The 57,671-nt window shown below is 62.5% G+C and carries 38 protein-coding genes and 1 tRNA gene (2 of these 39 cut by a window edge); 17 read left to right on the forward strand and 22 right to left on the reverse strand.

Translation table 11 applies throughout. The features are described from left to right. Positions 1-477 carry the 3' end of a hybrid sensor histidine kinase/response regulator gene (locus SR858_RS20790; RefSeq protein WP_019921631.1) on the forward strand. 1,572 nt of this gene lie to the left of the window's left edge, so 477 of the gene's 2,049 nt are visible here — the last part of the coding sequence; its start codon lies off the left edge, out of view; its stop codon occupies positions 475-477. A gap of 65 nt (positions 478-542) precedes the next feature. Here SR858_RS20790 and acs read toward each other — a convergent pair whose 3' ends face one another. Then, complete coding sequence (gene acs / locus SR858_RS20795; RefSeq protein ID WP_019921630.1) at positions 543-2,531, reverse strand: acetate--CoA ligase; 1,989 nt, start codon at positions 2,529-2,531, stop codon at positions 543-545. A gap of 205 nt (positions 2,532-2,736) precedes the next feature. On the opposite strand from acs, the gene SR858_RS20800 reads away from it, so the two are divergent. From SR858_RS20800 to SR858_RS20815, 4 genes are all read left to right on the forward strand, one after another. Further along, positions 2,737-3,336, forward strand: coding sequence for a YqhA family protein (locus SR858_RS20800; protein ID WP_019921629.1), 600 nt, complete (start codon positions 2,737-2,739; stop codon positions 3,334-3,336). A gap of 41 nt (positions 3,337-3,377) precedes the next feature. Then, positions 3,378-4,907 carry a fumarate hydratase gene (locus tag SR858_RS20805; protein WP_019921628.1) on the forward strand — a complete coding sequence of 510 codons (1,530 nt, stop codon included), beginning with the start codon at positions 3,378-3,380 and terminating at the stop codon, positions 4,905-4,907. After that, the gene (murI, locus tag SR858_RS20810; protein ID WP_019921627.1) at positions 4,907-5,746 is read left to right on the forward strand and encodes a glutamate racemase; all 840 of its coding nucleotides are present in this window, start codon (positions 4,907-4,909) and stop codon (positions 5,744-5,746) included. The genes SR858_RS20805 and murI overlap by 1 nt, the downstream gene beginning before the upstream one ends. A gap of 129 nt (positions 5,747-5,875) precedes the next feature. Then, positions 5,876-5,951 (forward strand) — tRNA-His (locus SR858_RS20815). A gap of 162 nt (positions 5,952-6,113) precedes the next feature. On the opposite strand, the gene SR858_RS20820 is transcribed toward SR858_RS20815, so the two are convergent. Next, positions 6,114-7,832 carry a methyl-accepting chemotaxis protein gene (locus SR858_RS20820; RefSeq protein WP_019921626.1) on the reverse strand — a complete coding sequence of 573 codons (1,719 nt, stop codon included), beginning with the start codon at positions 7,830-7,832 and terminating at the stop codon, positions 6,114-6,116. Positions 7,833-8,062: 230 nt separating this feature from the next. Between SR858_RS20820 and SR858_RS20825 the strand changes: the two genes are divergently transcribed. Together SR858_RS20825 and SR858_RS20830 are read left to right on the forward strand one after the other, a co-directional pair. After that, on the forward strand, positions 8,063-8,512 hold the full coding sequence (locus tag SR858_RS20825) for a hypothetical protein (RefSeq protein WP_019921625.1): 450 nt from the start codon (positions 8,063-8,065) through the stop codon (positions 8,510-8,512). 148 nt (positions 8,513-8,660) lie between these two features. Beyond that, the gene (locus tag SR858_RS20830; RefSeq protein WP_019921624.1) at positions 8,661-8,786 is read left to right on the forward strand and encodes a hypothetical protein; all 126 of its coding nucleotides are present in this window, start codon (positions 8,661-8,663) and stop codon (positions 8,784-8,786) included. A gap of 80 nt (positions 8,787-8,866) precedes the next feature. Here the strand turns inward: SR858_RS20830 and SR858_RS20835 are convergent, their stop codons facing one another. The 5 genes from SR858_RS20835 to dusA form a co-directional block, all read right to left on the reverse strand. Next, on the reverse strand, positions 8,867-9,283 hold the full coding sequence (locus SR858_RS20835; RefSeq protein WP_019921623.1) for a hypothetical protein: 417 nt from the start codon (positions 9,281-9,283) through the stop codon (positions 8,867-8,869). Positions 9,284-9,426: 143 nt separating this feature from the next. Then, on the reverse strand, positions 9,427-9,756 hold the full coding sequence (locus tag SR858_RS20840; protein WP_082488529.1) for an energy transducer TonB: 330 nt from the start codon (positions 9,754-9,756) through the stop codon (positions 9,427-9,429). 54 nt (positions 9,757-9,810) lie between these two features. Further along, positions 9,811-10,149, reverse strand: coding sequence for an energy transducer TonB (locus SR858_RS20845; RefSeq protein WP_019921621.1), 339 nt, complete (start codon positions 10,147-10,149; stop codon positions 9,811-9,813). 112 nt (positions 10,150-10,261) lie between these two features. Next, on the reverse strand, positions 10,262-12,028 hold the full coding sequence (locus SR858_RS20850) for a methyl-accepting chemotaxis protein (protein ID WP_322533874.1): 1,767 nt from the start codon (positions 12,026-12,028) through the stop codon (positions 10,262-10,264). A 449-nt stretch (positions 12,029-12,477) separates the two neighbouring features. Further along, the gene (dusA, locus tag SR858_RS20855; protein WP_407654712.1) at positions 12,478-13,428 is read right to left on the reverse strand and encodes a tRNA dihydrouridine(20/20a) synthase DusA; all 951 of its coding nucleotides are present in this window, start codon (positions 13,426-13,428) and stop codon (positions 12,478-12,480) included. Positions 13,429-13,697: 269 nt separating this feature from the next. Between dusA and SR858_RS20860 the strand changes: the two genes are divergently transcribed. From SR858_RS20860 to SR858_RS20870, 3 genes are read left to right on the forward strand one after another with little or no spacing between them, the layout of a single operon-like run. Further along, entirely contained in the window at positions 13,698-14,456 is a 759-nt protein-coding gene (locus SR858_RS20860; protein WP_019921618.1) for a helix-turn-helix domain-containing protein, read from the forward strand. 28 nt (positions 14,457-14,484) lie between these two features. Further along, positions 14,485-15,216 (forward strand): hypothetical protein, encoded by a 732-nt coding sequence (locus SR858_RS20865; RefSeq protein WP_040377742.1) that lies wholly within the window; start codon positions 14,485-14,487, stop codon positions 15,214-15,216. A 57-nt stretch (positions 15,217-15,273) separates the two neighbouring features. Next, positions 15,274-15,726: a GNAT family N-acetyltransferase gene (locus tag SR858_RS20870; protein ID WP_019921616.1), complete on the forward strand. Its 453-nt coding sequence runs from the start codon at positions 15,274-15,276 to the stop codon at positions 15,724-15,726. 47 nt (positions 15,727-15,773) lie between these two features. Here SR858_RS20870 and SR858_RS20875 read toward each other — a convergent pair whose 3' ends face one another. The 11 genes from SR858_RS20875 to SR858_RS20925 all read right to left on the reverse strand — a co-directional run bounded on the left by SR858_RS20875 (position 15,774) and on the right by SR858_RS20925 (position 32,432). Next, positions 15,774-18,023, reverse strand: coding sequence for a DUF3141 domain-containing protein (locus SR858_RS20875; RefSeq protein ID WP_026637248.1), 2,250 nt, complete (start codon positions 18,021-18,023; stop codon positions 15,774-15,776). Positions 18,024-18,193: 170 nt separating this feature from the next. Further along, positions 18,194-20,026, reverse strand: coding sequence for a translational GTPase TypA (typA, locus tag SR858_RS20880; RefSeq protein ID WP_019921614.1), 1,833 nt, complete (start codon positions 20,024-20,026; stop codon positions 18,194-18,196). Positions 20,027-20,144: 118 nt separating this feature from the next. Beyond that, positions 20,145-21,068, reverse strand: a complete 924-nt coding sequence (gene truB / locus SR858_RS20885; protein ID WP_019921613.1) for a tRNA pseudouridine(55) synthase TruB — start codon at positions 21,066-21,068, stop codon at positions 20,145-20,147. Beyond that, a complete protein-coding gene (gene rbfA, locus SR858_RS20890) occupies positions 21,065-21,481 on the reverse strand; it encodes a 30S ribosome-binding factor RbfA (RefSeq protein ID WP_019921612.1) in 417 nt (138 codons plus the stop codon). Before rbfA ends, truB begins: the two co-directional genes overlap by 4 nt. A gap of 81 nt (positions 21,482-21,562) precedes the next feature. Then, positions 21,563-24,478, reverse strand: a complete 2,916-nt coding sequence (gene infB / locus SR858_RS20895; protein ID WP_019921611.1) for a translation initiation factor IF-2 — start codon at positions 24,476-24,478, stop codon at positions 21,563-21,565. 46 nt (positions 24,479-24,524) lie between these two features. After that, positions 24,525-26,090: a transcription termination factor NusA gene (gene nusA, locus SR858_RS20900; protein WP_019921610.1), complete on the reverse strand. Its 1,566-nt coding sequence runs from the start codon at positions 26,088-26,090 to the stop codon at positions 24,525-24,527. Beyond that, entirely contained in the window at positions 26,087-26,575 is a 489-nt protein-coding gene (gene rimP / locus SR858_RS20905; RefSeq protein WP_019921609.1) for a ribosome maturation factor RimP, read from the reverse strand. Before rimP ends, nusA begins: the two co-directional genes overlap by 4 nt. A 267-nt stretch (positions 26,576-26,842) precedes the next feature. Beyond that, the gene (locus tag SR858_RS20910) at positions 26,843-29,227 is read right to left on the reverse strand and encodes a pseudouridine synthase (RefSeq protein ID WP_019921608.1); all 2,385 of its coding nucleotides are present in this window, start codon (positions 29,225-29,227) and stop codon (positions 26,843-26,845) included. After that, positions 29,214-29,993 (reverse strand): SMC-Scp complex subunit ScpB, encoded by a 780-nt coding sequence (scpB, locus tag SR858_RS20915; RefSeq protein ID WP_019921607.1) that lies wholly within the window; start codon positions 29,991-29,993, stop codon positions 29,214-29,216. Before scpB ends, SR858_RS20910 begins: the two co-directional genes overlap by 14 nt. A gap of 323 nt (positions 29,994-30,316) precedes the next feature. After that, positions 30,317-31,345 (reverse strand): glucokinase, encoded by a 1,029-nt coding sequence (locus tag SR858_RS20920; RefSeq protein ID WP_019921606.1) that lies wholly within the window; start codon positions 31,343-31,345, stop codon positions 30,317-30,319. A gap of 130 nt (positions 31,346-31,475) precedes the next feature. Further along, a complete protein-coding gene (locus SR858_RS20925; protein ID WP_019921605.1) occupies positions 31,476-32,432 on the reverse strand; it encodes a VTT domain-containing protein in 957 nt (318 codons plus the stop codon). 504 nt (positions 32,433-32,936) lie between these two features. Between SR858_RS20925 and SR858_RS20930 the strand changes: the two genes are divergently transcribed. The 4 genes from SR858_RS20930 (at position 32,937) to SR858_RS20945 (ending at position 41,096) form a co-directional block, all read left to right on the forward strand. Next, positions 32,937-35,726: a TonB-dependent receptor gene (locus SR858_RS20930; RefSeq protein ID WP_026637247.1), complete on the forward strand. Its 2,790-nt coding sequence runs from the start codon at positions 32,937-32,939 to the stop codon at positions 35,724-35,726. A 274-nt stretch (positions 35,727-36,000) separates the two neighbouring features. After that, entirely contained in the window at positions 36,001-37,491 is a 1,491-nt protein-coding gene (locus tag SR858_RS20935; RefSeq protein ID WP_322533884.1) for an outer membrane protein assembly factor BamB family protein, read from the forward strand. A gap of 210 nt (positions 37,492-37,701) precedes the next feature. After that, complete coding sequence (locus SR858_RS20940; protein WP_019921602.1) at positions 37,702-38,031, forward strand: hypothetical protein; 330 nt, start codon at positions 37,702-37,704, stop codon at positions 38,029-38,031. Positions 38,032-38,447: 416 nt separating this feature from the next. After that, on the forward strand, positions 38,448-41,096 hold the full coding sequence (locus SR858_RS20945; protein ID WP_322533886.1) for a TonB-dependent receptor: 2,649 nt from the start codon (positions 38,448-38,450) through the stop codon (positions 41,094-41,096). A gap of 60 nt (positions 41,097-41,156) precedes the next feature. Here the strand turns inward: SR858_RS20945 and aroG are convergent, their stop codons facing one another. Then, positions 41,157-42,236: a 3-deoxy-7-phosphoheptulonate synthase AroG gene (gene aroG, locus SR858_RS20950; RefSeq protein WP_026637245.1), complete on the reverse strand. Its 1,080-nt coding sequence runs from the start codon at positions 42,234-42,236 to the stop codon at positions 41,157-41,159. A gap of 519 nt (positions 42,237-42,755) precedes the next feature. Between aroG and SR858_RS20955 the strand changes: the two genes are divergently transcribed. Further along, positions 42,756-45,380, forward strand: coding sequence for a TonB-dependent receptor (locus SR858_RS20955; protein ID WP_019921599.1), 2,625 nt, complete (start codon positions 42,756-42,758; stop codon positions 45,378-45,380). Between the two features lie 37 nt (positions 45,381-45,417). Here the strand turns inward: SR858_RS20955 and tldD are convergent, their stop codons facing one another. From tldD to SR858_RS20970, 3 genes are read right to left on the reverse strand one after another with little or no spacing between them, the layout of a single operon-like run. Next, positions 45,418-46,878, reverse strand: a complete 1,461-nt coding sequence (gene tldD, locus SR858_RS20960) for a metalloprotease TldD (RefSeq protein WP_019921598.1) — start codon at positions 46,876-46,878, stop codon at positions 45,418-45,420. Between the two features lie 19 nt (positions 46,879-46,897). After that, positions 46,898-47,698 carry a carbon-nitrogen hydrolase family protein gene (locus tag SR858_RS20965; RefSeq protein WP_019921597.1) on the reverse strand — a complete coding sequence of 267 codons (801 nt, stop codon included), beginning with the start codon at positions 47,696-47,698 and terminating at the stop codon, positions 46,898-46,900. 20 nt (positions 47,699-47,718) lie between these two features. Beyond that, positions 47,719-51,936 (reverse strand): YhdP family protein, encoded by a 4,218-nt coding sequence (locus SR858_RS20970; protein WP_026637243.1) that lies wholly within the window; start codon positions 51,934-51,936, stop codon positions 47,719-47,721. A gap of 176 nt (positions 51,937-52,112) precedes the next feature. Between SR858_RS20970 and glnE the strand changes: the two genes are divergently transcribed. Together glnE and SR858_RS20980 are read left to right on the forward strand one after the other, a co-directional pair. Then, the gene (gene glnE, locus SR858_RS20975) at positions 52,113-54,857 is read left to right on the forward strand and encodes a bifunctional [glutamate--ammonia ligase]-adenylyl-L-tyrosine phosphorylase/[glutamate--ammonia-ligase] adenylyltransferase (RefSeq protein WP_019921595.1); all 2,745 of its coding nucleotides are present in this window, start codon (positions 52,113-52,115) and stop codon (positions 54,855-54,857) included. Between the two features lie 149 nt (positions 54,858-55,006). Then, a protein-coding gene (locus tag SR858_RS20980; protein WP_019921594.1) for a TonB-dependent receptor domain-containing protein crosses the window boundary here: on the forward strand, positions 55,007-57,671 show its 5' portion. It continues 278 nt past the right edge of the window; the window shows 2,665 of its 2,943 coding nt (coding positions 1-2,665); the start codon lies at positions 55,007-55,009; the stop codon falls past the right edge of the window.

Consider the following 57,671-nt stretch of genomic DNA (forward strand, 5'->3'; position numbering starts at 1 on the left):
GAGCCGGGCGTGGGCACCACCGTCTGCATCTACCTGCCGCGCCACGACGGTGTGGCCGATGCTGGCGACACCGTCCAGAAAACCTCCACCGTGGTGCGCGATGTCCGCAGCGCCACCGTGCTGGTCGTCGATGACGAGCCAAGCGTGCGCCTGCTGATCGCCGATATATTGGCCGACCTCGGTTGCACGGTCTTGCAGGCGGGGGACAGCGCCGCCGGGCTGGCGGTGCTCGAATCGGGCGCGCCGATCGATTTGCTGGTCAGCGATATCGGCCTGCCGGGGGGCATGAACGGGCGCCAAATGGCGGAGCGGGGAATGCGGATCAAGCCGCGCTTGCGCGTGCTGTTCCTGACCGGGTATGCGGAAGCTGCCGTGCTGGGCAACGGCAAGCTGGCCGAAGGCATGGCCGTGATGACCAAGCCGTTCGATATCGATGTGCTGTCGGAGCGGGTTGCCGAAATGCTGGCCGGCGCCTGAACCATCTTCGTCGGCCGGCAGGGCGAAGATGGCGGCGGCGCTGCCGCCACCACCACCCACTGCTGTTACGACGCTTCTTTCAACTGCTCCAGGATGGCCGGGTTTTCCAGCGTGGAGACGTCCTGGGTAATGGTCTCGCCCTTGGCCAGCACGCGCAGCAGGCGGCGCATGATCTTGCCGGAGCGGGTTTTCGGCAGGTTGTCGCCAAAGCGGATTTCCTTCGGCTTGGCGATCGGGCCAATCTCCTTGCCCACCCAGTTACGCAGCTCCAGCGCCAGCTTTTTCGCATCGTCGCCGGTCGGGCGCGCCTGCTTGAGCACCACGAACGCGCAAATCGATTCGCCGGTGGTGTCGTCGGGACGGCCCACCACGGCGGCCTCGGCCACCAGCGGATTGGCCACCAGCGCCGATTCGATTTCCATCGTGCCCATGCGATGACCGGATACGTTCAACACGTCGTCGATGCGGCCGGTGATGGTGAAGTAGCCGGTATCCTTGTTGCGGATGGCGCCGTCGCCAGCAAGATACATCTTGCCGCCCAGTTCATCCGGGAAGTAGCTGGTTTTAAAGCGGTCCGGGTTGTTCCAGATGGTGCGGATCATCGACGGCCATGGACGCTTGACGACCAGGATGCCGCCCTGCCCGTTCGGCACATCGACGCCGGCTTCATCGACGATGGCCGCCATGATGCCCGGCAGCGGCAAGGTGCACGAACCTGGCACCATCGGCGTGACGCCCGGCAGCGGGGTGATCATGTGGCCGCCGGTTTCGGTCTGCCAGAACGTGTCCACGATCGGGCAGCGCTCGCCGCCCACTTGCGTGTAGTACCACATCCAGGCTTCCGGATTGATCGGCTCGCCCACGGTGCCCAACAGGCGCAGCGACGACAGGTCGTAGTTTTTAGGGTGCACTTTCGGATCCACGTCCGACGCCTTGATCAGCGAGCGGATCGCAGTCGGTGCGGTGTAGAAAATGCTGACCTTGTGCTTGGCGACGGTGTCCCAGAAGCGGCCGGCGTTCGGGTAAGTCGGCACGCCTTCGAAGATCACCTGCGTGGCGCCGACGGCGGTGGGGCCGTAGGCGATATAGCTGTGGCCCGTTACCCAGCCGATGTCGGCGGTGCACCAGTACACGTCGCCCGGCTTGATGTCGAACGACCATTTCATGGTGAGCGCGGCCCACAGCAGGTAGCCGCCGCTCGAATGCTGCACGCCTTTCGGGGTGCCGGTGGAGCCGGACGTGTAGAGGATGAACAGCGGATGCTCGGCATCCACCCACTCCGGTTCGCAGTCCGCCGACTGGTCGGCCACCAGGTCGTGCAGCCAGATGTCGCGGCCTTCGGTGAAGCCGACGTTGCCACCGGTGCGCTGGTAAACGATGACGTCCTTGATGGTGTCGCAGCCGCCCAGCGCCAGCGCTTCGTCAACGATGGCCTTCAGGGGCAGCTGCTTGCCGCCGCGCAGCTGCTCGTCGGCGGTGATCACGGCCACGGCGCCGGCGTCGATGATGCGCTCCTGCAGCGACTTGGCGGAGAAGCCGCCGAACACCACCGAGTGGGTGGCGCCGATGCGGGCGCATGCCTGCATGGCGGCCACGCCTTCCACCGACATCGACATGTAGATGATGACGCGGTCGCCCTTCTTGATGCCGCGCGACTTGAGGCCGTTGGCGAACTTGCAGACTTTTTCGTGCAGCTCTGTATAGCTGACGTTGACCGACTTGCCGTCGTCCGCCTCGAAGATGATGGCGGTCTTGTCGGCGTTGCCGTTGGTCAGATTGCGGTCGAGGCAGTTGTACGACACATTGAGCTTGCCGCCTTCGAACCATTTATAGAACGGCGCGTCGTCTTCGTTCAGGGTGCGGGTAAATGGCGTTTGCCAGGACAGGTGTTCGTTGGCCAGGCGCGCCCAGAAGCCTTCGTAGTCGGCTTCGGCTTCTGCGCACAGCGCGTTGTAGCCGTCCATGCCCGACACGGTGGCCTGGGCCACGAAGGCCTCTGGTGGGTTGAAGACGCGGGTTTCCTGTGGGCCTTGCTGGGTGGTAGTGCTGCTCATACTAGTCTCCGTTGTTGTATTCGTTTGCCACAAACATAAACGCCATCGCTTACTGCGCCCTTACATGCCGTAACTGCATAGTACGGATGATTCTATCAATATTTCTGCCATGCCATGACAGCCTCACGCCGCGGTGCCACAGGCGGGCTGCGCGTGTAGAATGTCGCCATCTTATAGTCTGCACCATTTTCCGGAGTATTGCGCAATGACCGAGCCGAATAAAAAACTGGCCCCGATTCCCGCCTTCATTTTCATGTCACGCTGGCTGCAATTGCCGCTGTACGTGGGCCTGATCCTGGCCCAGTGCGTGTATGTTTTCCACTTCTGGGTGGAACTCAAAGACCTGATCGGCGCCGCCATGGGCAATGATGCCGCGCTCCAGCACATCATCCAGGCCGTGGCCGTACCCAACACTGTCGCCCCCACCCGCCTCAACGAAACCACCATCATGCTGGTGGTGCTGGGCCTGATCGACGTGGTCATGATTTCCAACCTGCTGGTGATGGTCATCATCGGCGGCTACGAAACCTTTGTTTCGCGCATGAACCTCGACGGCCATCCCGACCAGCCCGAGTGGCTGTCGCACGTCAATGCGTCGGTCCTGAAAACCAAGCTGGCCATGGCGATTATCGGCATCTCGTCGATCCACCTGCTGAAAACCTTTATCAACGCCAATGCCTACGAGCCCAAGGTGCTGATCGCCCAGACCGCGATCCATATTGCCTTTCTGCTGTCGGCCATGGCGATTGCCTATACCGACCGCCTGACCACGCTGACCTACAGCGAAAGCAAGAATTCGAAGTAACCGTCGGCCAAGCCGACTCCCATCCACCACGCGAGAACATCATGACCATCATAAAGCAAGAAGACCTGATCGAATCGGTTGCCGCCGCCCTCCAGTACATCAGCTATTACCATCCAGCCGATTACATCGAGCACCTGGCGCGCGCGTATGAATCCGAACAGAGCCCGGCCGCCAAGGACGCCATCGCGCAAATCCTGACCAACTCGCGCATGTGCGCGGAAGGCAAGCGCCCGATCTGCCAGGACACCGGCATCGTCAACGTCTTCCTGAAGATCGGCATGGGTGTGCGCTTCGAAGGCTTTACCGGCACGGTCACCGATGCCGTCAACGAAGGCGTGCGCCGCGCATACAACTTCGACGACAACAAGCTGCGCGCCTCGATCGTGGCCGACCCGCACTTCGACCGCAAGAACACCAAGGACAACACGCCAGCCGTGGTCCACATGGAACTGGTCGAAGGCAATACCGTGGACGTCAAGGTCGCCGCCAAGGGCGGCGGCTCGGAAAACAAATCCAAGATGATCATGATGAACCCGTCCGATTCGCTGGTGGACTGGGTACTGAAAACCGTGCCGACCATGGGCGCCGGCTGGTGCCCGCCGGGCATGCTCGGCATCGGCATCGGCGGCACTGCCGAAAAAGCCATGCTGATGGCCAAGGAAGTGCTGATGGAAGACATCGACATGTTCGAACTGAAACAGCGCGGCCCGCAGAACAAGCTCGAAGAACTGCGTATCGAACTGTGCGACAAGATCAACGCGCTGGGCATCGGCGCCCAGGGCCTGGGTGGCCTGACCACCGTGCTGGACGTGAAAATCATGATGCACCCGACCCACGCGGCCTCGAAACCGGTCGCCATGATCCCGAACTGCGCGGCCACCCGCCACGGCCACTTCGTGCTCGACGGCTCCGGCCCTGCGTACATGACCCCGCCACCGCTGTCCACCTGGCCTGATGTGTCGTGGGCGCCGGACACCGAGAAATCGAAGCGCGTCGATCTCAACACGCTGACGAAAGAAGAAGTCGCCTCGTGGAAACCGGGCCAGACCCTGCTGCTCAACGGCAAAATGCTGACCGGCCGCGATGCTGCCCACAAGCGCATCCAGGACATGCTGGCCAAGGGTGAAGAACTGCCGGTGGACTTCAAGAACCGCGTGATCTACTACGTGGGCCCGGTCGATCCGGTGCGTGACGAAGTCGTCGGTCCGGCTGGCCCGACCACCGCCACCCGCATGGACAAGTTCACCGACATGATGCTCGAGAAAACCGGCCTGATCGCCATGATCGGCAAGGCCGAGCGCGGCCCGATCGCCATCGAATCGATCAAGAAACACCAGTCGGCGTACCTGATGGCCGTGGGCGGTTCCGCCTACCTGGTCTCCAAGGCGATCAAGGGCGCCAAGGTGCTGGGCTTTGCCGACATGGGCATGGAAGCGATCTACGAGTTCGACGTGGAAGACATGCCGGTGACGGTGGCCGTCGATGCGGCCGGCACCTCGGTGCACAACACCGGTCCGGCGGAATGGAAGGCCAAGATCGAGCAGCTGAACGTGCCCATCGTTACTGCCTGATGAACGACCTCCGCCTCCATCCAGCCGAGTGCCCGATCGGCGTGTTCGACTCGGGTGTGGGCGGCCTGTCGGTGCTGCGCCATATCCGCGCGCAGCTACCACACGAACACCTGTTGTACTTTGCCGATTCCGGCCACGCGCCCTACGGCGAAAAAACCGAAGAATTTGTTGTCGAGCGGGCGCTCGCCGTCACGGCCTTCCTGCTCGTCCACGGCGCCAAGGCGCTGGTCGTGGCCTGCAACACCGCCACCGTGGCCGCCATCAAGGCGGTGCGTGCGCGCTACCCGGAGCTGCCGGTCGTCGGCGTGGAACCGGGCCTGAAACCCGCCGCCGCCGCCAGCCGCAACGGCAAAGTGGGCGTCCTGGCCACGGCCCGCACGCTCAAGGGCGACAAATTCCTGCAACTGCGCGAACACATCAGCGCCACCACCCACGCGCAATTCCTGCTGCAACCGGCCGTGGGCCTGGTGGACCAGATCGAACTGGGCGACCTGCAAGCACCCAAGATTGCCGCCATGCTGGAGCAATACGTCGCTCCGCTGCTGGACCAGGGCGCCGACACCCTGGTGCTCGGCTGCACCCACTACCCGTTCGTGCGCAGCGGCATCGAACAGGTGCTGGCCGCGCATGACCGCGCCGACGTGGTACTGATCGACACCGGCGACGCCGTGGCGCGCCAGCTGGGGCGGCTGCTGGAAACCGGTGCGCTGCTACGCGCGGCCGCGCCCGACGCACCGGCCACGTTGCGCGGTTTCACGACCGCCAGGCCGGCAGCATTGTCGGCAGCCTTCCGCGCCCTGCTCGACCTCGATCCGCCGGTGGCAGCGGCCGACGTCTAGAAAAAACGGTGGTTGCGCAAAAAACCTCGCATTTAGATTTGCAGGTTTCCAAAGTGGCTTGTATAATGCGGCACCTGCCCAGCAAACCGCGAAGCAGGCGAAGTTAGTAAGTTAGTTGGTAAGACAGTGGTGGCTGTAGCTCAGTTGGTAGAGTCCAGGATTGTGATTCCTGTTGTCGTGGGTTCGAGCCCCATCAGCCACCCCAAAAGATTATGTAAGAAGCCCGGTTCAGCCTAGTGCGAACCGGGCTTTTTGCTTTCTGTGGCTGGGCGTCGATGCGATGAGATTGCCCGCCAACGTGAAAAGCCCGGCCCAGCAGGCATGCTGGCCGGGCTTTTTGCCACCTCGACGTTGTCTTGCTGCGCTGCTAGAACTGCTCCCACTCTCCCGCATCGGCGTTCGCAGTGGCTTTCGCCTGACCCGCAGAGGCCGGCTTTGTCGTGGCGATGCGGCGCGGTACTGGCGCCGGTGTGGCCGGCCGTGCTGGCGCGCGCGGCGCGCCTTGGCTGGCCGCTGCCTGCTGCCCCACCTTGAACACGCTGACCACCTGCGACAGCATGGCCGCCTGCTCCTGCATCGAGTTGGCCGCCGCAGCAGCCTGCTCCACCAGCGCGGCATTTTGCTGGGTCACTTCGTCCATTTGCGAGATGGCCGAATTGACCTGCTCGATGCCGGTGGTCTGCTCCAGGCTGGCGGAGGCGATCTCGCTCATGATGTCGGTGACGCGGGTAATCGATTGCACGATGTCGGCCATGGTCACGCCGGCGTCGTCCACCAGCTTGCCGCCGGCATCGACCTTGGTGACAGAGTCGTCGATCAGGATCTTGATTTCCTTGGCAGCGGCGGCGGACCGGTGCGCCAGGTTGCGCACCTCGGTGGCGACAACCGCAAAACCGCGCCCCTGCTCGCCGGCCCTGGCCGCTTCGACAGCGGCATTGAGCGCCAGGATATTGGTCTGGAACGCGATGCCGTCGATGACGCCGATGATGTCGACAATCTTCCTGGACGATTGGTTAATCGAGGCCATGGTCTCCACCACCTGCGACACCACGGCGCCGCCCCGCACCGCCACTTCCGACGCGGAGACGGCAAGCTGATTGGCCTGGCGCGCATTGTCGGCATTCTGCTTGACCGTGCCGGTCAGCTCTTCCATCGACGAAGCGGTTTCTTCAAGCGAGCTCGCCTGCTCTTCCGTACGCGAAGACAGATCGAGATTGCCTGCGGCGATCTGGGCCGAGGCGGTGGCGATGGTGTCGGTACCGCTACGGACCTGGCCCACGATGTCTGCCAGCTGGTCGCGCATCTGGTTCATCGAGTACATCAGGCTGCGGCTGTCGCCCGGTTGCAGCGCGATATCGGTGTCGAGGTTGCCGCCGGCAATAGCCTTGGCCACCTGCATCGCGTATGCGGGCTCGCCGCCGAGCTGCTTCAGAATACTGCGCGTGATGATGACACTGGCGCCGATCGACAGCAACACCCCGGCCAGGGACACGGCGATGATCATTATCCGGCTCGTCTCGTAATCTGCGTGCGCTTTTGCGGCGGTTTCATTGCTGGTTTTTATCTCGTAATCGCGGAATTCAATCAGCGTGTTGATCCACTTGTCGAGCGCCGGCCCGGTCTCTCCCATCAGCACGTCCGGCGCGCCCGGGTCATTTTTTAATCCCAGCTCGGCTGCTTTGCGGATCGACGGCAGCGCGGACTTTTTGACGTCATCTATTTTGACCAGAAAAGCTTTTTCCTCGGCGCTGGTGTTGGGATCGCGGGCAAACAATTTTTCCAGGTCGACGACCGCCTTGTCGTAGTTCGCCAGGCTGTCATCAAAGGCCTGCTTCTGTTTCGTCATCCTGGGCAGGTCACTGAGCACGATCAGATTGCGCATGGCGGCAGAAGCCTTTTGCGCCTCGCCCGACGCGATGGCTATCAGGTTGGCCTCCTGCGCGTTGTAGTCCACCGTCACGACCAGCGATTCGTTCAGCGAGGCCAGCTTGCTGACGCCCAGCGCTGCTATGGCAATCGATGCCAGCAGCAAAAGGCCAAAACCGATCGCCAGGCGCGTGCTGACTTTTAGTTCGTGAAAAGACATATTGTTCCCCAAGTTTATAGGCGCCTGGCCAGGCAGGCCGGTGGCAATTGATCGCTCACCGATTCTACTAGCCTTGGAGAAACATCAGGGGAACCATATCGCGACTGTGGCTATGCAGCCTCAGCAGTCCAGTTACAACAATTCATGCAAGTCTATTTCCATACAGCACTAGAATAGCGCTACAATGAAGCTGTGTCGCCGAAAGAACGCGACGTAACACTCTCCCCATCATGTCCGAAGAAAAATCCATCACTGAAGTTTCCACCTACAGCAAAGATACGCCTGTAGGACGTCCCGACACGGACGGTCGCGCCGGCGTGTTCGTGCCTTCCGCCCTGTTCGAGCCATCGACCAACGCGGCCATCCGCAGCGGTTCCGGCATTGTCGGCTTCGGCAATCCGGACGGATCGCTGACCGTGTATTTCGAATCCAACCGTTTCGATGAAGGCGGCTTGCACAAGTGGGAGCACAAGGCGCGCAAGGCCTACGACCGCATGGTCATGGCCGCGCCCACCGTCTCCAAGGCCAAGATCGATGCGCGCTACCTGGACCAGGTCGGCATCATCGACGGCATGGGCATCACGCTCAAGCAGCCAGACCGCCTGACCCAATGGCTAGAACTGTGCGACAAGCTCGATACTGCGCCTGCCTCGCCGGTCACGGTCTGGAAAAACCGCTAACCGCACCTCGAAAGTTGACTAAAAGATAGACTCAAGCTGTTATCCTACAGAACGTCGGACGTTTGGCTGATCCCTCCTACGCAACAGCTGGCATATCCTTTAGTCATCCGATACCTCTGTCGGAACCTACTTTGAACAGGAGCCGGTCATGGCACGCTTTTTCCCCCACGCAGTCGGAACCTTGCTTATCTCGCTGGCAGTTGCCTCGACCTTCGTGCTGGTCACGGAGAACGCGCTCATGAATCAGTCGGTTTCGGTTTACCACTTGCGCTAAAAACCGAACCGCCAACTCCTGAAGCAAAAAATCCCGCAGCGCCTGCATGGCACTGCGGGATTTTTTACGTGTACCGACGCTTATCGACGCCAGCCGCCGCGATGGCCGCCGTAGTAACCGCGACCGCCGCCGCCGCCCCAGTAGCGGCCGAAGCCGAAGTTCAGGCCGATCGACACGGGCGGATAGTAGTACGACGGCGCCGGCTGGTAATACACGGGAGCCGGCTGGTAAATCACCGTGGAGGGCTGGGTGATGTACGTGGTGGTCGTGACCGGCTGCTCGGTATACACCACGCGCGAACTCGACTGCGGCGGCAGCTCTTCGGTGGTATAAACCGGTCCGGACGACTGCCCCGGCGCGCGGTCGGACGGCGTGACGGAAACCGTGCGCCATTGGTAGGGGTCGTGGACCACCCGGCTGCTGGTGTAATAAGGTTGCTGGGTAGCGCATCCCGTCAGCGCCGCCAGCACGCCGACCACTGCAAAGATCGATTTCATCGCCAATTCTCCTTGTTCAGAATCACACTATAAAAGGAAGTGTAGCGCGAAAGCAGCGCCATTACAGCTTGTTACACGGTTCGTGCCTTGAAATGAAAAAGGAGCCGCAAGCGGCTCCCCTTTTCTACGCAACAACTATCCAATCAGTCGAGTTTCCACGCGTAATCGACCTTGGTCCAGGTTTCAGCTGGCGCGCCGTCCTTGGTGCCTGGTTTGAACTTGCAGGCGGACAGTGCCTTGATGGCAGCCTTGTCCAGGTTTTTGAAGCCGCTGGTCTTCTCGACCTTGGAGTCGGCGACCGAGCCGTCCGGCTTGACCAGGAACGACATCGATACCGTGCCCTGCTCTTCGTTCATCAGCGACGCTTTCGGATATTCGGCCTTGCAGTTCTTGGAGTCGAAGCTGGCTGGCACTTCGGCGGCAAACACGGCTGGTGCGCTCGATACGAGAACCGCTGCAACCAGACCCAACATACGCTTATTCGTCATCATGATTTTTCCCCTATGGATAGTGTGGCGGTTCAGGTGTTACAGCTTCCAGCTATAGTCGACCTTGGCCCAGGTCTGCGCTACCGCGCCGTCCTTGGTGCCCGGTTTGAATTTGCAGGCCGACAGCGCTTTCATGGCGGCTTTGTCGAGGTTCTTGAAGCCACTCGATTTTTCCAGTTTGGAATCAACAACGTTACCGTCCGCGCCAACCAGGAAGGCCATCTTGACGTCGCCCTGCTCTTCGTTGATCAGCGATGCTTTTGGATATTCAGCCTTGCAGTTCTTGGCATCGATGGTTGCCGGCACTTCTGCAGCCAAGGCGGCAGCGGAGGTGGCGGACAGCAGGAAGGCGGCGATTACGGTCGAAAACTTGGTCATTTAATTTCTCTCAATTATTCTTAACATCGTTAAAGGTTCGGGTTCCCGGCCCGCCTTGGCGTTCCCACCATCACGCAACAACGTGACAGCAGCCCGGGCAATACTTGAATCGTTAAAACTCTTCCCACTCGTCAGCGCTGGCGGTGCTGGTCGCGTTGACGACTTTCTTCGGCTTGGCTGCCGGTGCGGGCGCTGGCTTGGCGGCCAGTTTCTTTACCGGGGCACGGGTTGCGGCGGCGATCGGCTTCACTGCTGCCTTCGCTACTGCGACTTTCGGGGCTGGCGCATACACCGGAGCAGTTGCGCGCTCCTCGCCTTCCACCAGCTTGAAGATGCTGACGACGCGCGACAACTCGTCGGCCTGGTCTTGCAAGCTCTTTGCTGCGGCGGCGGACTCTTCCACCAGCGCGGCGTTTTGCTGGGTCATGCTGTCCATCTCGATGATCGACAGGTTGACTTGTTCGATACCGGCGCTCTGCTCCTGGCTGGCGTTGGCGATCTCGCTCATGATGTCGGTCACGCGGCGCACCGACGATACAACCTCTTCCATCGTCACACCGGCCTGGCCGACCAGCTTGGTGCCGGCGCCGACTTTTTCCACCGAGTCATCGATGAGCATCTTGATTTCTTTGGCAGCGCCAGCGGAACGCTGCGCCAGGTTACGCACTTCGGACGCCACCACCGCGAAGCCACGGCCTTGTTCGCCGGCACGGGCTGCTTCCACGGCAGCGTTCAGCGCCAGGATGTTGGTCTGGAAAGCGATACCGTCGATCACGCCGATGATGTCCACGATCTTCTTGGCCGACGCGTCGATCGAGCTCATGGTGTTGACCACTTCCGAGACCACCTTGCCGCCCTTGATCGCCACATCCGATGCAGCCGAGGCCAGCTGGTTGGCTTCCCGGGCGTTGTCGGCATTCTGTTTCACGGTCGAGGTCAGCTCTTCCATGGCAGTCGCGGTTTTTTCCAGCGAGCTGGCCTGCATTTCGGTACGGGCCGACAGGTCGGTGTTACCGGCGGCGATTTCGCGGGTGGCGGTGCCGATGGTTTCGGTGCCGGAGCGAACCTGACCCACGATATCGACCAGGCTGTCGCGCATTTCACGCATTTCGTACAGCAGGCTGCTCTTGTCGGTGTTGCTGGTGTTGATCGCTACGGCCAGGTCGCCATTGGCGATGCTGCTGGCAATGGCCGAGGTGTAGGCCGGTTCGGCGCCAAGTTGTTTCAGCAGGCCTCGGGTGATCACCACGGCGGCAGCCACCGAGATCGCCACGGCCAGCAGGCCCATGATGATCATGAAAGTACGGCCGCTGGCGAAGCCCTTGGCGGCTTCCACTTGCATTTCGGCGTTCAGCTTGTCTTCCAGGGTGCCCAGCGATTCCAGTGCTGCCATCCATTTGCGTTGCGCCGGACGGATTTCCTTGATCAGCACGCGGGTGGCGGCTTCGGCTTGGCTACCGAGCCACAGCTCGGTCGCCTTGGCGATGGCCGGCATGGCGATGGCTTCCTGTTCCTTGATGGTGGCCAGCAGGGCCTTCTCTTCAGGCAGGGCTTCGACCGCGAACTTCGCGCTCAGCTTGTTTTGTGCATCGGCGTACTTGGCAGCCAGTTCCTTGACGCGGTTCAGTTCCGGTTCCATGTCGGCCGGATCGGTCAACAGGGTCAGGATGCGCAGCGAGCTGATACGGTCGGCGACGTTGGTACGCATGTCGGTCACCAGGCGGGTGACGACGTTGTTCACGCTGATGACGTGATCGAGGCGGTCCTGGATTTGTGCCATGCGGAAGATGCCGACCGTGGTCACCGCGACCAGGAAGATCAGAACCAGGGCGAATCCGAGGCCCAGGCGCATGCCAACTTTCATTTTTGCTAAATTCATTTCGTCTCTTCGTAAGTGACACTGTTGATAAGAATTTGCCCTGAACGGCCTGTCGGGAGGTAGGACACAGCCAATCCAAACATTGCAGCTAAGAAACAAAACATGACATTAGCAAACAATGACTGCGAATGCAAAATTTGGCGCCCCACCAGCGTCGCGTTGTCGTTTTTGCGTCGCAATACACACACGAAAGACGGTGGATAGAGGTGTATGAGATGGATTATAGAGGCAAATTTTTCCGTAGAGCAAGGAAAAAATATCTAGGTGCACTGGAAACATAATTTCTGAGTGGAAATTCCAACACTTGAAAATTATGCTTGCTAGTCGTCCGAATAGTTGGATGAAAGTATCATTGAAAACGCGGCGCCGGGAGGCGCCGGTGGTGGTGCGGAAGTGTCAGGGCATTGTGGCGAAAACCAGGCCGGAATCCGGCAGGAATCAGGCAGGAATCAGGCATACCCCAGGCGGGCTGCGGCCTGGCGCACCAGGGTGGCGTCGCCGGTCGCCAGTTGTTTCGAGTCCGACAAGGTCTGGCGGAACGACTTGGCGCCCGGCAGGCCCTGCATCAGGCCCAGCATGTGGCGCGTAATCGAATTCATCTTCAGGCCGAGCGGGCCGTACTGCGCCAGCTGCGCCGTGATGTAGGGAATCATCGCCTCGAGCACCTCGGCGCGCGATTTCGGCTCGGTGGTGGCGCCGTAGTAGCGCTGGTCGAACGTGGCCATCAAGAACGGGTTGTGATACGCCTCGCGGCCCAGCATCACGCCATCGACATGGCGCAGGTGCTCGTCGATCTCGGCTTCGGTCTTGATGCCGCCGTTGATGATGATTTCAAACTGCGGGAAATCACGCTTGAGGCGGTAGGCGAAGTCGTACTTGAGCGGCGGGATTTCGCGGTTTTCCTTGGGCGACAGGCCTTTCAGGATGGCGTTGCGCGCGTGAACGATAAACGTGGTGCAGCCGGCGTCCGCCACGGTACCGACGAAATCGCGCACGAAATCGTAACTTTCGGTTTTATCGATGCCGATGCGGTGCTTGACGGTGACGTCGATATCGACTGCGTCGCGCATGGCTTTCACGCAATCGGCCACCAGTTGCGGCTCAGCCATCAGGCAGGCGCCGAACGCACCCTTTTGCACGCGCTCGGACGGGCAACCGCAATTGAGGTTGATCTCGTCGTAGCCCCATTGCTGGCCCAGCCTGGCACTGGTGGCCAGGTCGGCCGGGTCGCTGCCCCCCAGTTGCAGCGCGACCGGGTGTTCTTCATCGTTGAAGCGCAGGTGCCGTTCGACGTCGCCATACACCAGCGCGCCGGTGGTGACCATCTCGGTGTACAGCCAGGTGTGCTGGCTGATATGGCGGTGGAACACGCGGCAGTGGCGGTCGGTCCAGTCCATCATCGGCGCCACGGACAGGCGGCGGCCCGGCACGGGGGCGGTGTCGGCGACGGTGGTGTGCGGGGCGGGATTGGTCATGGCGGTAACTGCGGGTGGGGTATGGGGGTCGTCATTATACCGCCAAACGCCGCCCCGCCGCCCCGGCCGTATTTCCCGCACAGTTGGCAAAAATAACAAAATTCATCGTTATTCCCGCATATTCACCTTCTCATTCCAGCATGAATCCCGAAGAATATGCCTCGGACAACAATCATTCGTTACCAGGGACAACCATGAATTTCGGCGCCAGGCTCAAGCAGATCAGAACCGACAAGAACCTTACCCAGCCGCAGTTTGCCGAGTTGATCGGCATCGAGCAGTCTTACCTCTCCAAGCTCGAGAACGACAAGTCGCAGCCGTCGGCGGAGATGTTCGGCAGCATCATCAAGGCGCTGGGCATGGCGCCCGAAGTTTTCCTGGCCGATCTCGACCAGGAGACGCAGGCATCGCTGCGCCATATTCCGCAGGTGAGCCAGTTCCGCGAAGGCGTGACCATCCGCCGCGTGCACCATGCGCGGCGCTATGTCTTTGGTGCAGCCGCCGCTGCGGCACTGGGGTTTGCCATGATGCTTGCGGCAAACGACGGCATCTTCTTTCCCAACAATCAGTACAAGTATGTTTCGAAGGGCGTCATCGCGCCCGGCGAATCCGAGACCATCTTCGAGCAATACCGCCGGATCCAGGAAATGAGAATGATGGCCAAGATCATCACCATCGAAGAAATGGCGCGCTTGCAGGCCGAGTTCGAAGCGAACCGGCTCAGGCGCATGACGGTCGAGTCATGGCGCGACCGCGGCAGCGTGTATTTCGAGAATGTGGAAGGCGGACGGCGCATGTTCGAACTGGCCGACAAACGCTACGTCCATTCAGAGGCCAACCGGATCCTGCAATACCTGGGCGCCCTGCTCGCTTTCTGTGCACCGCTGATCCTGGTCGTCGAATGGCGGCTGCGGGCGGCAGCCCGGCGCATCACCCGTACTTCCGATAATTAAACAAACCAACCATTACAAAGGAGACACCATGTCGCACTTGAGAACCTTTTTGGCAGGCGCCACCACCATGGCCAGCGCGCTGGCAGCAGTCTTCGTGCTCACCGGTTCGAGCGATCCCGGCAGGAAGGCGAATTTTGACGAGATCACGGTCGGGCGCATCAATATCGTCGAGCCCGATGGCACCAAACGCCTCATCATTTCCAATCGCGCCCAGTTCCCCGGCGCCTTCCACGAAGGCAAGGAAATCGAACGCCCCAACCGCCGCACGTTTGCCGGCATGCTGTTCATCAATGAGGAAGGCACGGAAAATGGCGGTTTTCTCCAGAAAGGCAGTATCGAAGGAGCTAGCGGCAAGATCGACTCGGGACTGTCGCTGACGTTCGACCGTTTCCGCCAGGACCAGGCGCTGCAACTGCTCAATACCGACAACGAGAAGTCGCAGCGCACCGCTGTGCTCATCAACGATGTGCCGAACTTCAAAGTCACGTCAATGGATGACCATCCGCGCTTCCGCGAGCAAGCGAGCAAGCTGGACCGCGCCGGGCAGAAAGCCTACTGGAACAAGCTGACCGAAGAAGGAAGGCTCGGCGTCAATCGCATCTGGCTCGGCAACACCGCCGATAAGGGATCATCCCTGCAACTGAAGGATGCCCAGGGCCGCGTGCGCATGATGTTGCTGGTTGGCGCCGATGGCAAGGCCGAGATCCAGATGCTCGATGAAGCCGGCAAAGTGGTCCGCAGCATCACGCCGACCTTGTAGCAGGCGAGAGCCGGCGCGTTATACTCGTAGCCCTCAGCTACCCACCCGCGCCCATTCATGCTCCAGATCGCTTTTGAAACACCGAACCAGCCCGAGATCATCGCCCTGATCGCCGACCTCGACGCTTACCAGCTGACCTTGTATCCGCCCGAGAGCGTGTATGCGCTGGACCTCAAATCGCTGATGCAGCCGGAAGTGAAATTTGCGGTCGCCCGCGATGCTGCCGGTGCGCTGGTTGGCTGCGCGGCGGTGGTGTTGTCGAACGGGTATGGCGAGATCAAGCGCATGTACGTGAAGCCGGAAGCGCGCGGACTCGGCGCAGCCAAGGGCTTGATGGCGGCGCTGGAACAGGCTACGCGCATAGCCGGTTGCGACTTGATGGTGCTGGAGACGGGGCCGGCACAGCCGGAAGCGATCGCGCTGTATGCACGGCACGGATTCTCGGTATGCGGCCCCTACGGCGATTATCGCGACGATCCCTTGAGCGTCTTCATGCGCAAGGTACTGTAAGGCACGTTGATCCGCCACCGATGGCGGATCAACATACGCACCACGGCTTACGCTGCGTCGCCCGCCTGCTGCTTCTTGCGCACCACGGCCAGCTTTGGCCCGAACATCGCTGCCACGCGCTCGAGGCGCTGGGCGGCGTCGCCGGTGACGGTGCCGGTGGCGCCCACCACCTGGCGCACGATGCCCAGCGCAGTTGCGCGCGCGTCGGGGTCGTCCGGCAGCAGCAATGGCAAGTCGCGCATCGCCGCTTCTTCGGCCACCTGCAACATCAGGTACTGCTCGCGCAAGACGGTCTTGAAGCGGGTGACGCTCAATTCCTGGTCATCGGCAGTACGCAAACGCAACTGGCGGATGGTGGCAAACGCGCGTTCGTCGGCCGCGCTCATCTCCGGGCTGCGGTAGATATACAGCAGTCCTCGAATGATCGCTTCGGTCGTGCCGCCTTCGGCGGTCTTGCCGGCGGCAGCGGTGCGGTAGGCGTCAAGTGCTGCTTCACGCGCCAGGTCGCGGCCGATGCGGCGCGGTGCGCCGTTTTCGGCACGTAAGCCCACCATCGCCTGCAATAGGGGCGAACCGTACACATCGAGGAAGAATTTCTCGGTGGCCTGGTCGCGCACGTCGCGGTACGCGTCGAGCGAGGCGACGATCTGTTTCGACATGGCATCCTGCATTTGCAGGAAAATATTATCCTTGGCCACCGGGCGGCGTTGCGCGCGCACCCTGTCGGCCAGCGCCGGGATGCCATCGAGCAGCTTGTTCTTGTTCGAGAACGCCGTGTAGCGCAAGCGCATCGGGTGCGCTTCGCGCAATTGCTTGGCGCTGTGCTCGGTCACCAGGCTCTTGACGACCGGGCTGACAAAGGTGCGGTACAGTCCCTGGTTGATTTCCGACACGCGCGCCACGGTAGCAAAGCGGCGTTCGTCTTCGGCATCGTTACCGCCCAGCGCGCGCAAGGAGTCGAGCGTGCGGCGCTCGAAGCGCATCACGTAGTCGCCGCCCATCATGTCGCCAGCCGCCAGTTCTTCCTGCAGCATCTCCTCGTCTTTTTCCAGGAACACCGCTTCGTACAGGCCGGGCGGCATGATGTCGATCATGTCCATCGCGGCGGTAAACTCCTCGTGTTCCTTGTTGGCTACCGAGGCGGAAACGAAAATGCCGAGGTGGCCGATACTCTGGTGCATCGAATAGATGATGGTCTGGCCGCCCGCCACCAGCGCGGCGTCGTCCTCATACAGGTCGAGCACCCAGCCCAGCGCCTGCTGCGGCGGCGTAATGTCGTCGCCCCACGAGCAGAACACCACGATCGGCGACTTGATGTTGCGCAGGTCGATGCGGTGGCCGTCGCTGTCGAGCAGCGCCGCTTCGCTCAGGCGGTTGCCGACGAACAGCGAGTCGGCGATGTATTGCATTTCGCCGGCGTTGAGCAGCACCGGGTTGCCCCACCATTTTTCAAATTCGAGGAAGCGCGGCGCCTCGGTATCGATTTTCGAATAGACGTTGTAGTTCTTGGTCCACAGCGTGTTCGACGGATTCATCTTCTCGAAGTTGGCCACCAGCTGGGCGCCGTCGAAGATGCCGTTGCCGAGGTCGCCAGCGAGCGCGGTCATCCAGGTGCCGCCCAGCGCACCGCCAAGGTAGCGCAGCGGATTCTTGCCGCGTACGCCAGCCCAGTACGACAGTGGTGCGCCGGCCAGGACCAGCGGACCGACCAGGTCGGGCTTCAACGCGGCGGTCATCATGATTTGCCAGCCGGCCTGGCAGTTGCCGATCAGGGCCGGCTTGCCATCGGCTTGCGGGTGGCGCTCGGCCACGTGGGCGATAAACGCCGCTTCGGCGCGGCACACGTCCTCGATGGTCTGACCGGGCACCGGCACCGGCGTAAAGCCGACAAAGTAGCACGGATGGCCAGCCTTGAGTACGACGCCGATTTCGCTGTCGTGCTTCATGCCGCCGATGCCGGGGCCGTGGCCGGCGCGCGGGTCGAACACGATGAACGGCCGTTTCGATGGATCAGGCGCGACGCCGTCCGGCGGCGCGATGTAGCACAGGCCGTAATTCACGGGCCGCTCGAGCGTGCGGCCATCCATGATGATTTCGAACGGGAAACTCAGTACATGCGGCGCCGTCTTGGCGGCGCGGGCGATGGTATCGGTGCCGCGCTGACGCAGCACATCGAGAAACAGGATCGACCGCTGGCAAGCGTCCACCCAATAATCGAGCCCTTGCTGGGCGACATTGAACGGACTGCCTGGCCAGTTCAACAGCCCGGCCCAGGGGTTATTCTTTTCTTCACTCACGGAAATCCTCCAGTCATGTTGCCATGCACCAAAGTACTCCAGCACCGCAGAAAAGGCAAACGAATCCGGATCATGGAAATCTTGCCGAGGCCAGCATTGATTCATCTGGAAGTGATCCGCATCAATAAAAAAAGCCGCCCGAAGGCGGCTTTCTGGTCCGGCAGAAGCGATTACGCTTCGCGCGATGCTTTCTTACGCTCGTGCTCTTTCAGGAAGCGCTTGCGCAGACGGATCGATTTCGGGGTGATTTCCACCAGTTCGTCGTCGTCGATGAATTCAACAGCGTATTCCAGCGACATCTGGATCGGCGGCACCAGGCGCACGGCTTCGTCGGTACCCGACGAACGCACGTTGGTCAGCTGCTTGCCCTTGATCGGGTTGACGACCAGGTCGTTGTCGCGCGAGTGGATACCGATGATCATGCCTTCGTACACCGGGTCGTTGTGGACCACGAACATACGGCCGCGATCTTGCAGTTTCCAGATAGCGTAGGCGACAGCAGCGCCGTCGTCCTGCGAGATCAGCACGCCGTTGCGACGGCCGCCCAGCTCACCTTTCGAGGTGTCGACTGGTGCGTACGCATCGAACACGTGGCTCATCAGGCCGGTACCACGGGTCAGGGTCATGAATTCGCCCTGGAAGCCGATCAGGCCACGTGCTGGAATACGGTATTCCAGGCGCACACGGCCTTTGCCGTCCGATTCCATGTTTTGCAGGTCGCCACGACGACGGCCCAGTTCTTCCATGACGCCGCCCTGGTTGGCTTCTTCAACGTCCACCGACAGTTGCTCGTACGGCTCGTGGCGCACGCCATCGACCATTTTGAACACCACGCGCGGACGCGATACAGCCATCTCGAAACCTTCGCGACGCATGTTTTCGATCAGGATGGTCAGGTGCAGCTCGCCACGGCCCGATACTTCGAAGGTGGTGTCGTCGTCGGTAGGCGCCACGCGCAGCGCAACGTTGGCTTTCAGTTCCTTGTCCAGACGGTCGCGCAGTTGACGCGAGGTCACGAACTTGCCTTCGCGGCCAGCCAGCGGCGAGTTGTTGACCATGAAGTTCATGGTCAGGGTAGGCTCGTCGACGGTCAGCATTGGCAGCGCTTCCGGGGTGTCCGGTGCGCACACGGTCGAACCGATGCCGATTTCTTCGATACCGTTGATCAGCACGATGTCGCCGGCAACAGCGTCGTCCACCAGCACGCGCTCGAGGCCCTTGAAGTTCAGCACCTGGTTGATGCGGCCTTTGATCGGCGTAGCGCCTGGGCCGTTCAGAACGATCACGTCCTGGCCGGTTTTGACGCGACCGCGGTTGATACGGCCGATACCGATTTTACCGACGTACGACGAGTAGTCGAGCGAGGTGATTTGCATCTGCAGCGGACCATCCGGATTGTCGTCACGTACTGGTACGTGTTGCAGGATGGCGTCGAACAGTGGCTTCATGTCGCCGCCGCGTACGTCTTCGGTCAGGCCGGCGTAGCCGTTCAGGCCCGAAGCGTAAACAATCGGGAAGTCCAGTTGTTCGTCGGTGGCGCCCAGCTTGTCGAACAGCTCGAAGGTCTGGTTGATCGCCCATTCAGGACGTGCACCTGGACGGTCGACCTTGTTGACTACGACGATAGGCTTCAGGCCCAGGGCCAGCGCCTTACGGGTCACAAAGCGGGTCTGTGGCATCGGGCCTTCTTGTGCATCGATCAGCAGCAGGACCGAGTCAACCATCGACAGAACACGTTCCACTTCGCCGCCGAAGTCGGCGTGGCCTGGGGTGTCAACGATGTTGATGTGGGTGCCTTCGTACTCGACTGCGCAATTCTTGGACAGAATCGTGATGCCGCGCTCTTTTTCGAGATCGTTCGAGTCCATGACACGGGTATCGACCGCCTGGTTTTCGCGGAAGGTGCCGGACTGGCGGAGCAGTTGGTCAACCAGGGTGGTTTTACCGTGGTCAACGTGGGCGATGATTGCAATGTTGCGAATTGCGCGTTTAGTAGTGGACATAGTCGTATATTTGCGGAAAAACTGCGGGTGCGCACAAAAAGCTGTGCGGAAAGCCGGCTAGTATAGCATGTTGCGTTGCAACTCTATCGCCGGACTTCTGGTTATTTTCGATGTTGCTTTATTGAGGTACGAAGGCAATCAAGCGCTCTGGCGCCAGGATGCTGTATTCACCGAGGATGGCCGTGCCCAGCAACTTGTCGTCCAGGTACACGCGCACCCTGCCCTCTTCGCCCGGGACCGTTACCGGTTCCTTGCCCAGTGCCAGGCGCTGGCCGTTGAGGAAGCGCTTGGCCAGCTCGGCGTTCAACTGCACGGCCGGGAAGCTGGCCAGCAGCGCATCGACCGGCGCCAGCAAGCTCAATGGCTCGGGGTGGGCGATCAAGGCGTCGAGCGTGATCATGTTCTCCATGGTCAACGGCCCAACCTGGGTACGGCGCAAGGCGTTCAGATGCGCGCCGCAGCCCAAAGCCTCGCCGATATCCTGGCCCAGCACGCGGATGTACGTGCCCTTGCTGCACGTGACCGACAAGGTCAGCATCGGCGCCTCGTACGCCACCAGTTCCAGCTTGTGGATGACGACGTTGCGCGCTTCGCGCTCGAGCGTGATGCCGGCGCGCGCGTATTCGTACAGCGGCTTGCCGTCGCGTTTCAAGGCCGAATACATCGGCGGCACTTGCGCGATCGGGCCGCGGAACTGCGCCAGCACGGCGTGGATCTGCTCAAGCGTGACGCTGACGTCGCGGGTATCGATCACTTCGCCTTCGGTGTCGCCGGTATCCGTGGTCTGGCCCAGGTGCACCACGGTTTCGTAGGTTTTATCGGCTTCCAATAAATCCTGGGAAAACTTGGTGGCTTCGCCAAAGCACAGCGGTAGCAAGCCGGTGGCAAACGGGTCGAGCGTGCCGGTGTGGCCGGCCTTCTTGGCGTTCATTACGCGCTTGGCCTTGATCAGCGCATCGTTGCTGGAAAAGCCGACCGGCTTGTCGAGCAGCAGCACGCCATCGACCAGGTCGCGCACGCGTTTGACTTTGGCCTGGTTCATTCTTCCTTGCCGTCTTTAGCACCCTCGTCGACGTCATCATCGAGCGAGCGGGTGGCATTAGCCTGGTCGATCAGCGCCGACATGGCCATGCCGCGCGCCACCGACGTGTCGTGCACGAAGTGCAGTGCCGGCAGCGTGTGAATGTGCAGGCGCTTGCCCAGCATATTGCGCAGGTAGCCCGACGCTGCCTGCAGGCCGGCCAGCGTGTTTTTGACGGTCTCGGGATCGTCCTTGAGCATGGTGAAGTAGATCTTGGCGTGGGCGTAATCGGGGGTGATCTGCACTTCGGCCAGCGTGATCATGCCTACGCGCGGGTCCTTGAGTTCGAATGCGATCAGTTCCGACAGGTCTTTCTGGATTTGATCGGCCACGCGCAAGCCGCGCTGGGGGATGGTTTTACTATGTTTTGCCATGATGATATTCCATAAACGGCAAAGTGGACGGGAGCTACAGCCCCCGTCCACTTCACCAGGTCCTACATGAGTCGCCTGCGATTACAGCGTACGGGCGATTTCCTGCACTTCGAACACTTCCAGGGAGTCGCCCACCTGGATGTCGTTGTAGTTCTTCAGCGACAGGCCGCATTCCAGACCGGCGCGGACTTCTTTCGCATCGTCCTTGAAGCGCTTGAGCGAGTCGATTTCGCCAGTCCACACCACGATGTTGTTGCGCAGCAGGCGCACCGACGACGAACGCTTGACCACACCATCGGTGACCAGGCAACCGGCAACGGCGCCGACTTTCGAGACCAGAATAACCTGGCGAATCTCGACCTGGCCGGTAACGGTTTCGCGTTTTTCCGGTGCCAGCATGCCCGACAGCGCCGATTTGATCTCGTCGATCGCATCGTAAATGATGTTGTAGTAGCGAATGTCCACACCATTGGACTCGGCCAGCTTGCGGGCCTGGGCGTCGGCACGGGCGTTGAAGCCAATGATGACGGCCTTCGAGGCCACGGCAAGGTTGACGTCCGATTCCGTGATACCGCCGACGGCTGCGTGCACAACTTGTACGCGCACTTCGGAGGTGGACAGTTTCTGCAACGACGACACCAGCGCTTCTTGCGAACCCTGCACGTCGGTCTTGATGATCAACGGCAGGTTTTTGACTTCGCCTTCGGCCATCTGGTCGAACATGTTTTCCAGCTTCGCGGCTTGCTGCTTGGCCAATTTCACGTCACGGAACTTACCTTGACGGAACAGACCAATTTCACGCGCCTTGCGCTCGTCGGCCATGACCATGACTTCTTCACCGGCTTGCGGCACTTCGGTCAGGCCCTGGATTTCGACCGGAATCGACGGACCGGCTTCGGTGATCGGCTTGCCGTTTTCGTCCAGCATGGCGCGCACGCGGCCGAACGAGGAGCCTGCCAGGATCACGTCGCCGCGACGCAGGGTACCGGACTGCACCAGGATGGTGGCAACCGGGCCCTTGCCCTTGTCCAGGCGACCTTCGACGACCAGGCCACGGGCCGGCGCATCGATCGGGGCTTTCAGTTCCAGTACCTCGGCCTGCAGCAGCACTTGCTCGAGCAGGTTGTCGATACCTTCACCGGTCTTGGCCGATACCGGCACGAATGGCGAATCGCCACCGTATTCTTCCGGCACCACGCTCTCGGCAACCAGCTCTTGCGTCACACGGTCAACGTTGCCGCCTGGTTTGTCGATCTTGTTGATCGCCACCACCAGTGGGACGCCAGCCGCTTTCGCGTGAGCGATAGCTTCCTTGGTTTGAGGCATCACGCCGTCGTCCGCCGCCACCACCAGGATGACGATGTCGGTGGCTTTCGCACCGCGGGCACGCATGGCCGTAAAGGCTTCGTGACCCGGGGTATCGAGGAAGGTGATCATGCCGCGTGGCGTATCGACGTGGTAAGCGCCGATGTGCTGGGTAATCCCGCCGGCTTCGCCCGACGCGACCTTGGCGCGACGGATGTAGTCCAGCAGCGAGGTTTTACCGTGATCGACGTGACCCATGACGGTCACGACCGGTGCGCGTGGCTTGGACTCGAAGTGAGCGTGCTCACCCTGGTCGGCCAGGATCGCTTCCGGATCGTCTTCCTCGGCGGCGTGGGCTTTGTGGCCCATTTCTTCGACGACGATCATCGCGGTTTCCTGGTCCAGCACCTGGTTAATGGTGCACATCTGGCCCAGCTTCATCAGTTGCTTGATGACCTCGGACGCCTTGACCGACATCTTGTGGGCCAGTTCGGCCACGGTGATGGTTTCCGGTACATGCACGTCCTTGACCACGGCTTCGGTCGGGGCCTGGAAGTTGGTTTCGCGGTCATCCGATTGCGAATGACGACGACCACCCTTGCCACCGCGCCAGCTGTCGCGGCCGGTCGATGGGCCCGATGGGGCGCCACGGCCTTTGCCGCCGCCTGGGGCGCCGCGCTTCTTGTCGTCGGACCAGGTCGAGGCCACATTGGCCGACTTGATCGATTTCTTGTCGCCTGGCTTTTTATCGCCTGGCTTGTCGCCCGGCTTGGCAGCGGTAGCGGCCGTGGTCGCTGGCTTGTGCAGCGTGCCTTCGGCAACCTTCGGCTTGACCGGAACTGGTACTGGTTCCGGCGCCTTGATGGCGCGACGCGGCGCGTTCATCATGGCCTTGATCTGTGCAACTTCATCGGCCACAGCCTTGCGTGCACGGTCCGTGGCAGCAGCTTTTTCAGCAGCTTCCTTGGCGGCAGCATCGGCTTTCTTCTTGGCTTCTTCGGCAGCAGCTTTCTTTTGTGCGTCCGCAGCGGCAGCGGCAGCGGCAGCAGCGGCGCTGGCGGCAGCATCGGTTGCAGTCGCGCTGGCATTGGCGTTGCTGTTGGCAGCGTTCAGGGCCGAAGCGGCAGCCTTGGCAGCAGCTTGTTCAGCATCGCGCTTGGCTTCGGCGTCGGCTTCCTTCTTGGCGCGGGCTTCGGCGTCGGCGGTGGCTTTCGCTTGCGCTTCCTTCTCGGCGTCGAGCTTGGCCAGGCGCTCCTGCTTCTCGCGCAGGTCGGCTTCCTGGCGTGCGATCAGTTCGGCTTGCTTGCGCACTTCTTCTTCGCGACGAGCGACTTCGGCCGGATCAATCACCGGTGCCGCAGGTGCGGCAGGGGCGGTCGTGACCGGTTCGTCGCGCTGTACGAAGGTACGCGTTTTCTTGACGGCGACCTGGATCGTGCGGGCCTTGCCATTGGCATCGGCCTGCTTGATTTCAGTCGTTTCCTTGCGCGTCAGCGTGATTTTTTTCTTTTCCACTTCGGCTGCAGCGCCGTGGGTGCGACGCAGGTGATCGAGCAGCTTATCCTTATCATCTTTCGACAATGGATCTGACGTCGAACTTTTTTCGACGCCGGCAGAACGCAGCTGCGTCAGCAGCAAGTCTGCAGGCATCTTCAGTTCGGTGGCAAATTGGGCTACGTTGTTACTCGCCATTCAGTCCTCTTTTCTATGTGTCGCGGAGATGATAAAGATACTCAAATTAAGCCTTTGCCGATTCTGCCAGGGTCCAGGCCTTGGCTTGCAGGCCCTTCGCTCGGTCGTCGTACTTCGAATCGACCAGTTTCATCTCATCGTCGGTCACATCTTCAAATTCATTCGAAATCAGCGCGCGGGCGCGGTCGGACGAGAAGGCCAGAATGGCGCCAAATTCGTCGTAGGCCAGGCCTGCAAATGCTTCAACAGTCTTGATACCTGCCAGGCCCAGCTTACCGGCGGTGATGCGGTCCATGCCTTCCAGACCGACCAGTGCCTCTTCCATGCCTTCCAGGCCTTCTTCCGAAGCAATCGCTTCGGTTACCAGGGCGTCACGGGCACGGGTACGCAGTTCGTTGACGGTATCTTCGTCAAACGATTCGATTTCCAGCATTTCGGAGATCGGCACGTAAGCGATTTCTTCCAGGCTGGCAAAGCCCTCTTCCACCAGGATGTCGGCGACTTCCTGGTCAACGTCCAGTTTTTCCATGAACAGTGCACGCACTGCCGCGGTTTCCTGGGCTGCCTTGTCGGCCGATTCCTCGGCCGTCATGATGTTGATCTTCCAGCCGGTCAGATCGGACGCCAGGCGTACGTTCTGGCCCGAGCGGCCGATGGCGATGGCGAGGTTTTCCTCGTCCACGACCACGTCCATGGCGTGTTTTTCCTCATCGACCATGATCGACGAAACGTTGGCCGGGGCCAGCGCGCCAATGACGAACTGGGCCGGATCTTCGGACCACAGCACGATGTCCACGCGCTCGCCACCGAGCTCGCCGGTAACGGCCTGCACGCGCGAACCGCGCATGCCGACGCAGGTACCGATCGGGTCGATGCGCTTGTCGGCCGTGTACACGGCGATTTTTGCGCGCACGCCGGCGTCGCGGGCAGCCGATTTAATTTCCAGCATGCCTTGTTCGATTTCCGGCACTTCCAGCTCGAACAGCTTGGCAATGAATTCCGGCGCGGTGCGCGACAGGATCACTTGCGGGCCGCGCATATTGCGGTCCACGCGCAGGATGTAGGCACGGACGCGGTCGCCGATACGCAGATTTTCCTTCGGGATCATCTGGTCGCGCGGCAGGCGGGCTTCGATCTTGCCCGATTCGACGATGGCATCGCCGCGTTCCATGCGCTTGATGGTGCCGGTCACGAGCGAGTCGCCGCGTTCGAGGAAGTCGGCCAGGATCTGTTCGCGCTCGGCATCGCGCACGCGTTGCAGCACGACCTGCTTGGTGTCTTGGGCAAAACGGCGGCCGAATTCCACGGATTCGATCGGCTCTTCGATGTGGTCGTCCACTTCGATGTCGGCGATTTGTTCCTTGGCTTCGAAGTGCAGGATTTCCTGGTCCGGCAGTTGCAGGCCGGCTTCATCTGGTACCACGTGCCAGCGGCGGAACGATTCGAATTCGCCCGATTCGCGGTCGATCGAAACGCGGATGTCTACTTCACCCTCATACCGTTTCTTCGTGGCTTGCGCCAATGCGAATTCGAGGGCGCCGAAAACGACATCCTTATCGACGTTCTTTTCACGCGCCAGCGCGTCTACCAATAACAAAACTTCGCGACTCATGCTTTGCGTCCCTTAAAAACCACCTGCGGCACCAAGCGTGCCTTATCCATATCGGCGAGCGTAAACTCCAACAGCGCCGGACCATCATTGCTTTCAAATTCCAACGACAAATTCTCGCCCTGGGGTTCTTGCAGAATCCCCTGGAACGATTTACGGTTGTTCGTACCCGGCATTGCGGTGCGCAGTTTGACAATTGCTTCGCAACCGGCAAAACGCACGAAGTCTTCCAGCTTGCGCACCGGGCGATCGAGCCCTGGCGACGAAATCTCGAGACGTTCGTAACTCACGTTCTCGACCGTCAGCACGTGCGACAGCTGGTGACTGACCGTGGCGCAATCTTCCACGGTAATCGGACCTTTTTCCTCAGCGTCGGCCGCGGTGAAATCGATAAACACGCGCAGCACTCCGCGCTCGGCCCGTTCGACATCAACCAGCTCATAGCCCAGACCAGTGACGGTCGTTTCAATTAACTGCGGCAGCTGCAAGAAATTCTCCAGATTAAGGCTTGTTGTCAAACCCGTTCAACAAAAAAAAAATGGGCAAGTGCCCATCTTCCAGTAATACGATAATACCAACCCGAGCAAAGGATTCCTGCGGTTTTATCCGGACAAGAACTTTTACCAGGCTGGTTATTATAACCTTATTCGGTCGGCGCTGCAATCCGCACGCGGCGGAAAACAGCCCTACAGTGGCACTACAACCGCCAAAATAGGGCTTTTGCGGGTAAAAACAACCCCGCAGCGGGCGCGGGATTAACCCTTCCGACGACGCGGCATGCCGTGGTCGCTGGCGCCGCCACGCGGCTGCTGCTGACCGCGACGCGGTGCGCCACTGCTGTTGCCGAAACCAAACGTGGTTTGCAACGGATCGGGCTGGCGCGGGCCTTTGTTGGCCGGCTTGGCCTGCTGGCCACGTCCCTGGCCACCCTGGCCGCCCTGCCCTTGCGGACGCGGACCGCTGGCACGCGCCGGCGCCGCATCGCCGAGCGGACGGCCGCCAGCGTACGCACCAATGCCCTGCGGACGACCACCGGGACGGCTCGATCCCTGGGCGCCACCGGCACGGCCATTGCCGCCACCGGCGCGGCCACCCTGGCCACCGCCCTGGCCGCCGCCCGCGCCGCGCCCCTGGCCACCGCCGTTCGGACGGCCCTGGCCGCCACCGAAGCCGCCCTGACCAACCTGACCACGGCCCTGGCCGCGTGGCGGCTTGGCGAATGGCAGCGCGTTGTCGTTGCTGACATCGGCGCGGTTGAAGTTCGGTTCGTCGAGGTCGTCCTCGTCGTCGTCGTCACGGTCGTCGTATTCTGCACGGCTACGTTGCGGACGCTTTTCCGGGCCCTTGTTCTGAACCGGCTTGGCTTGCGGGCCCTTGCCGGCACGCGCAGGTGCGGCAGCAGCCGCACCGTCGGCGCCGCCTTTTTTCTCGACGCCGTACACGGCCAGCATGTCGCGCACCTGGTTTTCTTCCAGCTCTTCCCAGCGGCCGCGCTTCAGGCTGCTCGGCAGGGTCATGGCGCCGTAGCGGGTACGGATCAGGCGCGAGACGGTCAGACCGATCGCTTCGAACATGCGGCGCACTTCGCGGTTACGGCCTTCGCCGATGATCACGCGGTACCACTTGTTGATGCCCTCGCCGCCACCGTCGGCGATTTTCGAGAACTGCGCCAGGCCGTCTTCGAGCTCGACGCCGGCCAGCAGCTTTTGACGCATGCCTTCTTCCAGCACGCCCAGGGTACGCACCGCGTATTCGCGGTCGATACCGTAGCGCGGGTGCATCAGGCGGTTGGCCAGGTCACCGGACGTGGTAAACAGCAGCAGGCCTTCGGTATTGAAGTCGAGGCGGCCGACGGCCAGCCACTTGCCGGCCTTCATGGTCGGCAGGCGCGAAAACACCGATGGACGGCCTTCCGGATCATCGGTCGAGACGATTTCGCCGGCAGGCTTGTGGTACACCAGCACGCGCGGCGGCTTCTTGCTCACGCGGCGCTGGATCAGCTTGCCATTGATGCGGACCGCATCGGTCGGCAGGATGCGCTGGCCGATGTGGGCCGGCTCGCCGTTGACCGACACGCGGCCGGCAACGATCAGGTCTTCCATGTCGCGGCGCGAGCCGAGACCGGCCTCAGCCAGCACCTTGTGCAGCTTCGGTGCATCGTCGTCGGCGGTCAGATCGCGGCGCGCTGCTTTTTGCGGCTGGCGGCCACGGCCACCTTCTTCGCTGTCGAAGGCGTCGGACGTGACGAACGAGAACACGGCATCGGCGTCGCTCGGCTTGTCGCCGGGCTGGCCGCGGCCTTTGGCGTTCTTGCCCTTGCCGTTTTTGCCATTGCGTGGCTGGCCGGCTTGGGCGCCGCCCTGGCCACCCTGGCGGCCGTTGCGTTGGCCGCGCTCGTTCGGCTGGCGCGCTTCCACAGCGCCCTCGGCACCTTCGGCACCCGCAGCGCCTTCCACTGCCGCAGCAGGAGCAGCTTCCACCGCTTCCACCTTCGGCATCAGCGCTTCGCGCACGGCGCGCTGTTCGCGCATCTGGCGCGGGCCACGCGGACGCTGGCCACGGTCGATGCGCGGTACGCCATCGGCAGGCGCGGCGTCGCCGGCGGCAGCTTCGGCAGCTGGCGCCTCGGCCGGCTGTGCGGCGGCGGACGCTGCGGCATCGGCCACGGCTTTGCGGGCGCGCGGCGCGCGGGCCGGCTTGGCTGGCGCGTCAGCAGCAGCGACGCGGTCGGCGACTGGCGCGGCAACAGCTGGCGCAGCGGCGGCAGCAGCGGCAGGAGCAGAAGTAGCAACAGCAGGCGCAGCGGCGGCAGGCGCGGCTGCGGCGGCAGGAGCAGCAGTTGCCTCAGCGACAACCTTGGCAGCCGGCTTGGCGCGCGGCTTTTTCACGGCGACCGTCGCGGCCTCGGCGGCAACCGCCTCGACCACTGCCGGCGCTGCCGCTGCTGCGGACGCATCGGCCTTGGGCTTGCGTTTCGGCTTGGCGGCCGGCGCGGCATCGCTCGCCACGGCAGCAACCGGGGCCGCATCGGCAACGCCGCTGCTTTCCGCTGCGATCTGGGCCTTGGTGCGGCGCTTGGGCTTGGCGACCGCTACTTCGGCGGCGTCGTTGACTGTCTCTGGGGATTTAGGATTGTTCATTATTCGTTTCTTGCTTGTGCTCATCGACCGTGACATCGGGACGATGCACAGGATCTTGATTAACTTCTTGGCCGGAGTCCGGGCTAGTCGCGGCTGCTATAGCCACCGGCACCTCCGTGCCATCGTCTGCTTGCGCGACACGGTCGCCGTGCGCGGCTTTTTCAAAGTTCTGCTGCAGGGCCGCTTCCAGCGCGGCCATATCGGGACCACTACCCTGCGATTCACTGATTTGCTGCAACGGCGGTAACTGGGACAGGGAATTCAAGCCCAGGTCGTCGAGAAACTGGCGCGTGGTGCCCAGCAAAGAAGGCCGGCCCACCACGTCGCGGTGGCCCACCACATCGACCCAACCACGGTCTTCCAGCATCTTGATCGTCTGTGAATTCACGGCAACGCCGCGAATTTCCTCGATATCGCCGCGCGTGACAGGCTGGCGGTAGGCGATGATGGCCAGCGTTTCCAGCGTGGCCCGCGAGTAGCGCGGCGGCTTTTCAGGGCTGAGCCGGTCGAGATAATGCTTCATCTCGGGACGGCTCTGGAACCGCCAGCCACTCGACAGGCTGACCACTTCCACGCCCTTGCCGGCCCAGTCGCGGCCCAGCTCTTCCAGCAATTCCCTGATCTGTTCGGCGCCGACCACGGCGTCGTGTTCGCCCGGCGGTTGCTCCTCGTCGACAAACAGCTTTTTCAGACTGTGGATGGTCAACGGCTCACGGGCGCATAGCAAGGCGGTTTCGAGGACTTTTTTGGCCTCAGCATTATCCATAGCAATCTTATGGCTGCATGCATACACATGCACAGAATGACATCAATTACATTCAGTGAGTCGTTGAGGTAGGCGCTGCATTCAAGATGCCGCCTGCCGGAGTAGTCGCTGAAGCTGTTTTTCCGGCCGAGGCGAGTCGCCTGGCGGGAGAGAGGGAATTGCCGCGACCGCCGAAGCGATCGCATTTCATGAAACACCAGAACCGCGGCGCCGTTTTCGAGCGAAAACAAGCATGACCTATCCAGGACGTTTCATCCAACTAAGTGAATTGTACCTGATAAAAGCATAAAACGCGCATTCGCTGCAGCGAAATGTAACGTGACTTACACGGTAGCAAGTCTTTCTGACAAGATTGCGGATACACCAACGAAGGCCGGATACTCCGCCGTGATCACCCAGGTAGGCACTTGCGCCAAGTACTGGAAGAACCTGCCCTTGTGCTCGAAGCGGTTGCGGAAACCGGAGCGGTTGAAGCGGTCACCGAGTTTCGGCACGATGCCGCCGCCAATATATATACCGCCCTGCGCGCCCAGCGTGACCACCAGGTTGCTGGCGATGGTACCCAGCATGCAACAAAACACCTCGATCACTTCATCGCACAAGGCGCATTCACCGGACAGGGCGCGGCGCGAAATGTCGGCGGCGACCAGCGGTTCGACCTTCACGCCATGGCGTTTTGCCAGCGCGCGGTAAATCAGCTCGATACCGGCGCCCGACATCAGGCGCTCGGCCGAAACATGCTCGAATTCGGTCCAGGCATATTGCAGGATTGCCACTTCCACCGGATTGGCAGGCGCAAAGGTGACGTGGCCGCCTTCGCTCAATAGTGCGGTCCAGCCATCCTTGCCGGGAATCAGGCCGGAAACCCCGAGGCCGGTACCAGCGCCGATCAGGCCCAGCGGCGTGTCCGCTACTGCAGTCCCGCCGCCCACCTGGCGCTTCTGTTCGGAGGACAGGAACGGCAGCGCACTGGCCAGCGCGGTGAAGTCATTTACTACCAGCAAAGTGTCGAAATCGACTTCGCGGCGCAGTGCTTCGATCGAAAACGCCCAGTGGTGGTTGGTCATGCGCACCATGTCGCCGGTGACCGGGTTGGCAATCGCGATGGCGCCGTGGCGGATGCCGCCAGCGCCTGCCCCACCAGCCTCGGCTACCACGGGCGAGCCCAGGTAGGACAACAGGGCGGCCGCCAGGGTCGGGTAGTCGGCACATGGCAACACGTCGATCGCCACGATCTTGCCCGGGGCGGTTTCCAGCGCGAAGCGCGCATTGGTGCCGCCGACGTCCGCCAGCAGACGCGGTCCGCCTGGGAAGTCGTTGATCGGGGAGGATGGCGATGGAGTAGCTGTCATGGTCGATGAAAAATAGTTGAAGCCTAAGCTTAAGGTATTTTTACCAAGACTGGCAAGCGGTTTGTAGTTTTAGTACAAGCAACTGTGTATTTCCCGTACTTGTACTGTTTTTCCTCGTAGTATGACTACCCTACGCCGATGCCGTGGTGGTCTCGCCATCGACCACGGGCCGCACGCCAAAGGCGGCATTCCAGGCGTCGAGCCCGCCATGCAGGGGACGGGCCATGGTGAAGCCATGCTGCTTGAGCTCCTTGGCCACCTGGGCGGCAGTAACGTCGTTGGGGCAGCTGCAATACACGATCACATGGCGGTCGCGGTCCACTGCGATCAGGTCCGGCGCCGGCTGGCCGCCGTTGAACAGCAAGGCGCCCGGCACGGCCGGCTCCAGCAGTTGCGCCGTCACGCTGCGGGCATCGACCAGCACCGGCGCCGCGCCCTGCTCGAGCAACTGCTTGATTTCGTCGATGGTGACGCGGTCAATCTGCACCGACTGGCGGAAGCGCTTGCGTTCGAGATACTTGTAGCTGATGAACAGCGCCAGCAAGATCAGCAGCACGGCCAGCGCGGTACTGCCCATGGTACTCAGGGCGGTCAGCACGGAATCGATGCTGGCGTGGAAGAAGGCGCCGATGGCAATGCCGGTACCGGCCCACAAGGTGGCGCCCAGCATGCTGTAGCCGACAAAAGTGCGGCTGTGCACGCCCATGGCCCCCGACAGCGGCGCGGCAATGGTGTTAAAACCGGGAATGAACTTGGAGACGATCAGCATGCGCGGGCCCCAGCGCGTAAAGCTGTCCTCGGTCTGGCTCACGCAATAATCGGGCGACAGCGAAATCCGGCACAGCAGCTTGAGGATGCGCTTGCCGTACATGCGTCCCATGCGGAACCAGAAGCCGTCGCTGAGCAGGCACGCGCACACGGCCACCGCCAGCACGGCGGGCCAGCTGAAATCGCCATCGACGGACAAGGCGCCGGCGACGATCAGGATGGGATAGGCGGGAATCGGCAGGCCGATTTGTTCGATCAGTACGATCGCAAACACGATCAGCACGCCATATTCTTGCAGCAGGTGGATAAAGTTCGGCATATGGATATCTTAACGTAAAAACCGCGTGCCTATCCCCGCGCAATCTCGTCACGTTTTTCTGCAAGGCAAACGAACATTCGCCGCCGCAAATCCGTTTTTGTCGTCAAAAAGTCACATGGATCACAAATGTTACAGTTTAATTTACAGGGTTTTACCGACTTTTCCCATATTTTACACCGTTGATTTTTTGATATTTGGAATTTGAATTTACTGCCATCTTTGACGACGTTATCCGCATGTAGCGCGATGATCTCTTCCATACATGCATCATGCCCTGTCTTTTAGCAGAGCCAGCAAGTGAGGTTTTGCTTCCACCAAGCAGCAGTCCGGGCGAAACTGGTCACATTGACATGGTACTGATGAAATGTTTTTATAAAAAGCAAGGAGGCCAGATCCCTCCCTAACAGCGAACGCAGGCGTGCGGCCACGCGCCCATGCCAGGCAGTTCAACCAGTAAAAAAGCCAGTCCAGTGGAGAGATTTCAGCATGATGATGGAAAGAGTATTGTCCCGTTCGGTTCGCCTGATGTTCTCGGGCAGCGTCGCTGCCGCAACCTTGCTGGCAACGCCAGCCATGGCGCAAAACAATGATGCGCAAGGTGCTGCGCCTATCCAGCGCGTGGAAATCACCGGTTCGAGCATCAAGCGCGCAACGGCCGAAACCGCGTCGCCGGTACAAGTGATCACCAGCGAAGACTTGATGAAATCTGGCAAGGGCACGGTATCGGAATACCTGCAAACCCTGACCGCCGACGGCGCCGGCTCGCTGCCTACCGGCTTCGGCAACGGTTTCGCCGCAGGCTCCACCGCGATCTCGCTGCGCGGCCTGGGTGCAACCTCCACCCTGGTGCTGCTCAACGGCCGCCGCATGGCGCCGTTCGCCCGCGCCGATGACGGCCAGAAGAGCTTTACCGACATCTCGACCATCCCGATGCAAATCGTCGAGCGGATCGAAATCCTCAAGGACGGTGCATCGTCCACCTACGGCGCCGATGCGATCGCCGGCGTGGTCAACATCATCCTGCGCAAGGACTTCACCGGCCTGCAAATGAAGGCCGACACCGGCTTCTCGCGCTACAGCGATGCCAAGCAGAACAAGGCTTCGGTCACCTGGGGCAAGGGCAACCTCGACGAAGACAAGTTCAACGTCGTGTTCAACGCCGAATACTTCCAGGCTGACAGCCTGAAAAACAGCGACCGCAAGGACCGCGGCTACATCGGCAAGTCGGACCTGCGTCCTTACGGCTACCCGGTCGGCACCCAGTTCGCCGCTGGCTACATCGCCGGCGCCAACACCGCCAGCCCCAGCCCGACCGGATCGATCCGCAATCCATTGACCAACAACTACGTGTCGCTGCCGGGTTGCTCGACGCTGTCCGCTACCACCGACCAGACCGGTTCGGGCGGCGGCTGCCTGTGGCATAACGACCAGTTCCGCGACATGCAACCGGAAATCGAATCGATCAACCTGTACACCCGTGGTACCTGGCAGATCAACGACGATACCCAGGCATACGCCGAGCTCGGTTACTCGAAGCGCGACACGTCGTTCATGATGATCCCGGCGAACGTCACGCCGACCGTGGCGTTCCCGGCCAACGCTGCCAACCCGCAAGGCTTCATCAACTACGGCAACCTGGCGCTGCTGGCTGCAAGCCACCCGCAAAACCCGTACGGCGTGGCCACCCGCCTGCGCTACTCGGCCTTCGACGTCGGCGCCAGCACCCGTAGCGCCAACAACGAATTCAAGCGCGCCGTCATCGGCATCAAGGGTTCGGCCGCAGGCTGGGACTACGACGCCGGCTACACCCATTCCGAGTCGTCGCTGGACCTGGGCTACAGCAATATGATCAATATGAACGTGCTGCGTTCGGCCCTGAGCGACCCGACCTCGCGTTACTTCCCGTACTACATCGGCGACCAGGCTTACCGCAACCCGGCCTCGCTGTACGCAGCGCTGCGCGTGAACGCCACCTCGGTGTCCACCACCAAGCTCGACATCGTCGACTTCAAGGCATCGCGTGAACTGTTCGAGCTGCCAGGCGGCAAAATGGGCCTGGCCCTGGGCGGCGAATACCGCAAGGAACAACTGCGCAACCCATCGCTGTCGGGTTCGGAAGACGGCACCATCAACTCGAACTACGTGGCCGCCTTCGGCGACTCGAAAGTCAAGGCCGTGTTTGCGGAGATCCTGGCGCCAATCGTGAAAACCGTGGAACTGTCGGCCGCGCTGCGTTACGACAAGTACGACCGCTTCAGCTCGTCCACGCCGAAAGCCGGCATCAAGTGGACCCCGGTCAAGACCTTCGCCCTGCGCGGTACCTACACCGAGGGCTTCCGTGCTCCCGGCGCGGCCGAGAGCAACGTCGGTTCGCAATCGACCGGCTCGGCGCCGGTACGTGATCCGGTGCGCTGCCCGGGCGGCGTGCCGGCAGCTGGCGGCGCCACCTCGACCGATTGCGCGATCACCATCGCTGCCGTCAAAGTCGGTGACCCGAACCTGAAGCCGGAAGAATCGAAAGGCAAAACCCTGGGCCTGGTCTGGGATCCGCTGGAAGGCACGAGCCTGTCGCTGGACGCCTGGAAAATCAAGCGTACCAACGAAATCAACTCGCTGCCGTACGACCAGGCTGCCGCCCTGCCGACCGCAGTGCGTAACGATAACAACCTGGTGGTCAACGGCGCGGCGATTCCGAACACCGGTACCCTGGTGCTGACGCAGGCGCCTTACCGCAACTCGAGCTTCACCGAAGTCAGCGGTATCGACCTGGACATCAAGCAGCGCCTGCGCCTGGGCGCATATGGTCGCGCCGTCATCGGCCTGAACATGACCCACGTCGCTTCGTGGGTACGTAACGAGTCGGCCACCGTGCGTTACCAGTATGCTGGCACCCACGGCAACTGCGACACGTCGAACTGCGCCGGTACGCCGAAAAACAAGATCAACCTGAACGCCTCGTGGGATCTGGGTGACTTGAACGTGACCGGCAACGTCAACTACCGCAGCAAGATGGACAACACGGCGTATGCCGGCGCCCTGTGCGCCAATACCCTGGTGAGCGGCGCCAAAGCCCCGAACGCCAAGTGCGAAATCGCGTCGTTCACCACGCTGGACCTGTCGACGCGCTACAACATCAGCAAGCAGCTGACCCTGTTCGCGTCGATGAACAACGTGCTCGACAAGATGGCACCGCTCGATCCACAAACCTACGGCGGCATGAGCTACAACCCGATGGACGCTTCCGGCGCCATTGGCCGCTACATGAAACTGGGCGCCAGCTACAAGTTCTTCTAAGCGTCTGACGGTTTAATACAACAAAGCCGGGCCTGCTGAACAGCGGCCCGGCTTTTTTACGCATTGCTATTTGGAATAGTATTTTCCCAAGCTAAAATATTACCCTTTATGTAATTAGGAAAAAATCATGTCTCAGCGTTGGAGAAGTGCAGGTTGGACGGGCGGCCTGCTTGCCACATTAATTCTTGCCGCTTGCGGCGGAGGTGGCAGTGACTCGACAGCACCGGCGCCAACGGCGCCGACAGCACCGACGACGCCACCGGTCGTGGCGACCATGACAGTACAGTCGGGTACGCTTGCGCGCGTAATGGCCAGCAATGTCGGCGTCAACCTGGTAGTAACCGCTCAGGCCGCCAATTTCACGCCGACCGGCACCGTGTACGCCAGCGCCAGCGACGCCGCCGGTGTGTTGCAAGCACCAGTGCAAGTCACGGCAGGCGCCAGCGGCCTGTACACATTCTCGCTCGATACCGCCACCGGCGTGGCGCCGGGACGCTACAAGGGCAATGCCACCATCAAGCTGTGCAGCGACCAGGCATGCACGACCCCGCAAGCTGTGGCATCCATCAGCGTGCCCTACGACATCACCATCGTCGGTACCGAGACGGCCTGGCCTGGCGACAACCTCACTGCGCTGTCGGCGATGACTGGCGCCGGCGACTGGTCCACCTTCCAGGGCAACAGCGCCCACACCGGCTACGTGCCGGTCGAGATCAAGCCCGACCAGATCGCCCTGCGCTGGAAACGCGGCCTGACGGGCACCCCCGCCAGCTCGAACGGCAACACCGTGGCGCCACAGGTCACCGCCAACGGCCTGCTGTACACGACCGACGCCACCTCGCTCTATGCCTACAAAGAAACCGACGGCAGCCGCGCCTGGAAATACGACTTCAGCAACAGCTCCTATTACCCGGTCAATCCGCCGGCGGTCGCCAATGGCGTGGTGTATGCCGTCGGCAGCCAGTCCGACGCCAACTATATGTTCGCGTTCGACGCAGCCACCGGCACGGTACAGTTCCGTGCGCGCGTGGGCTCGATCTATGACCGGCTGTCCTCGCCGGTCGTCCAGGATGGCGTGATTTATACCAACGGCGGTTCGTATGTCGGCCTGTATGGCTACAGCACCACCGGCGAAACGCTGTTCAATACCACCGCCGGCTCGGCAGCATCACAATGGGCGCCTGCAGCCGATGCCAACGGTGTGTACCTGTTCACCGGCGACGCGATCGTGGTCTTCAAACCGAAAACCGGCGAGCGCCTGGCCACTGTTCGCGACAGTAACAGCAGCTTCTACAGCCAGGGCAGCGGTGCGCCTGTCATCGGCGCCAATGGCGTGTATACCACGACCGGTGTCTACAACAGCAACACTGGTAACACCAGCTACAGCCTGACCCGGTTCGACATCGCCAAGAGCTTCATCGATTGGCGTGTGACCGGCAGCTACGGCATCTCGCCGGCCTACTCCGCCGGCGTGCTGTACGCGCTCAACACCAATCCGTTCCGGCTGGAAGCACGCGCCGAAGCCGATGGCGCACTGCAGTGGTCGTGGACGCCACAACTGAACACCGAGTCGTCGTTCTACGGCCCGGCCGTGGTGACCAAAAACCTGCTGTTCGTCAGCACCAACCGCGTCACCTACGCAATCGACAAGGTGACCCGCAAGACGGTATGGAGCTACCCGATGGCCGGCCTGTTGTCGATCAGCCAGAATGGTGTGCTGTATATTCAGAGTGCGGATGCCACTGTAGCCGTCAATCTCAAGTAAGCCACGCAGCGAAGTAACAAGCCGGGCCGCCTCCATAGCGGCCCGGCTTTTTTTTTGTAATTAACGCCTTTTCGCAACGGTCACAACCAAAGCGGCGGTGTTAATCAACAGTTGTGTTCGCTACCTAACACAAACCGTAATTTCAATTAGTAGGTTTGCCATAACTAAATTAATATTATTTTTTTGAAATCAAAACAAGGGGAACTCATCATGCGCTATCAACACTGGGCAGCAATCGTGATTATCGCGTCCGCAGTCTCTGGCTGCGTGGTCGAGGGCGGCGACGTGTCGCACCTGTCGGCCCGGCCGCTTGACGCGCCGCTCGAGAGCGCGATCGGTGCAGTTCCCGCCGTGGAGACCGGCGGTCACCTCGCCACCGGCGTGATGTACGCCAAGGTCAGCGACAATGGCCAAGTTCATCTGGCGCCGGCGCTGGGCGAAGCAGACAGCGGAAAAGTCACGCTGGCGCCAGCAGTCAAGTTGCGTCCTGAACAGTATCTTGGCAATATGACCATGAAGCTGTGCGGCACCGACTGCTGATCCGACTACCGGCGGTCGCTGGCCAGTATGCCAAGGACATGCTTTTTTGTGGCAAAAAAGTCACCCGCCCCTCTACACTATTGCATTTGTTTCATGCGGATCGCTTACTCCGCACTGTAGCACTGCGACCACAGTCTTGTCGTATGTTACGTAGCCAATTGCGCTGCAGCACCATCTTTCCCACTGCTTAATTTGAGCGCCACCGAATATGCGTCTGTCTTGGCAAACTGCCGACGTCTGGCGACCAATGCACAAAGCTGCCGGCTACATGAAATTACAAAATTTTCAATGTTGACAGTAATTTCATGCCGGTGATTTGATGGGTGCGTGCATCACGTTTCCACGTGATCGCATGTCGAGGTCAACTAAAAACTGCAGCGTTCATTTGGGAGAGTGAAATCATGGTGGTGAAAGTCATGGCAAGAAGCATCCGCATCGGCAGTACCGGCGCCCTGCTGGGGTTGGCAGCAATCAACGCTGCGCAGGCGCAAACAACCGATGCGCCCATGCAGCGCGTGGAAGTGACCGGCTCGTCGATCAAGCGGCTGGTGTCGGAAACGGCCAATCCGCTCACCGTGTTCCGCGCCGACGACTTCGTCAAGCAAGGCCTGACCACGGCCCAGGAAGTGCTCGATCGCATACCGTCGAACAGTTCGAGCTTTGGCGCTGGCAATGCCGTCGGCGGCAACAGCTCGGGCCTGCCCACCGGCGGCCAGGCCAGCGCCGACTTGCGCGGCCTCGGTGGCGACAAGACCCTGGTGCTGCTCAATGGCCGCCGCATCGCCAACCACCCGTACGATGGCGCCAGCGTGGACCTCAACATCATTCCCGTCACGGCCCTGGAGCGGGTGGAAGTGCTGCGCGACGGCGCCTCGGCCATTTACGGCACCGACGCCATCGGCGGCGTGATCAACTTCATTACCAGGCGCAACGTCAAGACCACCACCATTACCGCCGAAGCGATTGCCCCGCGCAAGCCGGGCGCCGACGAAAAACGCTTCAATATCTCGAGCGGCTTCGGCGACCTGGAAGCAGACGGCTACAACGTGTTCGGCGTGTTCGATTATCACAAGACCGATATCCTCGACTCGCAAATGCGCGAGTTTTCCAAGACCGGCATCATTCCGTCGCGTGGCCTGAACCTCACTTCCGGCACCACGTTCCCCGGCAACTACTTCGACCCCGGCTCGGGCGCCACCGGCAATCCCGGCTTTGCCACCGGCTGCGACGCCCCGCTGTCGGTGCCGCGCGCCAGCAACGGCACCTGCCGCCAGGACTACACGCGGCAAATCGACAACCTGCCAGAGCAGGAACAAAAAACCTTCTTCGGCAAGGCCACCTTCAAGATCAATAACGACCACCAGGCCTCGGTCGAATACCTGCACGCGGAAAACGACGTGCTGTCGCACACCGCGCCGCCGCCGCAAGCCAACCTGGTCCTGCCCAACACCAGTAAATACTATCCGGGCAACGCGGGCGGCACGCCGGCCATGCCGGGGCTGTCGGGCCAGCCGCTGTCGGTGAACTGGCGCCCCACCGAGGCGGGCCAGCGCGAAATCGTCTCCAAGGGCCAGGCCGACCGCCTCTCCATCTCGGTCGAAGGCTTGCTGCGCGGCTGGGATTACAAGACCGGCTTTACGCTGTCGGAAAGCCGTTCGGCGGAATATTTTACCGGCGGCTATGTACGCGACGAATCGTTCGCGGCGGGCGTGCGCAACGGCATCCTCAACCCGTTCGCAGCACAGGACGCCGCCGGCAAGGCGTATTTGGAAAGCACGGCGCTGCGCGGCCAGGTGCAAAAAGGAAAAACCCGCAACACCGGCATCGACGCCAAGGCCAGCCGTGAACTGTGGGATATGCGCGGAGGCAAGGCGGCTGTCGCCATTGGCGGCGAACTGCGCCGCGAGGAGGCGGATTTCTTCGTCAACCGCGAGATCGCCGGCCAGGCTGCCAGCTCGGGCCTGTCCGGTTCGCAATCGACGGACGGCTCGCGCACCATCAAGGCCATCTTCGGCGAACTGAACCTGCCGCTGCTGCAAGACCTGGAAGTACAACTGGCCACCCGCTACGACAAGTACAGCGACGCCGGCAACACCACCAACCCGAAAATCGGCGTGCGCTATCAGCCGACCAAGCTGCTGCTGCTGCGTGGTTCGGCCTCCACCGGCTTCCGCGCGCCGACGTTGTTCGAAAAGAACGCCCCGCTCTCGCGCAACGATACCAACAACTCGTACAACGATCCGATCCTGTGCCCGGGCGGCGTGCTGGCTAACAACCCGATCGCCAATCCGCTGCGCGACTGCGACCTGCAACAGTACAAGCTGCAAGGCGGCAACCCTGCGCTGAAACCGGAAAAATCGAAGACGTTTGCCTTCGGCGTGGTGCTCGAACCGGTGCCGCAACTGACCGTTTCGGCCGATTACTTCAACATCCGGCTCAAGGACAAGATCAATGCCCTGCCCGAGGAAGTCATCTACGGCGACTTCGAAAAATACCGCGAGCGCTTCCTGCGCAACCCCGACGGCACGCCAAACGCGATCCTGGACTTGAAGGAAAACCTGGGCAAGGTCAATACCGACGGCGTCGATGTGAGCCTGACGCTGCGCTCCGGCGCCAGCGCCTATGGCAACCTGACCTTGACCGTCGATGGCACCTGGGTCCACAAGTATGAATACCAGGACGAAATCGGCGGCGCCTACACCCAGAACGTGGCCCGCTACGCCGCCAACAACCCGGTGTTCCGCTGGAAGCACAACGCTGCGCTGAACTGGCGCCTGGCCAGCTGGAGCGCCACCCTGGCGCAGTCGTACAAGTCCGGCTACCAGGACCAGAACCTCGACATCGAGGACGCTTTCCTGAACCGGGTGCCGTCGTACAGCCTGTGGAACCTGTCGGGCACGTACACCGGGTTCGCCGGCCTGTCGCTGACGGCCGGCGTGAAAAACCTGCTGGACAAGGAGCCGCCGTTCTCGAACCAGGGCACACTGTTCCAGAAGGGCTACGATCCGCGCTACACGGATCCGGTCGGCCGCGCCCTCTACGTGCGCGGCAGCTATACTTTCTAAGGGAGTATCGAAAAACCTGTAGCGCGATTCGCTAGGGTTTTTCGAGATTCCAAGGGGGCTTTATTTGGAAGCGGCTTTGGCCGCCTGCGTCGCCAGGCGGCGCTGGCGCACGGCGGCAGCGAGCCCCTGCAGCACCTGCACGCTGCTGTCCCAGTCGATGCAGCCGTCGGTGACGGACTGGCCGTAGGTCAGTTCCTTGCCTGGTTCGAGGTCCTGGCGGCCGCCCACCAGGTGCGATTCCACCATCACGCCCACGATGCGGGTGTCGCCACCGGCCACCTGGCCGGCGATGTCAGCGCAGACCGGCACCTGGTTTTCCGGCTTTTTCGAACTGTTGGCGTGCGAAGCGTCGATCATCACGCGCGGCGCCAGGCCTTGCGCGCCGATCGCCTTGCACGCTTCATCGACGCTGGCGGCGTCGTAGTTGGGCGCCTTGCCGCCACGCAGGATGATGTGGCAGTCCTCGTTGCCGGCGGTGGACACGATGGCCGAGTGGCCGCCCTTGGTCACCGACAGGAAATGGTGCGGCTGCGACGCGGCCTTGATCGCATCGACCGCGATCTTGACATTGCCGTCGGTGCCATTCTTGAAACCGACCGGACAGGACAGGCCGGACGCCAGCTCGCGGTGCACCTGCGACTCGGTGGTGCGGGCGCCGATCGCGCCCCAGCTGATCAGGTCGGCGATGTATTGCGGACTGATCACGTCGAGGTACTCGGTGCCGGCCGGAAGGCCCAGTTCGTTAATGTCGCGCAGCAGCTCGCGCGCCATGCGCAGGCCGTCATTGATGCGGAAGCTGCTGTCCATGAACGGATCGTTGATCAGGCCCTTCCAGCCCACGGTCGTGCGCGGCTTTTCGAAGTACACGCGCATGACGATTTCGAGGTCGCCCTTGAGCTCGTTACGCAGCTGTACCAGGCGGTGCGCGTATTCCATCGCCGCTTTCGTGTCGTGGATCGAGCACGGGCCCACCACCACCATCAGGCGGTCGTCCTGGCCGTGCAGGATGCGGTGCAGCGCGATGCGCGCAGCGGCTGCCGTGTTGGCAGCAGTCTCCGTGCACGCATACTCGCGAATCAGGTGGGACGGTGGCGTCAATTCCTTCATTTCGCGGATACGTAAATCATCGGTGCGGGGCATGCTGTTCTCCATTGTTTCAAAAAAGTCGGGGTAAAAAAAAACCGCCTGTGGAGGCGGTTTTTTCAGGATTTGCTGGAACTCGTTTTACTGCTACGTGCACCGGCCGCTACTCCACCGCCTCGGGATTGGAATTGCTAAAGTAAAAGTAGCCGGTAAAGAAGAAGCAGGTCATGGCAACGAATTCGGTGTGTGTTTGGTAAAGAGTGGACTGACTATACGCCGGTCAATACGAAGTTGGCAAGCCCTTCCCTACAAAAATTTACACCCGCCCATTTCTCTTTACATCACGCGCTATGTGTCCAGATGTAAGACGAAGACATGCGGCCTGCAGGACGACACCTCCCATTTAACGCAGAAAACCATCTTTACAGTTGTGATGGTTCGTGACTGTTGGTAATCCGCATACTTATTTAAACCGCATTGTTTCCACCTGCGCCCGGATGATCTGATGGACTGTCTACACGACAAACCCAACCATACCAATGCACAGCAGGAGTGATAACAATGATTGAAAGAGCGATGTCCCGGGCCCTGCGCCTGGTGTTTGCCGGTACCCTGGCAACCGGCATGCACGGCGCCATGGCGCAAACCGGCACCGACGACGCTGCGATCCAGCGCGTGGAAGTGACCGGTTCGAGCATCAAGCGCCTGGCCAGCGAAACGGCGCTGCCGATCACCTCGATCAAGGCCAGCGACTTCGTCAAGCAGGGCCTGACGACGGCAGCCGAGGTGCTCAACACCATCTCGATGAACCAGAGTTCGACGACCAGCAGCCAGTCGGTCGGTTCCGGCACCGGCGGCATTGCCACCGCCGACCTGCGTGGCCTGGGCAGCAACAAGACGCTGGTGCTGCTCAACGGCCGCCGCATCGCCAACCATCCGTTCAACGGTTCCAGCGTGGACCTGAACATCATCCCGCTGTCCGCGCTCGAACGCGTGGAAGTGCTGCGCGACGGCGCCTCGGCCATCTACGGTACCGACGCCATCGGCGGCGTGATCAACTTCATCACCAAGCGCGAAGTGCAAGGCGCCACCGTCAGCGTGGAGCGCTACCAGCCGCAAGCGAGCGGCTCGGGCGGCGAGTCGCGCCTGAACCTGTCGGGCGGCTTCGGCGACCTCGACAAGGATGGCTACAACTTCTTCGGCGTGGTGGACTTGCACAAGCAGACCGCGCTGTCGGCCGTCGAACGCGATTTTTCCAGCACCAGCGTGCGCCCGGACCGTGGCATCAACAACAGCAGCGGCACCTCGCAGCCGGGCAATTTCTTCTCCGATAACGGCGTCACCGGCAACCCCTATTACGCCAGCGGCTGCGTGGGCAAGGGCCTGATTGCTGCGGCCAACGGCACCTGCCGCACCGATACCACCGCCTACATCCAGTCGATCCCGAAAACCAAGCAGGAGTCGTTCCTCGGCAAGGCCACCTTTAAACTGGGCGGCGAGAACCTGGGCACGGTCGAATACCTGCACAGCCGCAGCACCAACAGCAGCAGCATTGCGCCGTCGCCGCTGACCGGCATCACCATGACGTCCAGCAGCCCGTACTACCCGGGCGGCAGCGCCGGCGTACCGGCCGTGGCCGGCCTCACGGGTGAAGACCTCACCGTCAACTGGCGCACCGTGGCCGCCGGCAACCGCGTCGGCTACGACACCAGCATCTCCGACCGCCTGGTGCTCGGTTCCGAAGGCCTGGTGGCCGGCTGGGACTACAACGTGGGCCTGACCTACGCCACCAGCAAGGCCACCAGCGCCTTCGTCGAGGGGTACACCAACGACACCCTGATGAAAGCCGGCGTACTCAATGGCATCCTGAATCCGTTCGGCGAGCAATCGACCGACGGTGCCGCGTATCTCGATTCCGCCCAGCTGCGCGGCGAGTACCTGTCGGCGCGCATGACCAGCATCGGCGTCGATGCCAAGGTGAGCCGCGAAATCTTCACGCTGCCGGCCGGTTCGGTCGGCTTTGCGGTGGGCACCGAATTCCGCCACGACAAGGCTACCTACGACGTCAACACCGAGCTGGCCTCGCAGGCGTCGAGCTCCGGCTACGCCGATGCGCAAGACCAGTCGGGCCAGCGCAATATCGCCGCGCTGTACTCGGAGCTGAGCGCGCCGCTGGCCAAGAACGTGGAACTGTCGCTGGCCGCCCGCTACGACCACTACAACGACGTCGGTGGCAGCTTCAATCCGAAGATCGGCCTGCGCTGGCAGCCAAGCAAGCAGATCATGCTGCGCACCTCGTACAACACCGGCTTCCGTGCGCCGACCCTGTACGACCTGCACGGTCCGGCCACGTCCACCTTCACCGGCAATTCGTATGACGATCCGGTGCTGTGCCCGGGCGGCACGGTGGTCGCCGGCGCCAACCCCAACGTGGCCTGCAACCAGCAGCAATACATCCGCAGCGGCGGCAACCTCAACCTCAAACCCGAGAAATCGAAGACCTTCGCACTGGGCGCCGTGTTCGAGCCGACCAATGCGCTCAGCATGTCGCTCGACTACTTCAACATCAAGATCCGCAACAAGATCGGCACGGTGTCGGAGACCACGATCTTCAACGATTACGACAAGTACGCCAGCTACTTCGTGTACTCGGCCGACGGCAAGACGCTGCAATACGTGAATGCCGTGCTCGACAACCTCGGCGAAGTCCACACGTCCGGCATCGACGCCACCTTGCGCTGGAAACTGCCGCGCAGCGCGGCCGGCGACTTTGCCTTCGTGTTCGACGGCACCTGGGTCAACAGCTACAAGTACCAGAACGAGGCCGGCGGCGCCTTTGTTGAAAACGTGGGCGTGTACGGCGACGACAACCCTGTCTTCCGCTGGAAGCACAACGCCACCATCAACTGGAAGCAAGGCGTGTGGAGCGCCAGCCTGTCGAACAAGTTCCTGAGTGGCTACGTGGACCAGAACGACGTCGATGACGAATACAAGCACAAGGTGCGCGCGTATTCGACGTTCTCGCTGTCGGGCAGCTACGCCGGCTTCAAGAACACCGACCTGACGGTGGGCGTGAAAAACCTGTTCGACACCAACCCGCCCTACACCAACCAGGGCACGACATTCCAGAGCGGTTACGATCCCCGCTACACGGATCCGCTGGGCCGCACGTTTTACGTGAAGGCGACGTACAAGTTTTAACGCAACAAAAAACCCGGCAGTGCCGGGTCTTTCATTTTTACGCCGTGCCACCGACGGTGACGCCGTCGATACGTAATGTCGGCTGTCCCACGCCCACCGGTACGCTCTGCCCCTCCTTGCCGCACACGCCCACGCCGGGGTCGAGCCGCATGTCGTTGCCGATCATCGACACGCGATTCAATACCTCCGGGCCGTTGCCGATCAGCGTGGCGCCCTTGACCGGGTACGTCACCTTGCCATCTTCGATCATGTAGGCCTCGCTGGCCGAGAACACAAACTTGCCGTTGGTGATATCGACCTGGCCGCCGCCGAAATTGACCGCGTACAAGCCGTTTTTCACCGACGCCAGGATCTCGCCCGGGTCCATGTCGCCGCCCAGCATATAGGTGTTGGTCATGCGCGGCATCGGCAGGTGGGCGAACGATTCGCGGCGGGCGTTGCCGGTGACCGGCATCTTCATCAGGCGCGCGTTCATGGTGTCCTGGATGTAGCCGGTCAGGATGCCGTCCTCGATCAGCGTGGTGCACTGGGTGGGATTGCCCTCGTCGTCGATATTGAGCGAGCCGCGGCGGTCGGGCAAGGTGCCGTCGTCCACCACGGTCACGCCCTTGGCCGCGACGCGCTCGCCGATCATGCCCGAGAACGTCGAAGAACCCTTGCGGTTGAAGTCGCCCTCGAGGCCGTGGCCGATCGCCTCGTGCAGCAGGATGCCGGGCCAGCCCGGTCCCAGCACCACGGTCATCGGACCGGCCGGCGCCGGGCGCGCATCGAGGTTGACCACGGCCGCATCGACCGCTTCGGCCGCATACGATGCCAGCAGTGCATCGCTGAAGTAATCGTAGCTGTAACGCCCGCCGCCGCCCGACGAGCCGGTTTCGCGGCGGCCATCCTGCTCGACGATCACGGTCAGCGACAGCCGCACCAGCGGCCGGATGTCGGCCGCCAGCACGCCGTCGCTGCGGGCGACCAGCACCACGTCGTATTCGCCGGCCAGGCCCGCCATCACCTGCACCACGCGCGGGTCGCGCGCGCGCGCCATCTTTTCGACGCGTTCGAGCAGCGCCACCTTGGCGGTCGCATCGAGCGACGCGAGCGGATCGTGCGGCAGGTACAGCGCCCGTCCGCCCACCGGCGTGATAGCGCCGGCCACCTTGATCTTGCCGTTGCCCACGCGGGCAATCGTGCGGGTAGCGGCCGCCGCCTCGCGCAGCGCGACTTCCGAAATATCGTCCGAGTACGAGAACGCCGTCTTGTCGCCTGAAACAGCGCGTACGCCCACGCCCTGGTCGATGGCGAAGCTGCCGGTCTTGACGATGCCCTCCTCCAGGCTCCAGCCCTCGCTCTTGGTGAACTGGAAGTACAGGTCGGCGTAATCGACCTTGTGGGTAAACATCGCCCCCAGGGTTTTCAGCAGCTTGTCCTCGTCCAGGCCGAACGGCGTGAGCAGGATGTCGCGGGCGACCGCCAGGGTGGAGAGGTTGGCTTCGAATGGCTTCATGATGGTTCTCGTACTAAATTTACATGGTCCTGTGCTTCAGCGCCGGCAAGCTCTGGCGCACGCCTTCCATGAAGGCCGGGTCGATCTCGCCGGTCACCACGCCCTCGCCTTCGGCCAGCACCGATTTCACGGTACCCCACGGGTCGATCAGCATGCTGTGGCCCCAGGTACGGCGGCCGTTCGGATGCATGCCGCCTTGCGCGGCGGCCAGCACATAGCACTGGTTTTCGATGGCGCGCGCGCGCAGCAGGATTTCCCAGTGGGCCTGGCCGGTGGTGTAGGTAAACGCCGCCGGCAGCACGATCAGCGACACCGGGCCCATGGCGCGGAACAGCTCGGGGAAGCGCAGGTCGTAGCACACCGACATGCCCACCTTGCCGAACGGCGCGTCGAGCACCCCGAGGTTTTTGCCGGGCACGATGGTCTTCGATTCGTTGTACGACTCGTTTCCCTGGCTGAAGCCGAACAGGTGGATCTTGTCGTAGCGGCCGGCCGATTCGCCCTGCGGGCTGTACACCAGCGTGGTGTTGACCACCTTGAGCGGATCACTCGAGGCCAGCGGCAGCGTGCCGCCGATCAGCCAGATGCCAAGTTCCTTCGCCAGGCCGGCCATGAAGTCCTGGATCGGGCCCTGGCCCAGCGGCTCGGCCACGGCCACCTTGTCGGCATCGTTGATGCCCATGATGGCCCAGTACTCGGGCAGCAGCACCAACAGGGCGCCGGCGGCGGCGGCATGGCGCACCAGGCGGTCGGCGGTGGCGATATTGTCCGGTACGGACGGCGAGGAAATCATCTGGATGGCGGCGACGGTATGGCGCATGGCAAGTCTCCCTGTTTTGTCTATTGTGCGCTCTTGGCCGCCGGCGGCTCCGTTTTGGCGGCGTCGAGCTTGGTGACAACCGGCGCCTTCCACGGCCCGGTCACCTGCATATGATAGGTCAATGCCTTCATCACGGGGGCACTGAGGAATAATTGCGCCAGAAAACTGCCCAGACCGATGACGGGATTGACGGCCAGCGCATACACCAGCGGCGCCGTGCCGAGGTTCACTTCCGGTATCACCACCACGTGCAGATTGGTCAGTTCGTTGGCGATGTCGGCGCTGCCGTCCATCAACACGGTGGCGGCCATGCCGTGCATTTTCAGGTTCTCGGTGCGCACGATGCCGCGCTCGATGGCGGCGTTGGCGGTCAGGCCGTCGAACGCCAGCCCTTCGGAAAAGACGTCGTGGAAATCGAGCTTGAGCAGGCGCGGCAACGCTTGCAGGCTGAGCACGCCCAGCAGCTTGGCGGCGCCCGGGTCCTGCTTGATGAACTGGCCCTTTTCGACATTCATGACGATCTGGCCCGACAGGCTCGGCAAGTCCATCGCGTACGGCAAGCCGTTCCAGGCGATATCGCCCTTGAGCGAACCCTTGCCATTGCGCACGGTACCGACAAAGCCGAAGCGGTCGAGCAGCTTGCCGGCGTCGATGATGTCGAGGTTGAAATTGAGGTCGGTGGTATGGGCATTGCCGCGCGTAGTCCACTTGCCGGTGCCGGTCAGTTCGCCGTCGGCATTGGCCAGCGACAGCTTGCTGATGCGCCACACACGCGAATCGGGCAGTTGCACATTGCTCGCTTGCAGGTCGAGCTCGCCCAGCGGCTTGTTGAACAGCTCGAAGCGCTCGATCTTGATGTCCAGCGCCGGGATGGTGGCGGCCGCGCTGCTCTTGCCATCCAACAGGTCGGCCACTTCGTTCGAGGCCGAAGCGGGAATCACCAGCGACGACAGGCGCGCTGTCACCTTGCCCAGGCCGTGGCCGGTGGACGGTTCGCTCCAGGTCAGGTGGCCGTTGGCCTGGGTGGAGTCGATATTGGCTTGCCAGATGCTTTTGTGGCGCGTGACGCCGACCACCACGTTTTCCAGCTTGCGCGCGCCGATCAGAAGTTCGCCGGTGCGCGCGGCAATCGCGTCCGGCACCACGTACTGGCTGAAATCGGCGCTGTCGGCGTCGCCCGTGAAGGCGGCGGCCGTGCTGTTGTTTGGTCCTTCGCCGGCCACAGCCTTGCCGAAGTCGAGCCAGGCGTCGGCATTGAACACGGGCAGGTTGATGTTGAGCGTCAGGCCGCTCTCCGGCTCGGGCGCCGGGGTGTTGATGCCGATGCCGCCGCGCACCAGTTGCCACGGCGTTTTGCCGCTGGCAGTCACGGTCTTCTGGCGCTGGTAATGGGCGGCAATGCCGCTGCCCAGGGCGATGCGGATATCGTCGTGCAGCGCGCCGCCGGCATCGGGCGTCAGGCCGCTATTGAGCACGAAGCGCAGCGGCATGGTGTCCGCCGCCGGCTTGGCGACCGGCGCGGGCAAATCCAGCGCCAGCCCCGACAGGTTGGAATCGACGGCAACCACCAGTTGATGGTCGCGCACCGTGACCGTGCCGGTGTACCGGGCCGTGCCCGAGAAATGACTGGCCAGGCGCTGCATCACCGGCGCCTGGTAGGTCTTGCGGAAGCCATCGGCAGTGAGCATGCCGCCGAGCTTGATGACGATGGCGTTGTCGCGCTGGGTGCCGCCGGTAATCGACACCGGGCCGTCGAGGAAGGTGCCGGACAGCTGGTTGAGATTGACGCCGCGCTCGTTGAACTCGATCTTGCCTTGCGCCGCCTGCACCACCGGCAAATCCTTCATCAGCACGAAGTCGTTGTTGTTGAGTTGCAGCGTGCCGTCCACCTTGGCGTCGAGCAGGTGCGCCAGCGGCAGGCGCAGCTTGAGCGCCAGCGTGGCGTTGCCGGTCGCTTCGGTGTCCTCGGTGAAATGCGAAATCCATTCCAGCACCGGGCTGTGATCGACGTACTTGAGGAATTCCTGCATGGGCCCGGCGGCATTGCCGTCGATTTCCAGCATCGAATCGTGGATCGTCAAATCGGGGATCACCGCCTTGACATTGGTGAGCGCCACGCCGGCCGTGGTGGCTGTATCGCCGCGTATCTCCATGCGGCCGCGCTCGAACACGAAGCTGCCCTTGATGTGTTCGGCCTGCGGCCACTCGGGCAGCGGCTGGCCGTCCTTGCCCAGTTCTTTTCCACCGCGCAGGTAATGCCCGGGGGCGTAGTTCAGTTTGCCCTCGGTGAGCTTGCCGGCCACCTTGAATTCGCCGTGCGGCGCGTGCTCGCCCTGGAACGGGAAATGCGCGAGGTCGCCGCGCACCCGCACGCTGACATCGCTGGCGGTGCCGCCCTCGAGCGCGCCGGTCAGCCAAGCGTACAGCTCGTGCGGAGTCTGCAGCGGCAGGTAGCGGTTGATGCGGTTGACCTGGAAACCGTCGAGCGTGCCGGTCAGATCGACCTGCCCCGCGCCCTTGCCCGACAACGGCATGGTGTGGCTGCCGCGCAAGGTGCCGGACAAGCCCTCCTGCAGGAAGTCCATGCTGTCTATCTTGAGCAGCAACTGGTCCTTGTCCTCGAACGACCAGCTGGCCTTGAGGTTGAGCCGGTCGAACGGCATGGCCGGGTCGGTGAAATAGCCGGGCAGTTGCAGCACCAGCTGTTCCGACGCCAGGCTGAAACTGCCGCCGCGGTCGGTGGCGTCGATGGCGCCGGTGAGATTGTCGAAGCCGGGAATTGCCGGCACTGCCGCCGTGGCCGGGTTTTTGCCGCTTTTCGGCTGGGCCAGGCGCGCCGGCTGCGGTTTCAGGCCCAGGCCCACCAGGTCGCCCTTGACCCGGTACGATTGCAGCGCCGGAAACTTGCCCTGCCACTCGGCCGAAAAATCGCGCAGCAGGCCGCTGGGCGCCGTATCGGCCAGCAAGGTGCGCTGCTGCGGCGTGAGCGGCAGGCGCGAGGCGATACCGGCCAGCGTGCGCAGGTCCAGCTGCGGCGCGCGTATCTCGACTTTTTCCGGGCGAGGGCCGGCAGCGGCGGTGAATTTTTCCGATAGCGAGGTCGGCGCCATCACCAGGCCATCGCTGGTGGTCAAGGTCAGGTTGGTGATCTCGAGGCTGTGGCCACGGGCGCCGAATTGGGCGGCGCCGGTCTGGCGGACGCCGCCGGACACCAGCGGCGGCAACTCCTCGCGCGCGGCAATGCGTCCGGTCAGCTGTTGCAGGTCGAGCAGCGGCAAATCCCTGGCCAGCACGGCGGACACGTCGCGCAGGCCGATATCGGCGGTAAAGGCGGTCAGGCGTTGCTGGTCAAAACTGAGCCAGGTGCGCAGCGAACCGCCGCCCGAGTGCAGTTCGAATGGAAAGTCGAGCCAGGTTTTCCAGGCCGCCACATCGGTGTCGCGCATGTCGGCATACAGCTCACCGGTCCACATCGAGGTATTCGAGACACGGGCGCCAAAAGCCGGGTGGGCAAAATCGGCGCGCACGTCGAGCGGGCCGGCCAGCGCGGCCGGCGGCGTGGCCTTGAGCGCCAGTTGATGGTGCAGCCACTCGTTGCGCAGCCGGACGGTCACGCCCGTGAGCGCCAGCGTGGGGGCGCCGCGCTGGGCATCGGTCCAGCGCACGCGGCCGTCGCGGATGACGATTTCGCGCTGCGCCAGCAACCATTCCAGGCCGCGGCCATCGGACGGCTGGCCCGGATCGAGGTACAGGCCCGCCACGTAGAGCTTGCCGTCGGCCGCGCGGCGGATGTCGAGATCCGGTTGCTTGAGCGACAAGGCGTGGAAGCGCGGTTCCGCCGTGACCACGGTCATCCACGACATGGTGGCCGCCACTTCAGGCAGGCGCAGCGCGGGCCGGCCCTGGCGATCGTGCAACACCACGTCGCCCAGCGTCAACCTGGGCCGGAAGCCGGTCCAGGAGGCGTCGATACGGGCGATGGTGACGGGGTTGCCGGTGGCGCGGGTGGCCAGGCGTTCGATGTCGTCGCGGTAATGTTCGATATTGGGCAGCACCGCGTAGCGCAGTACCAGGAACAGGATGGCAAACGCGAAATAGCCGAGCAGCGCCAGCTTGACGGTAAAACCGAGGACGTGATGGGTAGCCACGTTGCAGACCCGATAGGCAGCGCGCAGCCGGTGCCAGCGCACGGCCAACGGCCCTTCGGCTGTCGCGGTCTCCTCTTCTGTTTTCTGCATCTAATAATTAAAAATTCGGCCGCTGGCCATACAATTAATGCTACGTTCGGTTCAAGCTGGTTGCCTGTGCGACGATTCTACCGCATCGAGACGACCGCACAGCGGCGGCCGGGCACGCAAACCAATGTTTTTACACGCATTTTCCGATTAATTTACAACCGAGTCGCTGCCAGCCCATGATCGCCCCTACCGTTTCCCGTTTTTACCAGCGCTGGCTGGCCGCCGCGCCCGACCGCGCCGCCAAGTCCGACGCGCTCTGCCAACTCAACCTCGCCGACATCGACCTCGACGCCCTGCTGGCGCAGGAAGCCATTGCCGGCCCCGACGGCGCGCCCCCGCTGCCGCTGGTACGCGCCATGCGGCGCCTGCGCAACCTGCTGGTGTGCGGCCTGATCCGCCGCGACCTCGAAGGCCGCGCCGACCTCGGTGAAGTGGTGGAAGCGATGACACGCTTTGCCGACTTCGCCATCGCCCGCCACGTGGCCGAAATCGACGCCGAACTGCGCGCGTCCCACGGCGTACCAATGGGACGCGATTCGGGCATGCCGCAGGAACTGATGGTACTGGCGATGGGCAAGCAAGGCGGACGCGAACTCAATGTCTCGTCCGATATCGACCTGATCTTCGTCTATCCGGAAGATGGCGACACTGCCGCCGGCCCCGGCCAGCGCGGCCTGTCCAACCACGAATATTTTATTCGCCTCGGCAAAAAACTGATCGCCGCTTTGGCGGAGATTACGGAAGATGGCTACACGTTCCGCGTCGATATGGCATTGCGTCCCAATGGCGGCTCCGGACCTCTGGCCGCCAGCCTGTCGATGGTGGAGAACTATTTGATCGTCCAGGGCCGCGAGTGGGAACGCTATGCCTGGGTGAAAGCGCGCGCCGTCACCGGCCGCGCCGAGGATATCGATGCGCTGGACGCCATCGTCCGTCCGTTCGTGTTCCGCCGCTACCTCGACTTCGGCGTGATCGACGCCATCCGCACCATGCACGCCCAGATTCGCGCCGAAGTGAACCGCCAGGAGCGCCTGCACCCCGATCGCAGCAACAACGTCAAGCTGGGCCGGGGCGGCATCCGCGAAATCGAGTTCCTCACGCAAGTGTTCCAGCTGATCCGGGGCGGCCGCGACGCCGCCCTGCGCGATCGCTCCACCCGCACCACGTTGCGCATCGTCGCCGAAAAAGGCCTGTTGTCTCACACGATCGTCTATCAACTGCTCGCTTCCTACACCTTCCTGCGCAACCTGGAACACCGCCTGCAGTACCTGGACGACGCCCAGACCCACACCCTGCCCGCCAACGACGCCGACCGCCAGCTGGTGGCGGAAATGATGGGCGTGGCCGATGTGCCCACCCTGCTGGCGCAGCTGGAAGCGCACCGCCAGTTCGTCGCCGGCCAGTTCGACGAAATGTTCTCCGATAAAACCAGCGAGAACGAGCACCAGATCGAACTGCAATCGAGCAATGAATGCGCCGATCCCGACAACGTCGAGGCGATGGTGGCGCAGTTCAGCGCGCTCGGCTTCACCGATGCGGCCGGCGCCGCCAAGCGCCTGGTCGCCACCTGGCAGGCGCCGCGCCTGCAATCGCTGCCCGAGGCCAGCCGCAACCGCCTGCAAGCGCTGATCAACACCGCGCTGCCGTTAATCGTCGAATGCGCGCGCGAAACGGGCGGCGACCAGCACGCCACGCTGGGCCGGCTGCTCGATTTCCTCGAAGCCGTGGCGCGCCGCTCGGCCTACCTGTCGCTGCTGACCGAGTACCCGCACACGCTGGCGCGCGTGATCCGCATGGTGCACGCCAGCGGCTGGGCCGCGAAGTTCCTGAGCCAGCACCCGATCCTGCTCGACGAACTGCTCGACGACCGCGTGCGCAACGCCGTGTTCGATCCCGTCAGCCTGGCCGCCGACCTGCGCCTGCAACTCGACGCCGCCGCCGGCGACACCGAGCGGCAGATGGACATCCTGCGCGAAATCCACCACGCCCAGCTGTTCCACCTGCTGGCCCAGGACCTGGCCGGCGATCTCACCGTCGAGCGGCTGGCCGACCACCTGTCGGCGCTGGCCGACACCATCGTCGCCGCAGCGATCCAGGCCATCTGGCAGACGGTGGCCACGCGCCACCGCGACGTGCCGCAGTTTGCCGTGATCGCCTACGGCAAGCTGGGCGGCAAGGAGCTCGGCTACGTGTCCGACCTCGACGTGATTTTCCTGTACGACGACCTCGACCAGGACGCGCCGGCCCAGTACGCCAAGCTGGCGCAGCGCTTCATCACCTGGATGACGTCGTACACGTCGGCCGGCATCCTGTTCGACATCGACACCGCGCTGCGCCCGGACGGCGCCTCGGGCATGCTGGTCTCGAGCGTGGGGGCGTTTGAAAAATACCAGACCAGCTCGGCCTGGATCTGGGAACACCAGGCGCTCACCCGCGCGCGCTTCTGTGCCGGCGACACCGCCATCGGCCAGCGCTTCGACCAGATCCGCGATGCCGTGCTGCGCAAGGAACGCCCGGCCGACAGCCCGCTGCGCACCGAGGTGATCGCCATGCGCAAGCGCATGGCCGACGCCAAGCCCAACACCACCGCCCAGTTCGACCTCAAGCAGGATGCGGGCGGCATGATCGACATCGAGTTCATGGTGCAATACCTGGTGCTGCAGCACGCGGCGCAGTACCCGGAGCTGACCGTCAACATGGGCAATATCGGCCTGCTGAAAATGATGGCCGGACTGGGCCTGATCGACGTGGACCTGGCGGCCGAAGTGGGCAACGCCTACCGCAAGCTGCGCAAGTTGCAGCACCAGCTGCGCCTGCAAGGCCAGGACCTGGCGCGGGTGGACCCGGCGCTGGTGGCCGGCGAGGTCAGGCAGGTACTGACGTTGTGGGAGCAATTATTCGGACCGCGCAACCGGACTTAAGTGTAAAAATAACATTGTTGCTTTTTTGTGAATTTGATTGAACTCCCGTTTACACGGCTGTGGGCCGGTGCGACATTGGTCAGTCACGCCGGGCGGTTGGACGCCGGCGGCCGCCGCCAGGCGGTGTCAACCACACACGAGGAGTCGCAATGTTCACAGAGAAAACGCTGTATCGTTTGCTTCGATTCATCCCCTGCGGCGCAGCGCTTGCGCTGCCGCTGGCCCACGCTCCTGCCCACGCGCAGGACCAGCCGGCCCCGGCCGGGCCAGTGCAGCAGGTGGTCGTGACCGGCTCGCGCATCGCCGCCCCGGGCGCCGAGTCGCCGTCGCCGTTGCAAGTGCTGGGCGCGGCCGATATTGCCGCCTCGGGCGCCACCAACTTGCAGGAACTGCTGCAGAAAAATCCCACCATGGGCACGCCCGCGCTCAGCCGCACCAATTCCAACTTCCTCACCTCGGGCGGCGGCGTTACCACCGTCAACCTGCGCAACATGGGCGACTCGCGCACGCTGGTGCTGGTCAACGGCCGCCGCTTCGTGTCCGGCGTACCCGGTGACACGGCGGTCGATCTGAACACCATCCCCACCGACTTCATCGAGCGGGTGGAACTGCTCACCGGCGGCGCCTCGGCCACGTACGGCTCCGACGCCGTGGCCGGCGTGGTCAACATCATCCTCAAGCGCAATTTCGAGGGCCTGGTAATCGACGCCCAGGCCGGCCGGAGCCACGAGCGCGACGACGACAAGCGCAAGCTCTCGCTCACCTTCGGCACCACCAGCGCCGACGGCGCCAGCAACCTGATGGGCCACTTCGGCTACAGCAAGCAAGGTGCGGTGTACTCGCGCGACCGGCCGTTTGCCGCCGTGGACCAGACCTCGGCCATTACCCGTGGCCGGCCCGACCTGGCCTTGACGCCGATCCGCCCCTACTACTCCGGTTTCGCGCCGGCCGGCCGCTTCTTTGTCGATAACGACGCCGACGGTTTCACCTACGACGCCAGCGGCAATATCATTCCGTTCGACACCAACGGCGCCAACGGCCCGGCCACCGGCTACAACCGCTCGGCATTGCGCGCCATTGCCGTGCCCACCGAGCGCTACCTGTTCGCCCTCAACGGCACCCGCGCCCTGGGCGACAACCTCAGCGCCTTCTTCGAGGGCACTTACGCCGCCACCAAGACCACCACCAATATCGAATCGTTCCCGCTCGGCGCGGACGACGTCTTCAAGCAAAGCGGCCAGGTGCCGGCCGGGGCGCTGGTGGGCGGCGTACTGGTGAAAAATCCGCTGGTGCCGCAATACGTGTGGGACCGCATCAGCGACAACGACGACGACGGCATCCCCGACTATTACTTCCAGCGCCGCCTGTCCGAGTTCGGCCCGCGCCGCGCCCAGGCCGACCGCGACACCTTCCGCCTGGCCACCGGCCTCAAGGGCACAGTGCGCGACTGGAATTACGAGGCCTTCATCAGCTACGGCCGCACCAAGGAAGCGCAAAGCTCCACCGGCCAGGTCAACGTGCCCAACCTGCGCTACGCGCTCGACGCCGTTCCCGACGCCACCGGCGCAGCGGTTTGCCGCGATGCCAACGCCGTGGCAGAAGGCTGCGTGCCGATCAACATCTTCGGCCTGGGCACCGTCACGCCGGACGCGCTCAAGTACGTCACCGCACCCGGTTCGCTGCTCACGTCGATCACGCAGAAGCTGGCCGGCGCGTCGGTCAACGGCGAACTGTGGCAACTGCCGGCCGGCAAAATCGGCCTGGCTGCCGGCGTCGAGTGGCGCAGCGAAGAATCGAACGCCGTGCCCGACCCGCTTACCCAGGCCGGCCTCAATGCCGGCAACGCCACCCCGCCCACCTACGGCAAGTACCAGGTGCGCGAAGCATTCGTGGAAACCCGGGTGCCGCTGCTCAAGGATCGGCCGCTTGCGCGCGACCTGTCGTTGCTGGCGACGTTCCGCCATGGCGACTACTCCACCGTGGGCAGCACCAATAGCTGGAACGCGGGCGGCGAATGGTCGGTCACGCCGGACATCAAGTTCCGCGCCACCCGCGCCCAGTCCACGCGGGCGCCCAATATCAACGAGCTGTACCAGGCGCCGTCGCAGGACTTCCCCACCGGCCTGGTCGACCCGTGCGAAGGCGTCACTACCGGCATGACCTCGGCGCTGGCCGTCAACTGCATGGCCGCGCCCGGCGTGCAGGCCAACATGGCGGCCAACGGCGGCGTGTTTACCTTGCAGCAGGCCGACCGCCAGGGCATCAGCGGCTACAACTCCGGCAACCCCAACCTGAAAGCGGAAAAAGGCCGCTCGACCACCGTCGGCCTGGTGCTGACGCCGCGCTCTGTTGCAGCACTGGCCGGCGCCACCTTCACCATCGATTACTTCAAGATCGACATCGCCGACGCCATCGTCGCCACCGAGCGCCAGTACGCGCTGGACCAGTGCTACAACGCGGGCAACCCGGTGTTCTGCGGCTTCATCAAGCGCCGGCCGGTCGCGGTGGGCAACCTGTCGGCCGGCTCGATCGAGGACAGCGACACGGCCGTGACCAATAGCGGCGGCCTCGGCACCGAGGGCGTCGACCTGACCGCGTCGTGGGCCGGCCGCATGGGACCGGGGCGCCTGAGCACGCGGCTGGCGTACACCCGCCTGCGCGAACTGTGGACCCAGGCCACGCCCGGTCCCGAAGACCAGCGCAACAACGACGTCGGCGAAGTCACGTCGAGCCAGGTCAATGCGCCGCGCAGCAAGGCCGTGCTCAACGCCGCCTATAAATGGGGCAACTTCGGCCTGAACTGGACCGCCACCT

The organism is Duganella zoogloeoides (genome assembly GCF_034479515.1).
Lineage (GTDB): Bacteria > Pseudomonadota > Gammaproteobacteria > Burkholderiales > Burkholderiaceae_D > Rugamonas > Rugamonas zoogloeoides.

What these genes read in the sequence shown, in the direction of transcription:
- acs (WP_019921630.1), bottom strand. Translation starts at nt 2,531, where the DNA reads ATGAGCAGCACTACCACCCAGCAAGGCCCACAGGAAACCCGCGTCTTC.
- SR858_RS20800 (WP_019921629.1), top strand. Translation starts at nt 2,737, where the DNA reads ATGACCGAGCCGAATAAAAAACTGGCCCCGATTCCCGCCTTCATTTTC.
- SR858_RS20805 (WP_019921628.1), top strand. Translation starts at nt 3,378, where the DNA reads ATGACCATCATAAAGCAAGAAGACCTGATCGAATCGGTTGCCGCCGCC.
- murI (WP_019921627.1), top strand. Translation starts at nt 4,907, where the DNA reads ATGAACGACCTCCGCCTCCATCCAGCCGAGTGCCCGATCGGCGTGTTC.
- SR858_RS20820 (WP_019921626.1), bottom strand. Translation starts at nt 7,832, where the DNA reads ATGTCTTTTCACGAACTAAAAGTCAGCACGCGCCTGGCGATCGGTTTT.
- SR858_RS20825 (WP_019921625.1), top strand. Translation starts at nt 8,063, where the DNA reads ATGTCCGAAGAAAAATCCATCACTGAAGTTTCCACCTACAGCAAAGAT.
- SR858_RS20830 (WP_019921624.1), top strand. Translation starts at nt 8,661, where the DNA reads ATGGCACGCTTTTTCCCCCACGCAGTCGGAACCTTGCTTATCTCGCTG.
- SR858_RS20835 (WP_019921623.1), bottom strand. Translation starts at nt 9,283, where the DNA reads ATGAAATCGATCTTTGCAGTGGTCGGCGTGCTGGCGGCGCTGACGGGA.
- SR858_RS20840 (WP_082488529.1), bottom strand. Translation starts at nt 9,756, where the DNA reads ATGTTGGGTCTGGTTGCAGCGGTTCTCGTATCGAGCGCACCAGCCGTG.
- SR858_RS20845 (WP_019921621.1), bottom strand. Translation starts at nt 10,149, where the DNA reads ATGACCAAGTTTTCGACCGTAATCGCCGCCTTCCTGCTGTCCGCCACC.
- SR858_RS20850 (WP_322533874.1), bottom strand. Translation starts at nt 12,028, where the DNA reads ATGAATTTAGCAAAAATGAAAGTTGGCATGCGCCTGGGCCTCGGATTC.
- dusA (WP_407654712.1), bottom strand. Translation starts at nt 13,428, where the DNA reads ATGATGGACTGGACCGACCGCCACTGCCGCGTGTTCCACCGCCATATC.
- SR858_RS20860 (WP_019921618.1), top strand. Translation starts at nt 13,698, where the DNA reads ATGAATTTCGGCGCCAGGCTCAAGCAGATCAGAACCGACAAGAACCTT.
- SR858_RS20865 (WP_040377742.1), top strand. Translation starts at nt 14,485, where the DNA reads ATGTCGCACTTGAGAACCTTTTTGGCAGGCGCCACCACCATGGCCAGC.
- SR858_RS20870 (WP_019921616.1), top strand. Translation starts at nt 15,274, where the DNA reads ATGCTCCAGATCGCTTTTGAAACACCGAACCAGCCCGAGATCATCGCC.
- typA (WP_019921614.1), bottom strand. Translation starts at nt 20,026, where the DNA reads ATGTCCACTACTAAACGCGCAATTCGCAACATTGCAATCATCGCCCAC.
- truB (WP_019921613.1), bottom strand. Translation starts at nt 21,068, where the DNA reads ATGAACCAGGCCAAAGTCAAACGCGTGCGCGACCTGGTCGATGGCGTG.
- rbfA (WP_019921612.1), bottom strand. Translation starts at nt 21,481, where the DNA reads ATGGCAAAACATAGTAAAACCATCCCCCAGCGCGGCTTGCGCGTGGCC.
- infB (WP_019921611.1), bottom strand. Translation starts at nt 24,478, where the DNA reads ATGGCGAGTAACAACGTAGCCCAATTTGCCACCGAACTGAAGATGCCT.
- nusA (WP_019921610.1), bottom strand. Translation starts at nt 26,090, where the DNA reads ATGAGTCGCGAAGTTTTGTTATTGGTAGACGCGCTGGCGCGTGAAAAG.
- SR858_RS20910 (WP_019921608.1), bottom strand. Translation starts at nt 29,227, where the DNA reads ATGAACAATCCTAAATCCCCAGAGACAGTCAACGACGCCGCCGAAGTA.
- scpB (WP_019921607.1), bottom strand. Translation starts at nt 29,993, where the DNA reads ATGGATAATGCTGAGGCCAAAAAAGTCCTCGAAACCGCCTTGCTATGC.
- SR858_RS20920 (WP_019921606.1), bottom strand. Translation starts at nt 31,345, where the DNA reads ATGACAGCTACTCCATCGCCATCCTCCCCGATCAACGACTTCCCAGGC.
- SR858_RS20925 (WP_019921605.1), bottom strand. Translation starts at nt 32,432, where the DNA reads ATGCCGAACTTTATCCACCTGCTGCAAGAATATGGCGTGCTGATCGTG.
- SR858_RS20935 (WP_322533884.1), top strand. Translation starts at nt 36,001, where the DNA reads ATGACAGTACAGTCGGGTACGCTTGCGCGCGTAATGGCCAGCAATGTC.
- SR858_RS20940 (WP_019921602.1), top strand. Translation starts at nt 37,702, where the DNA reads ATGCGCTATCAACACTGGGCAGCAATCGTGATTATCGCGTCCGCAGTC.
- SR858_RS20945 (WP_322533886.1), top strand. Translation starts at nt 38,448, where the DNA reads ATGGCAAGAAGCATCCGCATCGGCAGTACCGGCGCCCTGCTGGGGTTG.
- aroG (WP_026637245.1), bottom strand. Translation starts at nt 42,236, where the DNA reads ATGCCCCGCACCGATGATTTACGTATCCGCGAAATGAAGGAATTGACG.
- SR858_RS20955 (WP_019921599.1), top strand. Translation starts at nt 42,756, where the DNA reads ATGTCCCGGGCCCTGCGCCTGGTGTTTGCCGGTACCCTGGCAACCGGC.
- tldD (WP_019921598.1), bottom strand. Translation starts at nt 46,878, where the DNA reads ATGAAGCCATTCGAAGCCAACCTCTCCACCCTGGCGGTCGCCCGCGAC.
- SR858_RS20965 (WP_019921597.1), bottom strand. Translation starts at nt 47,698, where the DNA reads ATGCGCCATACCGTCGCCGCCATCCAGATGATTTCCTCGCCGTCCGTA.
- SR858_RS20970 (WP_026637243.1), bottom strand. Translation starts at nt 51,936, where the DNA reads ATGCAGAAAACAGAAGAGGAGACCGCGACAGCCGAAGGGCCGTTGGCC.
- glnE (WP_019921595.1), top strand. Translation starts at nt 52,113, where the DNA reads ATGATCGCCCCTACCGTTTCCCGTTTTTACCAGCGCTGGCTGGCCGCC.